This window comes from Frankia alni ACN14a, from assembly GCF_000058485.1.
In the GTDB taxonomy this organism is placed as follows: domain Bacteria; phylum Actinomycetota; class Actinomycetes; order Frankiales; family Frankiaceae; genus Frankia; species Frankia alni.
Map to the genome: position 1 here is coordinate 3,445,231 of NC_008278.1, position 57,671 is coordinate 3,502,901.

Below are 57,671 nucleotides of genomic sequence, written 5' to 3' on the forward strand. Positions count from 1 at the left end.
TCCCGGAGAACATCGGCGCCAGTAACGCGACCTGCGCCACCGGCGCCTACGACTCGTACTGGCGGACCTTCGGCACCTTCCTGAACACCTACGGCCGGCAGAACTCCTTCCTGCGGCTCGGCTGGGAGAGCAACGGGGACTGGTACCAGTGGGCGGGCACCAACCCGACCGACTACGTCAACTGCTTCCGGCATGTCGCGGACGCCATCAACTCGACGGCCGAGCCGGATCCCACCATCTGCTGGTGCCTCAACGCCCACTACTCGCAGAACCCGCCGAGCCACAATCCGATGGAGCTCTACCCCGGTGACGCCTGGGTCGACGGGGTCGGCCTCGACGCCTACGACCACTACCCGCCGTCCACGACGAAGGCCGCGTTCGACGCCCAGGCCAATGCACCCGGCGGGCTGAACTACTGGTACAACTTCGCCCAGGCCCACAACAAACTCTTCGGCGTCGGAGAGTGGGGTGTGGTCAGCGGCAGCGGTGACAACGGCGGCGGCGACAACGCCAACTACGTCCAGTGGATGTACGACTGGTTCGTGGCCCATGCCGGCAAGGGATTCGCGTACGAGTACTACTTCAACAACTGTGACCAGGGCAACGTCGGGTCCAACCTGTACCGACCGCTCGGCAACGGGTGCTTCTATCGGAATCCCAACGCGGGGGCGCGATACAAGCAGCTCTATTCTGCCAGACCATAGTTGGCGAGGATTCGGAACGCGTTGCCCGCGGGCCCCGGTCCGCGGGCAACGCGTTCGTCGGGTGGAGATCGGTAGGCCGCCGAGCGGTACGGGGGTCTGTGCTCGGGTACGAAAGCGCTGGCCGGGGGGAGGCGACAGCATGATCTTCAGTGTGGCGGCGGCGCGCGGTCCGGGACGCGACGCGGCGGGGCGGCCGCGCCGCGGTCAGGGGACCAGCCCGGCGAACAGATCGTCCTCCTTACCTGATGCAGCGGGGGGGCCCGGTGTGCCCCGGGCCAGCACGTAGTGCTCGGTGGCCCGGGCGGCCTGCCCGTCCCCGTTGACCAGGGCGAAGAAGAAGCCGTCGACGGTCATCTGGGTGCGATGCGCCCGCATCGCCTCGACCTTCGCGGCGAAGAAGTCGGGGGCCTCGATCCTCGTGGTGACCTTGGCGTCAGGAACCGACAGGAGCATGTCCGAGGGCATGCTGATCCCCTCGGGTGCGGTCTTCGCGAGATCGGACCGCCACAGCTGATCGACCGCGGCATCGACCGCGGCCCGCGACAACGCCGTCTCGTACAGCTTCGAGACCTGCCATGGTTCGCCGGCCTGAGGTGCGAAGTCCGGGTCGGCGGCATCGTCGAAGGCCCGGACGGTCACGTCGTGCGCGCGGATGTGGTCCGGATGCCCGTAGTCCCCGATCGCGTCGTAGGTGACCATCACCTGCGGGCGGACCTCCCGCACGATCCGTACCAGCGCCTCGGACGCCGCCGTCAGGTCAGCCCGCCAGAAGGATCGCGGATCCGCGTTCGAGGGGCTGGACATCATCCCGCTGTCCCGCCAGCGGCCGGCGCCGCCGAGGAAGCGGTGATCGGTGACCCCGAGCGCGGCGCAGGCCCGCTCCAGCTCACCGATCCGGTACCCACCGAGCTGGTCCGCGTGGTCGGCCCGCAGATTGATCAGCTCGGGGATCAGTACCTCGCCCATCTCTCCCAGCGTGCAGGTGACGAGGACGACCCGGGTATCACGATCGGCGGCGTAGTGGGCCATCGTCGCCCCGGTTGCGATCACTTCGTCATCCGGATGGGCGTGCACGAACAGAACACAGCGTTCGGGCGCGGTGACGGCACCAGGACCAGCAGACACGGAACCGACCCTACGAGCGGTCGTCGGGGTTCGCACCTCGATGTCCCGCCGGTGCCGGCCGACCATGCGAGGGCCCCGCCGACCACGCTGCCTAGCACGTTGTCAACCACGCTGTCAACCACGCGAAGGCGAGGTGGACACATGAACATCACGCCGCGCAGCGCCGACCGGGCGTGGGCCGACGAGGCCATCCGCAGGGTCGAGGCCGACGCCAACCGGTCCGCCGACACCCACCTGATCCCGCTGAACCTGTGGCCGGCGGACCGGGGTGTCGACGTCTACCTGAAGGACGAGTCCTCCCACCCGACCGGCTCGCTGAAGCACCGGCTCGGGCGGTCGCTGTTCCTCTACGGGCTGTGCAACGGCTGGATCCGGGAGGGTACGACGATCGTCGAGGCGTCGTCGGGCTCCACGGCGGTCTCGGAGGCGTACTTCGCCCGCATGCTCGGGCTGCCCTTCATCGCGGTGATGCCGGCCCTGACGAACGGCCAGAAGATCGCGCTGATCGAACGCGAGCAGGGGCGATGTCATCTCGTCGAGGACGCCGGGTCGGTCTACTCGGAGGCCAGGCGTCTCGCCGAGGCCGCGGACGGGCACTACATGGACCAGTTCACCTACGCGGAACGGGCGACGGACTGGCGCGGCAACAACAACATCGCCGAGTCGATCTTCAGTCAGATGGCGCTCGAACGCCACCCGGTTCCCCGCTGGATCGTCGTCGGAGCCGGCACCGGGGGCACCAGCGCCACGATCGGGCGGTACCTCCGATACCGCCGCCACGACACCAGGCTGTGCGTCGTCGACCCGGAGAACTCCGTGTTCCACCGGTTCTGGTCGAGCGGGGACGGCCGGCCCCTCGCGGGCACCTCGCGCATCGAGGGGATCGGCCGCCCGCGCGTGGAGCCGAGCTTCCTGCCCGCGGTCATCGACCGGATGATCGCTGTCCCCGACGCGGCGTCCATCGCCGCCATGCGGTTGCTGGAAACGCTGACCGGCCGCAGGGCAGGCGCGTCGACCGGGACGAACCTGTGGGGCACGGTGCTGCTGGCCTGCGAGCTGGCGTCCGCGGGCCGCCACGGCAGCGTGGTCACGCTGATCTGCGACGGCGGGGAACGGTACGCCGACACCTGCTACTCCGAGTCGTGGCTCGCGGCGGCCGGCCTCGACCCGCGGCCCTTCACCGAGATCCTCCAACGCGCCACGGCCGCCGGCAGGTGGCCGGACTGACGGCGGCTGTCCTGTCACACGCCTGTCGTGCGGCGGTGATTTGTTCGCGGAGAATGTCACCATGGCCGGCGTGACGGGCGAAATCCTCGATCAGGAGCAGGTAGACAAACCGCAGGCTGACATCGCCGGCACGGGGGTGCGCCCTGGTGTCGTCGAGCTCGAAGTCCGCGGCGATCACGCGGGAACGCTCGCTGGCACGCTCGAACTCGGCGATCACGTCGGCCAGCGCTTCGCCGTCGGCGACGACGAAACTGCCGTCGTCACCGGTGGCGTAGCCGTCGCAGGCGGACTCGTCCAGGCCGAGCAGGGTGCGTTGGAACCAGATGCGCTCGGCGGTGGCGGCGTGTTTGATCAGCCCGATCGGTGTGGTCAGGGAGACGACCAGGCGCCGCCGTGCGTCGGTCTCGGACAGCCCTCGCGCGGTGTCGATGAGTGCTTGCCGGTTGCGGTCAAGCAGGCTCTCCAACATGAGACGTTCGGGTCCAGTGGTCAGGCGGGGCCAGATGAACATCAATTGTCCAGCTTTCTGAGTCGAAAGGACATCAACAGACCGGCTCGTCGTCTTCGCCTGAACGGGACAGCGGCGATGCGCGACCCGGGTGCTTTCACCTGTCCGGCTCCGCCCGACCGAGCGCGGCGCGCAGCGTCGCCAGGTGCTCGACGGGCTCCGGTCGCGGTCGAGCTCCGTGGCGAGCCCGGCGAAGCCTGGAGCTGCACCACTTCCCGGACACGCGCAGCACGCGCAGCACGCGCGGAAGTTCCTATTGCCCGATCGGGAGGGTACCGGCCGGCCCTGCGGCTGCCGGGGGGCGGGCGACGATGGCCCCGCCGAGGTCGATGGCCTCGCCGAGGTATCCGACGCGCCCGCGGAGGCTGCGCATGAGTTCCCCCGTCCTCGATCTTCCCCGGGCCGGCCTACCCGCCGGGGATCCCGCCTCGTATCCCGCCGTGGATCCCGATGAGTACATCGCCGCCCTGATGCGCTGGCACTTCACCGCGTCGACGGGCAGCCCGTTCTGGCTGCGCCGGGCGCGCAGCCTCGACTTCGACCCGATCGCCGACGTGCGTACCTTCGCCGACCTGCGCCTGTTCCCGAACGTCGTGGACGAGTTCCGGGACGTGCCCGTCGAGGACCTGATCCCACGGGGCCTCACCGGCGAGGACCGGGTGATCGCCGGTGTCTACGAGAGCGGCGGCACCACCGGGTCGCCGAAGCGGTTCGTCATGTTCGACCGCTGGATGGAGTTCGCGCTCGGCTGGGACGAACACCACTACGCCGCTGTCGGGCCGGCGAACGTGCTGGCGGTCGCCCCCAGCGGCCCACACATGTTCGGCGAGTTCGCCGCGCGCCGCGCGCGTCGCCACGACGGTCTGCGGTTCACCGTAGACCTCGACCCACGGTGGATCAAGCGGCTCATCGAGCGGGACGGGCCCGCCGCGGCGGACGCCTACGCCGAGCACATCGTCGACCAGGCCGCGCACATTCTGACCACCCAGGCGGTGGGCATCCTCATCACCACGCCCCCGCTGCTCGAACGGATGGCGCGCCGCGACGACCTCGTCGGGCTGATCCGCAAGAACGTCCGGTTCATCTGCTGGAGCGGCGCCCACATGGACGCGGACTCCCGGGAGATCTTTCAGACGGAGGTCTTCCCCGGCATCCCGCTCAAGGGCCTGTACGGCAGCACCACCATCCTCGGGATGTCCCGGGAGCGGCCGGGGGAGGGCCTCGACGGCCTCGCGCTGTTCGACCCGCCGAGCCCGTACATCGTCTTCCGGGTCGTCGATCCCGCGACCGGGCAGGACGTGGCCCTCGGTGACCGCGGGCAGGTCGTGATGAACCACCTGACCAAGTACGCCCTCATCCCGAACAACCTCGAACGCGATCACGCCGTCGCCGCCGAGCCGCCGCCGGGCTGGCTCGGCTGTTCGGTCGCCGACGTCGGACCGGTCGCCACGTTCGACGATCATGCAGTCATCGAAGGGGTCTACTGATGGGCGAGGGAATCCACCTCGACGCGCTGGGGCCCGCCGGGCCCTACCGCAGCCGTAACCGCCGCCCGCTGACCTCGCTGTCCGGGGCGCAGATCGGCGAGATCAGCCAGGTGCCGTCGCTGTACGCGCGGCGCACCATCGCGGCGATGCGCGCCGCCGGGGTGCTGCCCGGCGCGCAACGCCTCGACGCCCTGGACGCGGCGGCCGAGCTGTTCGGCTCCGCCTCGCTCGGCGGGTTCGGCCCGGACGCGTACGTGGAGCTGGTCTCCACCGCCTCGGGGGTGCCGCGCGCGGTGGTCCGCCAGTCGGTCGAGTGGATCGTGGACGTCCTGCGCTCGCAGCGTCACACGGTGGAGCTGGCGATGCCGCGGGGCGCCGTCGGCGACTGGCGTGACGAGCGGACCAGCGCGGGCTCGGCGGTGTGGGCGCGCCGCGGCGAGGTGTTCGCGGTGCACGCGGCCGGGAACACCCCGGCGGTGCACGGGCTGTGGCCGGAGGCGCTCGCCCTGGGCTACAAGGTGGTGGTGCGCCCGTCCGCCCGCGAGCCGTACACCGCGTTCCGGCTGGTGGAGGCCCTGCGCCAGGCCGGCTTCCCACCGGCGACGGTGACACTGCTGCCGTGCGACTACGCCGTCGCCGATCTGATCATCGCCGAGGCCGACTACGCGATCGTCTACGGCGGCCAGGACGTCGTCGACAAGTACAGCGCCATCCCCACCGTGCTCACCCAGGGCCCCGGGCGTTCGAAGATCCTCGTCACGGCGGACGTCGACTGGCGGGAGAAGATCGACATCATCGCCGCCTCGGTCAGCCACCTCGGCGGTACGGCCTGCACGTGCGCGAGCGCGGTGCTCGTCGAGGGCGACCCGGAGCCGCTGGCCCGGGCGCTGGCCGAGCGGCTGGGTCGGATCCCGAGCCTGCCGGCCGACCATCCGGACGCCACCCTCACGGTGCAGCCGACCGCGTCGGTGGTCGAGGTCGACCAGTACCTGCACAAGGTCGCCGGGGACGCCCGGCCGCTGCTCGGGGGCGACACCATCGTCGACGAGCTGGCCTCCGGCGGCGCGGTGCTGCGCCCGGCCGTGCACCTGGTCGATTCCAGCAGCGCCACGCAGCTCGGCGTCGAGCTGCCCTTCCCCTGCGTCTGGGTCGGGCCGTGGCAGCCGGCGGACGGGATCGCCCCGCTGCGCGACTCGCTCGTCCTCACCGCGATGACCACCCGCGCCGAGCTGATCGACGCCCTGCTCGACGAACCGTCGATCACCAATCTCTATCTCGGCGACAATCCCACCACCTGGCTGCGCCCGGGAATTCCGCATGACGGATATCTCGGCGAGGTTCTCATGCGTACCAAGGGAATGATCCGCACATCGGTCGGACCGAGCGTGGCCTGACCCGTCGGCGCGGACGGCGTGGTTCGCGCCGCCGCTGCGGTGGCGTCGCCGGCTCCCCGCGACCGGCGACGCCACCCACCACCGGCTCTCAGCTCGCGGGGGTCAGCAGGCAGGTGCAGCTTCCGTGCGCGACGAGCTTGCCGGCGGAATTGGTGACCTGAGCCTCGGCGGTCGCCGTCCGGCGCCCCACGTGAACCGTCCGCCCGACGCATTCCAGCGCCGCCGCGTCGAGATTCACCGAACGCACAAAGTTCACCTTCAGTTCCAGCGTCGTGTAGAAGACCTCGGGTGGCAGGCTCGTGTACACGGCGCTGCCCATCGCCGTGTCCATCAGCGTCGCGATGACGCCGCCGTGCACCGTGAACATCGCGTTGGCCGCGGCCGGCGACGGCTGCAGCGTCCAGACCGTCCGCCCCACCTCCAGGGTTCGCATCCGCACGCCCAGCGAGTGGCCCACGCCGACCCCCTCCGTGAGGCCGTGTTCCAGCAGTACGCGAAGGTCGTCGATGCGCTTGGTGACCTCGGCCTGCGCGCTGACGCCGTTGTGCTCCACGGCCGCACCTCCCTGTTGTGGACGGGGCCGAATGTCGGGACACGATATCCGCAGCGGCGGACCGGTGTCGCCGGGTCGCCGCCGCGGCAAACAACGGCCGAACTCGCGTCGACTTGGCGGTGCCGCCTGCCGGAATATCCGGTGAACCGCGACGACCGGAGGCCCGGAATTCCTTTCGCGGTAACCTTCGGTTGATTCACCGGCGCTTATTGTCCCCGGCGATGGATCGATTGGAGAGGCGGTTGTTTCGTTGACCCGCCGGCGTCGGATTGTCAGGCTTGCGGAGGCGGCATCGAGCGGGTCGGAAGTCCGGCAGAAAGGCTCCGTGCCGTCCGGTCGGGTCGGGGGAGCGTTACCGGCCGCCTGTTTTTCCCGCCCTCGCGCGGCCACGTCCGGCCACCGCAACCGCACCGGACACCTGCCCAGAACGGGAGAGCATCTATGCGAGGTACGACGCTGCCCGGCGCCCTCGACGAGGCCGCGGCGACCGGGCCCGACGTCGCCGTGAGCTTCCCCTCCTCGGCCGAGCGGCTCACCCTGGCCGAACTCGCCGCCCGCACGACCGCGCTCGCCCGTGCCCTGGTCGCCGACGGTGTGGCGCCCGGGGAACGGATCGGGGTGTTCAGCCGCAACAACGCCGACTTCGTGACCGCGGTCATCGCCGTCGGCCGGGCCGGCGCCGCCGCCTGCCCGCTGCCGCTGCCGACCTCGGCGGGTGACCTCGCCGGCTACGCCGCCCGGATCGCCGCCGTGACGAGCGCGGCCGGCGTCTCCCGCGTGCTGGTCGGGGCGGGCGCCGACGGCCTGACCCGCCGGCTCGCGCCGGTGCTGGGCGCGCTGCGGTTCGACGGCATCGCCGGGCTCACCCGATCGGCCCGCGACGGCGTGGCGCTGCCGGCCGTGTCGCCGTCCGACCTGGCCATCGTGCAGTTCACTTCGGGCAGCACCGCCGTGCCCAAGGGCGTCGTGCTGACCCACCGCAACGTCGTGCACGGCACCGCGGCCATCGTCGACGGCATCGGGCTGGGCGACGGCGACCACGGCGCCACCTGGCTGCCGCTTTACCACGACATGGGCCTGTTCGGCGCGCTGAGCGCGATCCTCACCGCGGTGCCGATGACGATCTGGTCGCCGACGACGTTCATCAAGGACCCGGCGTCCTGGCTGCGCGCGTTCGCCGAGATCGGCGCCACCGTCGCCCCGTCGCCGAACTTCGGCTACGACGCCCTGCTGGCGGCGCTCGGCCCGGACGAGCTCGCGGGCCTGGACCTGCGCCGCTGGCGGGTGGCCCTCAACGGCGCGGAGCCGGTGAGTCCGGTCACGGTGGCGCGCTTCGGCGCGCACTTCGCCCCGGCCGGATTCGCCCCCGAGGCGATGTTCCCCGTCTACGGGATGGCCGAGGCGACCCTTGCCGTCACGTTCCCGCCCCTGGGCCGGCCGCCGGTGACGACCTGGGTCGACCGCGACCGGCTGGCCCGCGACGGCATCGCCGTGCCGGTGCCCGCGGGCGCCGCCGCGGCACGCGGGCTGGTCGGCGTCGGGCGGCCGGTGCGGGGGATGCGGCTGCGGATCGTCGACGACGAGCGCCGCACCGTCGCCGACGGCACCGTCGGGGAGATCGAGATCGCCGGCGACGCGGTCACCGCCGGCTACCTCACCGCCGGGGGCACGCCCACGGCGATCGAGGCGGACCCGTCCGGTGAACGGTGGCTGCCGACCGGCGATCTGGGCTTCCTGCTCGCCGGCGAGCTCCACGTGAGCGGCCGGCGCAAAGAAATGATCATCGTGCGAGGGGTGAACTACTACCCCGAGGACGCCGAGGCCCTCGTCCGCGACGCCCCGGGGGTGCACCGCCGCCGGTGCGTCGCCGTCGCCGCCGCCGACACCGACGAGTCCGGAGCCGGGGTCGAGTCGCTGACCGTGATCGCCGAGACCACCCTCGACGACGCCGCCGACCGGGTGCGGCTGGCCGCCGACCTGCGGGTCGCCGTCGGGTCCGCGCTCGGACTGGCCGAGGTGTCGGTGCGCCTGGTCGCCCCCGACGCCCTCCCGCGGACCTCGAGCGGGAAGTTCCGCCGCGCCGAGGCCCGCGACCTCGCCCGCCAGTGATCCCCGGACAGTGATCCCCGACGGAGGTAGGCCCGCCATGCACGGCTACGACGTCTTCCGCCACTACGAGCAGAAGCGCTGGACCCTCGCCGAGCTGCCGTTCGACGACATCGACCGCGACCGCGTGCGGCCCGAGTACGTCACGATGGTCAAGAGCTCGGTGATGGGGGAGGCGAACTCGATCGCCGCCCAGCACGGCTTCCTCAACGAGTTCGACGACTACGACTTCTCGACCTTCGTGGCCGTCTGGGGCTACGAGGAGCTGCAGCACCACTTCGCGTTCCGGACCTGGCTGGACGCGGTCGGCGTGACGATGCCCGCCGCCCCCGTCGAGGCGATGCGCGCCCCCTACGCGCCGGGCACCACGCCGAGCGCGACGCTCGCCACGAACATCATCTCCGAGTTGACGGTGAACCACGTCTACCGGTCCGTGGCGGCCTGGGTCGACGAGCCGGTCCTGCGCTCGCTGATGCTGCGCGCCAGCCGGGACGAGGCCGGACACGCCCGCGAGTTCCTGCACTACGCGCGCAGGCGGCTGGCGGCGCATCCCGGCGAGCTGCCCTCGGTGCTGGAGACGCTGTACGTCTACACCTCCGAGGCGCGGATCAAGCATCCGGTCGGGGTGTTCAAGAGCGGGCTGGCCGAGGTCGCCGACCACGAGACCATCGACACCGCGTTCGACCTGTTCCTCGCGGGCATCGCCACCGAGGGCGAACTCGACCGGCTCCAGGACAACATCCGCCGGGCCTTCGCCGCCCTGACCGGGCTGGACCTGAGCACCAACGGCCGCGTCCGCCGCCGCCTCGCCGAGGCGCTGGCATGACCGCCCCCGAGCTGCCCTGGGCGGTCCTGGCCGACTACCGCTGCTTCGGCTGCTCGCCGCACAACCCCCACGGCCTCGCGCTGGAGTTCGACGAGCATCCCGAGGGCCTGCAGGCCGTCTTCGAACTCGGCCGCAGCTACGAGTCGTACCCGGGGGTCGTCCACGGCGGGCTGCTCGGCGTCGTCTGCGACGAGACGATGGGCAACCTCATCGTCGTGCGCACCGGGCTGGTGGCCTTCACCGTCAGCATGCGGATGCGCTACCTCGCCCCGGTCGCCACCGGGCACGGCTACACCTGCGTGGCCCGCCTCACCGCCGGCGCGGACGCCGGTTCGCCCCTGATCGGCGCGACCGCGGAGATCGTCGACGCCGACGGCGTCCCGGTCGTCACCGCGTCCGCGACCTACCGCAACGTCCCCTTCGGCACCGCCCGGGACCGCATCGCCCTGACCAACTCCGAGGCCGACCGCCTCCACCAGGCGATGTCCCCTGCTCCGGCGATGTCCCCTGCTCCGGCGATGTCCCCTGCTCCGGCGATGTCCCCTGCTCCGGCGCTGTCCACCGTCCCGGGGCCGTCCGCCACCGCGGACGTCCCCGTCCCCGCTGAGGAGACCCCGTGACCACCGACGCCGACATCCTCCGGCAGATCACCGAGATCGTCGCCCGGGAGCTCGCCGTGCCCGCCGAGTCCCTTGCCGCCGACACCGACCTGCGGGCCATCGAGGGCGCCGACTCCGTCCGGCTGCTGCGGGTCGTCGCCAGGGTCGAGCAGACCTGGGACGTCGAGCTGGACGACGAGGATGTCTTCACCGTCTCTTCCGTCTCCGAGCTGGCCGCGGTCGTCGGCACGGCGCTGCAGGTGAAGGCGGCATGACCACCTCCGTCGAGCTCGCCGCCGCCACGCCCGCGCCCACGCCCGCGGGCGAGACCAACCAGCACTACGACCTCGACCCGGAGATCTTCGGGCTTTTCCTCGACCCGCTGCGCAAGTACTCCTCCGGGCTCTACCGGCGCCCCGGGCTCACCCTCGCCGAGGCGCAGATCGCCAAGCTGCACTTCGTCGCCGACCGGCTGCGGCTGGCCCCCGGGCAGCGGCTGCTCGACGTCGGCTGCGGCTGGGGGTCGCTGATCCTGTTCATGGCGCGGGAGTACCGCGCCGAGGTCACCGGGGTCAGCCCGGCCGGACGCCAGCACGAGTTCATCGCAGGCCGCGCCGCGGAGCTGGGCCTGACCGACCTCGTCTCCACCCGTGTCGGGAAGTTCGCCGACGTCGAGCTCCCGGCGCGCTCGTTCGACGCGGTCACCATGCTCGGCTCGATCGTCCACATGCCCGACGTCGACGGGGCGGTGCGTCGCGCCCGGTCCATGCTGCGCCGCGGCGGCCACTTCTACGTGTCGGAGAGCTGCTTTCGCAACGCCGCGGCGCGCGACGAGTTCGATCGCCGCGCCGGCACCGAGTTCGTCCGCAACTCCATCTTCGGCTGGGGCGACATGCGGCCGCTGTCGGAACTCGTCCGCGCCGTCGAGGACGCCGGCTTCTCGGTGACGAGCGTCGACGACCTCACCGACGACTACCGCCGCACGATCGACGACTGGCTGGCCCGCGTCGCCGCCGGCGCGGCGGCGATCGACGACCTGCGCCCGGGCACGGCGGCGGAGCTGACCCGCTACCTGGAGGTCGCGAACGCCGGATGGGGCTTCACGACCAAGCACTACGCGCTGGTCTGCCGCAACGCCCGCTGACCGGAGGAACGCTGACCGGAGGAACGATGACGACCACGACCGAGCCGTCCACCCCGAGCGCCACGACGATCCCGACAATCCCGGCCCGGTCGGTCGGGCTGCCCGCCGAGGACCTCGACCGGGCGGTCACCGCCTTCATGACCGCCTCCCCGGTGACCCGCCGGTGGGACGTCGAGACCGCCTTCGACTGGGCGGCGGCCGACGCCGACCGGCTCACCGAGGGGCAACGTTCCGCCGTCCGGTTCATCACGTTCATCGAGGACCACCTGCCGGGCTACTTCGCCCTCTACGGCAGCCGGTTCCCGCTCGACAGCGACGTCGACGTCGAGACGTTCCTGCTCAACCGCGAGATCTACCACTTCACGGTGCGCTGGGCGCAGGAGGAGGACAGCCACGCCCGCGCCCTGTTCCGCTACCAGGTGGAGTCGGGCATCGCGCAGCCGGCGGCGCTGCGCCGCGAGCTCGCCGAGGAGGGGCGCAAGCAGTTCGCGCTGCCCCACGAGCATCCGGCCGCGCTGTTCGCCTACACGCTCGTGCAGGAGAAGGCCACCCAGATCTACTACCAGAACCTGCGGGCCGTCGTCGGCGACCCGGTGCTCGCCGAGGTGCTGGGCCGACTCAGCCGCGACGAGGCCCGCCACTTCACGTTCATGGCCGACATGGTCGACCTCTACCTGCGCCGCTACGGCGACGCCGTCGTCGAACCGATCAGGGAGGCCATCGCGCAGTTCCGGATGCCGCTGGCGGACACGCTGCGCGGCTACTGGCGCTGGGCGCTGCGGATCGCCGACACCGCCCACTACGACCACACCGAGGCCTACGAGCACCTCGTCCGGGTCGTGCGCCGCGCGGTGGACGCGCCGTCCGACCGCGTCGACGAACTGGCCAGCTTCGTGCGGGCCTGCCGCGCGACGGACCCGACCCCCGCGCCGCGGTAGCGCGGTGCCCAACCGCCCGCCCCCACTCCAGGAGCCCGCCGTGGACCTCGGCACCGACACGTCCTCCGTCCTGGCCGCCGGTCCCGCGACGGCCCTGACCCCGCCGGCGGCTCTCACCGTCGACCAGGCGGCGCTGAACATCTTCGACCCCGCCTGGCATCACGACACGTTCCCGAACTACCAGGTTCTGCGCGAGGCCGGCCCGTTCGCGCCCGGCCCGCTGGGCCTGCGGCTGGTGACCCGCTACCGGGAGGTCGAGGCGATCCTGGCCGACTCGGCGTGGAGCCACGCCGAGGAAGGCGCGATCATGCATCCCGACAGCGACGGCTCGGACCTGCCGACGTCGTTTCTGTGGATGGAACCGCCGGACCACACCCGGATCCGCCGGCTCGTCGGCAAGGCGTTCAGCGCGCGGCGGATCGAGGCGCTGCGCGCGCGGGTCACCGAGGTCGCGGGCGGGCTCGTCGACGCCGCGATCGCCGCGGGCGAGGTCGACCTGGTCGAGGCGATCGCCTACCCGCTGCCGCTGACGATGATCGCCGAGCTGATGGGCGTGCCGGTGGCCGACCACGCGGCGGTGCGGTCGATGTCCTTCGGGCTCGCCCGCGGCCTGGACCCCGACGTCCTGCTGTCCCAGGCCGAGATCGACCTGCGGCGCGAGTCCGCGGCGGCGTTCCGGGAGTACTTCACCGATCTCGTCGCCCGCCGCCGTGCCGACCCGGCCGACGACCTTGTCAGCGCGCTGGCCCTGGCGGAGGCGGAGGGCGATCGGCTGACCGCCGACGAGATGCTCTCGACCCTGGTGGTACTGCTCGTCGCCGGCCACGAGACGACGGTGAGCCTGATCTCCAGCACGTTCCTGATGCTGATGCGTCACCCCGACCAGTACGCGGCGCTGCGGGCGCGGCCGGATCTGGCGGCGCCGGCCGTGGACGAGCTGATGCGCTACTGCACCCCCTCGCACCTCACGACCCGGGTCGCCACCCGCGACGTCGAGGTGCTCGGTGAGCAGTTCGCCGCCGGCGACGGGGTGATCATCCTGCTCGCGTCGGCGAACCGCGACGCCGGGCGCTACGCCGACCCCGAGCGGCTCGACCTCGCCCGGTACGCGGGCGGCGCCGCGGTGCCCCGCCACCTCGCCTTCGGCCGCGGGCACCACTACTGCATCGGCGCGCCGATGGTGCGCCTGGAGATGGAGCTGCTGCTGCGGACGTTGGCGCGGCGCGCTCCCCGGCTGACGCCGCTGGTCGACCCGCCGCCCTACCGTCCCAACCTCGTCGTGCGGGGCATCGCCGAACTGCCGGTGCGGATCGACGGCTGAGACCCGCAGCGCCGCCCAGCCGGGTGTGACGGGGCTCACGCCGCTTGTCAGGCGTCCGACACTCCGGTGACGTGCGGCGGGAAGGTGCGGTTCACCAGAGGTTATCTGGCACCGTTAGGCTTGCGCTCGACGCCCCTGTGGAGGTGGCAATGGAGTTGCGGCACCTGGTGTCATTCCTTGCTATCGCGGACGAGCTGCATTTCGGCCGCGCTGCCGCTCGACTACATCTTTCGCAGCCATCCCTGAGTCAACAACTACAACGACTGGAACGAAGTCTCGGTGTCGAGCTGGTGGCCCGGACGTCCCATGATGTCCGGCTCACCGCCGCCGGAAAGGCCTTCGAGGCCGAGGCGCGGGCCATCATCTCGCAGATGCGCAAGGCCACCCACACCGCCCGCGAGGTCGCGGCCGGCCGGACCGGGGTGGTGAGCGTCGGGTACAACTTCCCCGGCGGCCAGCACGTCGTCCCGGCCGCACTCACGAAGATGTCGGCCGACTACCCCGACGTCAGCGTCACGCTGGTCGAGCAGCGCACCGGTCCACAGCTTTCCGCGCTCGCCGCCGGCGATCTCGACATCGCCATCGTCTACGGCCGTCCGACCTCGCCCGAGTTCCGCTCCCGGCGGCTTTTCCGGGTGCCGCTCGTCGCGGTCGTCGGCCATGGGCACACGTGGGCGGGTCGCGGTGGCATTCCCTTCGGGGAACTTGCCCGCCAACAGTGCGTCCTGTTCGCCCGGGAGAAGAGCCCGGCGATGTACGACGCGATCCAGGCGGCCGCCGAGGCCAGCGGCATCACCCTGTCGGTCGCCCACGAGGTGGACGACCCGAGTGCGACAGCGATCGTCGTGTCGGTGAAACCGCTGGTCGGGTTCGCCTCGGCGTCGCGCGGGCTGCACATCGGCTCCGCGGTCGGGGGCCCGCGGCCGGCCGCCGTCCAGCTCTACGACCCGGTCCCCACCCTGGACCTCTACGTGGTCTGGCGGGCGGCGAACTCGGCGCCGCTGGTGGACATCTTTGTCGACTGTATCGAGGCCGCCCGGCCGTTCCAGGTTCCAGCATACGGACGTGCCGAATCAAGAGTGAGGCGATAGGAAAGGCCGACCGTTCATTCAGGGAAAGCGCCTTGCCGCGTTCTCGGAATAATCCGAGACTCGGGCGTGAAAAGCTGAAACGCACTTCAGGAGTGCGGATGGCTGCGTCCGCGCCACGCGGAAAGGTGATGACGAGTGCAGAAATCCACCTCGGCCGGCGGTCCCGTCCTGCCGGACGACCAGGGCCTCTGGTCCGTGGTCGACCGGGGCGCCCAGGCGCACCCCGAGCGGCCCCTGCTGGGCCGTACCGACCTTCCCGGCGAGGCGATCCACGAGATCAGCAGCGGCGAGTTCGCCGAGCAGGCCCGGGCGGTGGCGGCCGAGCTGCTGGCCCTCGGGGTCGCGCACGGCGACCGGGTCGCCGTCATGGGGCGCACCGGCTACCACTGGGTGCTGCTGAGCGTCGCCGCCCTCGGCGTCGGCGCGGTGATCGTCCCCGTGTACCCGACGGCCTCGCAGGTGCAGGTCCGCCACGTCCTGACCGATTCCGGCGCCGCGTGGGCGTTCGCCGAGACCGACGAGCAGGTGCGGCAGGTCAGCGAGGCCGGCGCCGCCGAGCTGCGCCGCCCGGCGTGGCGCCTGGGGCAGGTCGACGACTGGGTGGCCGCGGCGGCGGGCTCGACCGATGCTGCGGCCGACGCCGACGCCGACGCCGACGCCGGGGCGCGCCGCGCCGCGCTCGACGAGGAGTTCGTCCAGCGGTCCGGCAAGGTCCGCGCCGACGACCTGGCAATGATCATCTACACCAGTGGCACCACGGGCCTGCCGAAGGGCTGCATGCTCACCCACCGCAACATGTTCGCCTCCTCGGCGGGCACGGTGGAGCAGACCGGCGAGCTGTTCCGGACCGCCCCCCAGGATGGACCCCGGGGCGCCCAGGACGGCGCCCAGGACGGCACGCTGGCCCCGGCGCAGGCCACGACGGCGCTGTGCCTGCCGCTGTCGCACGTGTTCGGCCAGACGATCTTGTTCGCCTGCCTCTACGCGGGGACGCGCACCGTCCTGCTCCCCGGGATTCCCGAGCTGCTGCCAGCGATGACGCGGATCCGCCCGACGTTCCTGGCCCTCGTGCCGTACGCGCTGGAGAAGATCCGCAAGCGGGTCCGGGACCTGCCCTCCGACGACGTCTCCGCGGCGTTCGGCGGTCGGCTGACCCAGGTGATCTGCGGCGGCGCCTCGCTCGACGACACCACCGCGGCGTTCTTCGCCAGCGCGGGCGTCACCGTGCTGAACTGCTACGGCCTGACCGAGGCCGCCACGGCGGTCACGGTGAACGCCCCGGCCACCAACCGGCGCGGGACCGTCGGACGGCCGATCCCGGGAACGACGGTCGCGATCGCCGACGACGGGGAGGTGCTCGTCCAGGGCGCCAACGTCTCGCCCGGCTACTGGTCGGCCGGTGAGCGCGCCGTCGGCCGCGACGCCACCGGGCCGGGAGAGGACCGCTGGCTGCACACCGGCGACGTCGGCCACCTCGACCCCGACGGCTACCTGGTCATCACCGGGCGCCGCAAGGAGATCCTGGTGACCAACAGCGGCAAGAACGTCGCGCCGACGCCGCTGGAGGACCGGGTCCGGCTGCACCGGCTGGTCAGCAACTGCATGGTCGTCGGGGAGGCCCGCCCGTTCGTCTCGGCGCTGATCACCGTGGATCCGGCGCCGCTGGCCGTCTGGGCGGAGGCGAACGGCGTACCGCTCGACGGTGGGCAGGACTGGCGGGAGCACCCCCGGCTGCTCGCCGAGCTCCAGCTCGCCGTCGACGACGCCAACAGCCTCGTCTCCCGGGCCGAGTCGATCCGAAAGTTCCGCGTGCTCGACGGCGACTTCACCGTCGAACGCGGACATCTCACACCTTCCATGAAGCTTCGCCGCGCGATCATCGAACGGGAATTCACCGAGGCGATCGCCTTTCTTTACCAGTGATCTGCACCACTCGATTGAGTGGCCTTATCGGCCGATGAGATGTCGGCCGGTCCGTTGACCAGCGATCTGACCTGTCAGCACCATGACAAGGTAGCCGGCCCGCACGCTGCGCTGCCGGCCGCCGGGCGGCCGCCGGCGGCCTACAACCGGGAGGACAAATCCATGTACGACGTCATCGTGGTGGGCGCACGCTGCGCCGGATCGCCTCTGGCGATGCTGCTGGCCCGGCGCGGGCACAAGGTGCTCGTGGTGGACCGCGCCACTTTTCCGAGTGACACCGTCTCCACGCACTACATTCATCAGGCCGGTCTGTCCCGACTTCAGGACTGGGGCATTCTGGACCGTCTCGTCGCCACCGAGCCGCCGGCGATGCGGCACCTGACGTTCTCCTACACGGACATCTTTCTCGAGGGTTTCGCGGACCCGATCGACGGAATCACCGAGGTGTATTCCCCGCGCCGGACGATCCTCGACGAGATCCTCGTCGACGAGGCGCGCAAGGCCGGTGCCGAGGTCGTCGAGGGCTTCACCGTCACCGACGTGATCTTCGCCGACGGGCGCGCCGCCGGCGTGCGCGGACGGATCGGCGACGGCCCGGAACGCGAGTTCACCGCCCGGTTCGTCGTCGGTGCCGACGGCCGCAACTCCACCGTGGCGGGCCTGGTCGGGGCCGAGATCTACCGGTCCGTCCCCGCGGCGTGCTTCGTGTACTACTCGTACTACGACGGGCTGGACTGGACCTTCCAGCACCGCACCGGCTTCGGTCAGCAGCAGCTCGGCGCGTGGCCGACGCACCACGGTCAGCACCTCGTCGCCGTCATGCGCCGCAAGGAGCGGATGCGGGAGTTCCGGGCGGACGTCGAGGGCAGCTTCCACGAGATCATCGACCAGGTCGTGCCCGAACTCGGCGAGGACCTGCGCGCCAACGGAAAGCGGGCGGAGAACTTCCGCGCCATGGCCTACCCGGACAACTTCTACCGCCGTTCCGCCGGCCCCGGCTGGGCGCTCGTCGGCGACGCCGGATACCACAAGGACCCGTTCACCGGCTGGGGTATCACCGACGCGCTGAAGTACTCCGAGGTGCTCGCCGAGAAGCTGCACGAGGGCCTCTCCGGTTCGCGCCCGACCGACGAGGCGGTCGAGGAGTACACGAAGATCCGTGACGCCGAGAGCAACGGCACCTTCGAACTCACCTGCAGCCTCGCGGAACTCAGCCTCACCCCCTACTACGACTCCGTGTTCCGCGCCACCAGCATGAGCCCGGAATACACGACGAAGTTCTTCGGCCTCATCGCCGGCGGAATTCCCGGCGAGGAGTTCTTCGCCCCGGCGAACCTCGAGCGGCTCTACGAGGACGTCAACATGCCGGCCGACCGAAGGATTGTCACCCGATCCTGACAGCCGCCGTTCTGCCGCGCGCCACCTGCGCGCCGACCGCCACGAAAGGCACGAAAGGGAAGGGCCCGCAGATGCCCGCAGTCAGGTTCACGGCCCTCGGCGACAGCTTCGTCGAGGGTCGCGGTGACGTCGCCGCCGACGGTTCCTACATCGGCTGGGCCAGCCGGTTCGCCCGCCGGATGGGCGTGCCCGCCCGCGAGGTCCGCAACCTCGGCGCCTACCAGACGACCACGCAACAGGTCGTCGACCGGCAGTTGCGCCCGGCCCTGGCCCGCAAGTCGCCGCTGATCGGCGTGGTGGTCGGCGTCAACGACCTCGTCCAGGACTTCGACCCCGACCGGTTCGCCCGCAACCTCGACACGATCTTCCGGTCGCTGGCGGGCCTGGACACCACGGTGTTCACCGCCAGCTACCCCGACATCCCCGCGAACCTGCCGCTGCCGGAGGAGTTCCGCGGCCTGCTGCGCGAACGGTTCGTGTTTGCGAACACCGTCCTCGCCGAGGTGTGCGCGGCGACCGGGACGCTGCGCCTGGACATCGCCGTCCACGCCGACTGGGCCGGGCGGCGGCTGTGGAGCCCCGACGGCCTGCACCCGAACGCCGAGGGACATCGCCTGTTCGCCGAGCAGATGGCGGACCTCGTCGAGCGCACGTCCTGGCTGACGGCTGCCTGAGCCGCACCGCCCGCCGGCGTCGCCCGGCAGAGAAGGGAAGATCGTGACCCAGCCAGCGCTCCCCCTGAGCCCGTCCGAGCCCGACGGTTTCGACGACCGTCGGCTCGCCCGGACCCCGATCGCGATTGTCGGCATGTCGGGCCTGTTCCCGATGGCCCGCAACCACCGCGAGTACTGGCAGAACGTCGTCGACGGCGTGGACTGCACGACCGAGGTGCCCTCCTCGCGGTGGGATCTGAACGACTACTACGACAGCGACCCCGCCTCGCCGGACAAGACCTACTCGCGGCGCGGCGCCTTCATCCCGGACGTCGAGTTCAGCCCGCTGGAGTTCGGCCTGCCGCCGAACCAGCTCGAGGTCACCAGCACGATGCAGACCCTCAGCCTCGGCGTCGCCCGTGACCTGCTGCGCGACGCCGGCGCCCGCGACGCCGCGGGGGTGGACGCGGACTGGTACGACTCGGGCCGCACCGGCGTCGTGCTCGGCACGACCGGCCCGGTCCCGCTCATGCACCCGCTCGCGGCCCGGCTGTCCACGCCGGTGCTGCGCGCGGCGGTGCGCAGCTGCGGGCTGAGCGAGGCCGACGCCGACGCGATCAGCCGCAAGTACGTGGAGGCCTACGCACCCTGGGAGGAGAACTCCTTCCCGGGTCTGCTCGCGAACGTGGTGGCCGGCCGGGTCGCCAACCGGCTCGGCCTCGGTGGGATGAACACGACGGTCGACGCGGCCTGCGCGGCGTCGCTGTCCGCGGTCCGCCTCGCCGTGGCGGAGCTGGTCGACGGCCGCGCCGACACGATGATCACCGGCGGCGTCGACACCGAGAACACGATCTTCATCTACATGTGCTTCTCGAAGGTCCAGGCGCTGTCCAAGAGCGGCACGATCAGCCCCTTCTCCGACGACGCCGACGGCACCCTGCTCGGCGAGGGCATCGGCATGCTGGCGCTGCGCCGCCTCGCCGACGCCCGTCGCGACGGCAACCGCATCTACGCCGTGATCCGTGGGATCGGCTCGTCCAGCGACGGCCGGTCCAAGAGCATCTACGCTCCCCGCGCCGAGGGGCAGCGCGTGGCGCTGGACCGTGCCTACCACGACGCGGACTGCTCGCCGGCGTCGGTGGAACTGTTCGAGGCCCACGCCACCGGCACCGCGGTCGGCGACCGCACGGAGCTCACCGCGCTCGGCGGCCTGCTGCGCGACGCCGGTGACGAGCGCAACTACGCGGCGCTGGGCAGCGTCAAGTCCCAGATCGGGCACACCAAGGGCGCCGCCGGCACCGCCAGCCTGATCAAGCTCGCCCTCGGCCTCTACCACAAGGTGCTGCCGCCGACGATCAACGTCGAGCGGCCGAACAGCGCCGTCGACTTCACCGACGCCCCCTTCTACGTCAACGTCGCGAACCGGCCGTGGATCCGCGACCCGCACCGCCCGGCGCGCCGGGCCGCGGCGTCCGCGATGGGCTTCGGCGGGACGAACTTCCACGTGGTCCTCGAGGAATACTCGGGCGACCGCTCGGCCGTGCAGGTGCTGCACCGCACGGCCCGCGCCCACCTGTGGCACGCCCCGGACGTCGCCGCGCTGGTGGAACTGCTGCGCTCGGGCGCACCCGGCGGCGACGGGCCGATTCCGGCCGACGCCGCCCGCGTCGGCTTCGTCGCCGTCGACGACGAGGGCGTCGAGGAGCTGCGCGCGCTGGCGCTCGCCCAGCTCGAGCGGGCCCCGGACGCGACCGAGTGGTCGCATCCCCGCGGCGTGCACTTCCGCCGCACGGCCCGGCGAGGCGTCACCGTGGCCGGCCTGTTCGCCGGGCAGGGCAGCCAGTACCTCGACATGGGTCTCGACGCCGCGATCGGTGTCCCGCCGGTCGGCGCCGCCTTCGACGAGGCCAACGCCGCGTTCGACGGCGCCGAGCGGCGCCTCGCGCCGATCGTGTTCCCGCCGCCGGTGTTCGAGGCCGAGCTGCGCCAGGGGCAGGAGACCGCCCTGCGCGCCACCGAACACGCTCAGCCGGCGATCGGCGCGCTCTCGGTCGGCCAGCTGCGCTACCTGCGCGACCTCGGCCTGCGACCGGCCGGCTACCTGGGCCACAGCTTCGGTGAGCTCACCGCGCTGCACGCCGCCGGTGCCCTCGACGCCGCCGGCTACTTCCGTCTCGCCCGCGAGCGTGGCCTCGCCATGGCGCCCCCCGCGGGCGACGCCGGCGGCGACCGGGGCACCATGGCCGCCGTCCCCGCCGACCGCGACCGAGTCACGGCGATGCTGGCCGAGCACCCCGACCTCGTCATCTGCAACCACAACGCCCCGGAGCAGGTCGTCGTCGGCGGGCCGACCGAGGCGGTCGCCGCCTTCGTCCGCCGCTGCGCCGACGAGGGCCTCGACGCCCGCCCGCTGCCGGTGTCCGCCGCCTTCCACACCCGCTACGTCGCCCACGCCGTCGATCGCTTCGCCGCGGCGCTGAGCACGGTCGGGATCGGCGAGCCGGCCGCCGCCGTCTACTCCAACACCCGCGGCGCGACCTACGGCGCGGACGCCGCCGCCAACGCCGCCGTGCTCGCCCGCCAGCTCCTCGAGCCGGTGGAGTTCGTCGACGCGGTCCGCGCCGCGCACGCCGCCGGCTGCGACGTCTTCGTCGAGTTCGGCCCGAAGCAGGTGCTGACCCGGCTCGTCCGCCAGATCCTCCCCGACGCCGACGTGGTGGCGATCCCCACCGACGCCGGCCCTCTCGGCAACTCCGACGTCGCGCTGAAGCAGGCCGCCGTCCAGCTCGCCGTGCTCGGCGTCGAGCTCGCCGGCATCAACCGCCACCAGGCCGACCCGTTCGAGGCGATCCCCGCCAAGGGCCCGACGGTGACCCTGTCCGCGCCCGAGTACACCCCGCCCGCGCGCCGGGCGGCCTACGCCGCGGCCCTCGACGACGGCTACCGCATCACCGCCGCGGGCGCCCCCGCCGCGCCCGCCCTGCCCGCCCCCCGGGCCGAGTCCACGTCCGAGGTGACCACGGTGGAACACGTCCCCACCGGCGCGACCGGCGCCGAGCTGACAGGCGCTGGGGTGAACGGCGCAGGTGTGGACGGTGCCGGCATCAACGGTGCCGGCCTCAACGGTGCCGGCATCAACGGCGCCGGGACTCATGGTGCCGGCGTGAACGGTGCCGGCGCGCACCACAGCCTGACCGACGCCGGCCCGCTCGAGCACGCACCCGTGAACGGCGCTGGAGTCAACGGCGCGGGGATCAACGGCGCCGGTACCGGCGGCGCGGGCCGCAACGGCGCCGGCTACCTGCCCGAGCCGGTGGCGGCCCATCACCCGGGACCCCTCCCGGCCGACGGGGGAGCCGGCCTGTCCGCCAGTGCGGACATCCTCGCTCAGCAGGTCAGCCTGCACGCCGTCTACCTGGACAGCCAGCTCGACGTGGCCAACCGTCTCGTCGGCGCGCTGCAGGAGTACCAGCGCCGCGGCCAGACCGACGAGCGGTTCACCGACGCGGTCGCCACCGTGGCCGGCCAGAGCGTCGCCATCGGCCAGACCCACACCCGTGCCAACGAGGTGCTCGCTCAGCTCGCCGCGCTCGAACTGGCGACGGCCGACCCCGGCGCCCCTGCGCAGGGCGGCGGACCCCGACCCGCCCTGCCGGCCTCACTCAGCCCGGCCTCGTCCAGCGCAGCACCGGTCGCTCCCCGCGAGTTCCCGACGACCCGGGCGGCGCTGACCGTGGCCCCGATCGCTGCAGCCCCCATCCCCACGGCCCCGTTCCCCACGGCCCCCATCGCCGCGGCGCCCATCCCCACGGCGCCCCCGGTCCATGCTCCGTCGCCGCTCGCCACTGCGGCCCCTGCTCCTGCGCCCCTCCCGATACCGGCCCAGCCGGCCACGCCGGACGCTTCCGGCACCGGCGTCCTTGATCGTGAGGCGGTGCGGGGTGCGTTGGTCGAGGTGGTGGCGGAGAAGACGGGCTATGCGGCGGACATGATCGATACCGGGATGGATCTGGAGGCCGATCTCGGGGTTGATTCGATCAAGCGGGTGCAGGTGTTGGGGGCGTTGCGGGAGCGGTTCCCGCAGTCGCCGACGGTGGGTCCGGAGCAGCTTGCGGAGCTGCGGACGTTGGACCAGATCGCCGACTTCGTCGCGGCCGGTGCGCCGGGCGGTTCCGCGGAACCGGCCTCGATCGTCGCGGCCGCCAGACCTGACGCCGGTGGCGCCGTTGATCGTGAGGCGGTGCGGGGTGCGTTGGTCGAGGTGGTGGCGGAGAAGACGGGCTATGCGGCGGACATGATCGATACCGGGATGGATCTGGAGGCCGATCTCGGGGTTGATTCGATCAAGCGGGTGCAGGTGTTGGGGGCGTTGCGGGAGCGGTTCCCGCAGTCGCCGACGGTGGGTCCGGAGCAGCTTGCGGAGCTGCGGACGTTGGACCAGATCGCCGACTTCGTCGCCGCCGGGGCAGGTTCGCCGACCCCGGCTGCGGCTGCGGTAGCGGCGGCCTCAGTAGCGGCGGCGCCGGGCGGTTCCGCGGAACCGTCGGCCGTCCCGACGGCCGGGGCATCTGGCGCCGGTACCGGCACCGGCGTCCTTGATCGTGAGGCGGTGCGGGGTGCGTTGGTCGAGGTGGTGGCGGAGAAGACGGGCTATGCGGCGGACATGATCGATACCGGGATGGATCTGGAGGCCGATCTCGGGGTTGATTCGATCAAGCGGGTGCAGGTGTTGGGGGCGTTGCGGGAGCGGTTCCCGCAGTCGCCGACGGTGGGTCCGGAGCAGCTTGCGGAGCTGCGGACGTTGGACCAGATCGCCGACTTCGTCGCCGCCGCGCCGCCCGGATCATCCGGATCACCAGCCGCGTCCGGCGGCCCGGAGGCAGGTGGTGTCGACCCAAAAGCCGGTGAGCCGGCCGGGGCGCCGCGCCGGACCGTTCGGCTGGTGACCCTGCCCGGAGTCGACCGGCTCGACCGCCCGTACGCCGAGTCCCCGGTGGCCGTCGTCGTCCATCGCGGCGACCCGGGTGCGGGACCGATCCTCGACGGCCTGCGGACGCGGGGGTGGACCGTGCGAGAGGCCGACCTCGACGCCGCCACCCCCGGCGGCCCGGCCGTGCCGACCTCCGACGACGTCGAGCGGACCCTGGCCGCCGCGTTCGAGGGGCGGACAGATCTCGCCCTGACGGTCCTGACCCCGCGCGCCGACCGGGACGACGCCGACCGGGACGACGCCGACTGGGAGCATTCCGTGGCCGTGCTCGCGGAGACCGTCCTGGTCGCCCGGCACGCCCACCTGTCGCTGTCGGCGACCGCCGCGGGCGGCTCCCGCGCCGCGTTCGTCACTCTCACCCGCCTCGACGGCGGGCTGGGGCACCATGGCACGGCCGGCGCGGCCGCGTCCCTGCTCGGCGGGGTCGGCGGGGTCGTCAAGACGCTCGCCGCCGAGACTCCGGAGCTGTTCTGCCGGGCCGTCGACATCGCGCCGGGCCTCGCCGGGGAGACCGTCGCCGAGCTGCTCGACGCCGAGCTCCACGACGTCGCCCGAGACACCCCCGAGGTCGGCATCGACGCCGCCTCGGTGCGCCGGACCGTCATCCCCGGCCTGTTCGACCCCCTCGCGGCGGCAGACCCGGCCGACGCGAACCTCGGCGCCACCGCCTCCGGCACCGCCACCGACGGCGCCTCCGATGGTGCTGCGGAGATGGTCACCGTCGGCGCGGACGACGTCCTCATCGTCTCCGGTGGGGCCCGCGGCGTCACGGCGCTGTGCGTGCGCGCCCTCGCCGAGCGCGCCCCCGCCCGCTTCGTGCTGCTCGGCCGGTCGGCCCTGGCCGACGAGCCCGACTGGGCCGCCGGCGTCGCCGACGACGGGCTCAAGACCGCCGTGATCGCCAGGCTGCGGGCGGACGGTACCCGCCCCACCCCACGCGAGGTGGAACGCATCTACCAGGGGCTGCTGGCCCAGCGCGAGATCCGCGCGACGGTGGCGGCGATCGCGGCCACCGGCGGGCGCGCCGAGTACGTGGCGGTCGACGTGACCGACGCCGATGCCCTGCGCGCCGCCCTCGCCGAGGTGCGCGGGCAGGTCACCGGGGTGGTGCACGGTGCCGGGGTACTCGCCGACGCGCTGCTGCCCGCCAAGACCGCAGCGGACGTGGCCCGGGTGTTCGCGCCGAAGCTGACCGGGCTGCGGGCACTGCTCGACGCCCTCGACGGCGCCCCGCTGCGTCACCTCATCCTGTTCACCTCCGTCGCCGGGCTGTACGGCAATCCCGGCCAGGCCGACTACGCCGCCGCCAACGAGGCCCTGTGCCGGGTGGCCGCGGCGATGCGCCACGACCGTCCCGACTGGCACGTCACCGCCATCGACTGGGGCGCCTGGGACGGCGGCATGGTGACCCCCGCCCTGCGGGAGCTGTTCCAGGCGCGCGGCGTCGAGCTGCTGGCCCCCGACGCGGGTGCCCGCGCCTTCGCCGACGCGTTCCGCCCCGACCGCGCCGGGGAGGTGTGCGTGCTCGTCGGGCCGGGCCGCTCCCTGGCGGACCCGACTGCGGCCGGCGGGCCGGCCGTGCGTGCCCGCCGGCCGCTCACCCCGATCGTCGACCACCCCGTCATCGCCGCCCACCGCATCGGTGCGCATCGGGTGCTCCCGGCGACGTTCGGCCTCGGCTGGATGATCAATATCGTCGAACGGTCCCACCCGGGCCGCCGCGTCGTCGAGGTCCGCGACTTCGCGGTGCACAAGGGCATCGTGTTCGACGGCGCGTCACCCGACGGCGCGCGGGTCGAGGCGGAGCCCGCGGTCCCGGGTGACGCGGGCCGGCTGCTGGTCCGCGTCGCGGTCCGCGCCGACGGCTCCGGCCGGCTGCCCGTGTCGCACTACGCGGCGACGTTCGTGCTCGCCGCCGCCGAACCGAGTCCGGTCCGACCCGGCCCCGCGGTACCCGGCTGGCCCGGCTACCGGCTGGGGGAGGGCCCGCCCGACGCCCTGGCCATCTACACCGAGGGCACCCAGTTCCACGCCCCGCGCCTGCAGGGCATGCGCCGGGTGCTGGCCCGCGGCGCCGACCGGCTGGTCCTCGAATGCCAGCTCGACGACGACCAGGACCTGCGCGCCGCGTTCGGGGGCGCGCTGCACAGCCCGGTCCTCGCCGACGTGCTCCTGCAGGGACCGCCGGTGCTCGGCAGGGCCCTGCTCGGCCAGGCCTGCCTGCCGCTGGGTATCGGCCGCGCCGAGTACTTCCATCCCCTGCCCGACGCCGCGCCCTTCGTCCTCGTACTGGACGGGGCGCGGGTGGACGCCGGCGGTGGCACGGCGACCGTGACCGCCACCGCCTGCACCCCGGACGGCGCCGTCCTGGTGCGGTTCGCCGACGTCACGGTCGCCGCGACGCCCGGCATGGCCGCAAAGTTCGCCGAGGCCGTCCAGGCCTGGCAGCAGACCCCCGTCGCGGACCCCACCCCGACCGCGGACCCCACCCCGACCGACAACGAGGACGTCCCGTCATGACCGTGGTCGACCAGGCCCAGCGCCTCGACTTCGTCGGCGAAGCGTTCGACCCGCTGGCCTTCGCCGCACCCGCCCCGGTTCCCGCTTCCCCGCCTCCGTCCCCGACCGCCCCGTCCCCCGCCGACACCAGCTCCACCGAGATCAACCCCACCGAGACCAACCCCACCAGGACCAACCCCACCGAGCTGATCCGGCACCTGCGGGCGACGACCGCCGCGGCGCATGCGAGTGCCCTGCGGGCCCAGGCCGTCCTGCAGCTGCGCGTGCTGGCCGGGCTCGACGGCGGCCCGGCACGTCCGGTCGGGCGCGCCGCCCTCCCGGCGGCCCCTGCCCTCCCGGCGGCCCCTGCCCTTCCGGCGGCCGGCGCCCTTCCGCCGGTCCCAGCGGTGCCCGTCGGACTGCCCCCGGCCCCGGTGTGGCCCCGGGTGACGACCGAGGCGTCGTTCAAGCCGTTGGCCCGCAGCGCCGTGCGGACGTTGGGCGCCGCCGACCTCGACCGGTTGGCCCGGGGCGCCATCGCCGACGTCCTCGGCCCGCCCTACGACCAGGACGGCCACGACCGCTCGGTGCGCCTCGCCGCCGACGGCGGGCTGCTGCTGGCCGCCGTCGACGCGATCGAGCTGCGCGGCGGACGCCCCGGGCGGGGCCTGGTCCGTGCCCGGCTCGTCGGCCCCGCGCCGCACGGCGAGGGCCTGGTCGAGGCCGCGGCTCAGGCCGCCCGCCTGTTCGCGGTGTACGTCGGCCTGCACCTGGTTCTGCTCGACGCCCACTTCGTCGACGGCGCCGCACCCGGCCTGCAGGTCGACCCGGGCGGCATCGGCTCGGGCGAGCTCGAACTGGTCCTCGAGGTGACCGACGTCGATCTGGTGCCGCGGCCCGCGCTGCGCGCCGACGCCGAGATCCGCGCGGTCGGCGGCGACCAGGTGCTCGCCCGCGTCACCGACGTCACCGTCGGCCTGCGCGAGGGCGCCGGCCGACCGGTAGGACCCGGGCCGGGCGGGACGACGCCGGTCTGGCTCGGCCGCAAGAACCGCTTCGGCGACCGGGCGATGCTCAGCGAGTTCCACATGGCCCACTTCTGCCGCGGCGACCAGGAGATCGCTCTGGGCCCGGAGTTCGCCGGCTACACCGGCCGCAAGGCCACCCGGCTGCCGTCGGGCGGCCTGCTGCTCGTCGACCGGGTGCTGGAGGTCCACGGCACCCGCGGCGATCCGGCGTCGCTGGCCGGCGGCGCCTGGCACGTCACCGAGTACGACGCGCCCGCGGACTCCTGGTACTTCGCCGACACGGCGAACGCCTCGATGCCGAACTGCGTCTACATGGAGACGTCGCTGCAGGCGGCGCTCATGATCGGCTACTACCTGGGGGCGACGCTCGGTGACCCGGCGGCCTCGGTGAGCCTGCGCAACCTCGGCGGGACCGCGCGCGTGCTGCGCGAGGTGGACCTGCGCGACGCCACCATCCGCCAGCACTCGACGCTGCTGTCCACCACCGACATGCCCGGCTCGTCGCTGCAGAGCTTCGCCTACACCCTGTCCGTCGACGGCGAGCCGTTCTACGAGGGCGAGACGATGTTCGGCTACTTCAGCGACGCCGCACTCGCCAACCAGACCGGCCTGGACGCCGGCCGGTCGGTGCCGACCTGGCTGGAGGCGACCTCGCCGCGGCCGGCGACCCGCACCCTCGACGTCGCCGCCCGCCGCGCCGACCCGGGCGCGCCCCTGGTCGCCCGTGACCACCTCGCCCTGCTGGACACCCTCGACGTCGTCGACGGCGGCGGCCGCTACGGCCAGGGCTACCTGCACGCCGTGCGCCCGATCGACCCGAACGACTGGTTCTTCGCCCGCCATTTCCACCTCGACCCGGTCATCCCCGGCTCCCTCGGAGTGGAGACGGTGATCCAGGCGATGCAGGAGTGGCTGCTCGACTCGCCGCACGCCGAGGGCCTGGTCGACCCGGCCTTCGTGCTGCCGGTGGACGCACCGTTCACGTGGAAGTACCGGGGGCAGTTCCTGCCGACGGACGGGGAGACCCGCCTGGAGGTGCACCTCAAGGAGGTGCGACGCGCCCCCGGCCGGGTCCGCGTCACCGCCGACGCGAGCGTCTGGAAGCCGGGGTTGCGCATCTACGAACTCATCGACGTCGCCGTCGAACTGCGCACGGACGGAGCCGCCTCATGGTGACGCCCACGACCACCGAGGCGAGCCGGCACGCGGCACCGCCGCCGGCCGACGCGGGCGACGGTCTGGCGCAGGTGCAGCGCGACCTGCTCGCCCTCGACCTGGCCTGCTACGTCCTGCGCGACGGCCAGCAGGTCCGCACGAGCACCGACGCGACACAGGTGGGCCGGGTCGTGGCCGGCGGCGGCCAGGTGCTCGCCGCCGTCGGGCCGCGTCCGGCGCACGCGCTCGGCGACCCGGAGTTCCGCCGCGCCCACGGCGTTCGCTACGCCTACATGGCCGGGGCGATGGCCAACGGCATCGCCTCGGCGAGCATGGTCGCCGCGCTCGCCCGCGAGGGCTACCTCGCCTCGTTCGGCGCCGCCGGGGTGCTGCCGGCCCGCGTCGACGCCGCGCTCGCCGCGATCGGCCGGGACGCGCCCGCCAGCCCCTTCGCCTGCAACCTCATCCACAGCCCGAGCGAGGCGGCGCTGGAGGCGGCCATCGTCGACGCCTGCCTGCGGCACCGGGTGGGGTGCGTCGAGGCGTCGGCGTTCGTCGAGCCCACCGCGCAGCTCGTCCGCTACCGGCTCGCCGGCCTGCGCCGCGACCGGTCCGGCCGGGTCGAGGCCGCCCACCGGGTGATCGGCAAGGTGTCGCGCGCCGAGGTCGCCGAGCGGTTCCTGCGCCCGGCGCCGCCCGAGCTGGTCCGCCGGCTTGTCGAGACCGGCGACGTCACCGCCGAGCAGGCCGAGCTCGCCCGCGAGGTGCCGCTCGCCGACGACCTCACCGCCGAGGCGGACTCCGGCGGCCACACCGACCGCCGGCCGCTGCTGGTGCTGCTGCCGGAGCTGCTCGCGCTCGCCGAGCGGATCCGGCGCGAACAGGGCTACGCCGCGCCCGTGCGGGTCGGCGCGGCCGGGGGCATCGGCACGCCGGCCGCCGCGGCGGCGGCGTTCGCCCTCGGCGCCGCCTACGTCGTCACCGGCTCGATCAACCAGAGCTCCGTCGAGGCCGACCAGTCCGACACCACGAAGCGGCTGCTGGCCGCGACCGGCGTCGCGGACACGGTGATGGCACCGTCGGCGGACATGTTCGAGCTCGGCGTGGAGGTCCAGGTGCTGCGCCGCGGCACCCTGTTCCCCGGCCGGGCGCGTCAGCTCTACGAGCTCTACCGCACCTACGACGGCGTCGACGCGCTGCCCGGCGACGTCCGGGCCACCCTGGAGACCCGGGTGTTCCGCCGCTCGCTCGACGACGTCTGGCAGGACTGCGTGCGGTACTTCTCCGAACGCGACCCGGACCAGATCACCCGCGCCGCCGACGACCCCCGGCGACGGATGGCGCTGGTGTTCCGCTGGTACCTGGGGCGTTCCTCGGGATGGAGCATCGCCGGGGACGCCGAGCGCGCCCCCGACTACCAGGTGTGGTGCGGGCCGGCGATGGGCGCCTTCAACGGCTGGGTCGCCGGCACCTACCTGGCCCAGGTGGGCAACCGCCGGGTCGCCGACCTGGCCGGTCACCTGATGCGGGGGGCGGCCTACGCCGACCGTGTCGCGGCGCTGCGCGCGGCCGGGCTGCGCCTGCCCGCCGCCGCCGCGGCGTACCTGCCCGCCCCACCGCAGAACGACCCAGCCGTCACGAGAGGCAGCCAATCATGACGCTCGAGGCCACAGCGATCGAGGCCACCGCGATCGAGGCCACCGGGATCGAGGCCACCGGGATCACGGCCACAGCGATCGAGCCCACCCCCCGGCGGAGCCCGGGATCGTCCTGGCTGCTCTGCGGTGGCTGCGGCACGATGCTCTACGAGCGGCGGTTCGCCCGCGAGGGGCGGGTCTGCGCCGACTGCTCCTGGCACGCCCCGATGACCATCCAGCAGCGTCTCGACCTGCTCCTCGACGCCGACTCGGCGCGGCCGGTCGACGTGCCGGCGATCGACGGCGACCCGCTGGAGTTCACCGACACCCGCCCCTACCGCGACCGGCTGCGCGACGCCCGCGCGAGCACCGGTCTCGACGAGGCGGCGGCGTGCGTGCGCGGCACCATCGACGGCAACCCCGTCGTGGTCGTCGTGATGGACTTCCGCTTCCTCGGCGGCAGCCTCGGCGCCACCGTCGGCGAGGTGTTCACCCGGGGGGCCGAGCTCGCCCTGCGCGAACGCACCCCCCTGCTGACCGTCACCGCCTCCGGCGGGGCGCGGATGCAGGAGGGCGCGATCGCCCTGATGCAGATGGCCAAGACCAGCCAGGCCCTCGGCCAGCTCGACGAGGCCGGCATCCTGACCGTCTCGCTGATCACCGACCCGACCTTCGGCGGCGTGGCCGCCTCCTTCGCGACGCTGGCCGACGTGATCATCGCCGAGCCGGGGGCGCGGCTCGGGTTCGCCGGGCGTCGGGTCATCGAGCAGACCATCCGCCAGACCCTGCCCGAGGACTTCCAGACCGCCGAGTTCCTGCTGACCCACGGCGTCGTCGACCTCATCAGCCCCCGCCGCGAGCTGCGGGCGAACCTGGCCCGGCTGCTGTCGGTGTCCAGCCGGCGCGCCGACGGCATCCCCCGCCAGGCGGGGCGCCCGGACCGCGCGGTCGTCACCGACCCCGAGCAGCTCGCGCGGCGGGACGCCTGGGAGAGTGTGCGCGCCGCCCGGCGGCTGGGCCGACCGACGACCCTCGACTACGCCGCCATGATCCTTGAGGACTTCACCGAGCTGCGCGGCGACCGGATGTCGGCCGACTGCCCGGCGCTGGTCGCGGGCCTGGGCCGGCTCGACGGGGTGCCCGTCGCCGTCCTCGGTACCCAGAAGGGTCACACCGCCGACGAGCTGCGCTACCGCAACTTCGGGATGCCCACCCCGGCCGGCTACCGCAAGTCCGCCCGGGTGATGCGGCTGGCCGCCAAGCTCGGGCTGCCGGTGATCACCCTGATCGACACCGCCGGTGCCTACCCCGGCGTCGAGGCGGAGGAGCAGGCCCAGGCCGTCGCGATCGCCGAGAACCTGCGGCTGATGGCCGGTCTGCCCGTGCCGGTCGTCGCCGTCGTCACCGGCGAGGGCGGCAGCGGCGGCGCGCTCGCGCTGGCGTTCGCCGACCGTGTCCTGATGTGCGCGAACGCCGTCTACTCGGTGATCAGCGCAGAGGGCTGCGCGGCAATCCTCTGGAAGAACCCGGCGGCCGCGCCGACCGCCGCCGCCGCCCTGCGGGTCGACGCCCGCGAGCTGCTGCGCCTCGGCGTCGTCGACGGCGTCATCCCCGAACCCGACGGCGGCGCCGACGCCGACCCGGCCGGAACCGCCGCCCGCCTGCGGGAGGCGCTGCGCGGCGCGCTCGCCGACCTGCTGCCGCTGGACCAGATGAACCTGGTGACGCGCCGACGCGCCCGGTTCCGCCAGTTCGGCGTCGCGACTCCGGCACCGGCGACGGCACCGGCAGCGAGCGACGACGCGCACGAGTCCCAGACCGACCGGAGCGTGGAGGCCACCCGATGACGACCGACTCGACGGCGATCGACCCGACGGCGATCGACCAGGTAACGGGAACGACCGGCGACGTCGACCTGGACAACGGCGACGGCAGGGTGCCCGCACCGGCCGTGGACGCCGTGGTCGCGGTGCTCGGCGCCCACGTGCTGGAGCTGGCCGTGCGGGCACGGGTCGCGCCGAGCCACGTGCGCGTGTCGGCCGGCAACGTCAGCGTCGAGATGGGCTGGACGAGCACGGGCGCGGGGTTCGTGGAAGCACCGGTCCCGTCCGCGCGGACCCGCTGGGCCGCGCCCTCCGCCCCCGTGGCACCGGCAGCACCCGCGGCGGTGCCTGCCGCCCAGGCGGCGGTGCCCGCCGCCCCGGCCGTGGCTGCGCAGCCCAGTGAGCTGGCGGCGCCCGAGGAGGCCGGGACGTTCCCGCTGGGCTCCCCGTCGGTCGGCATGTTCTACCGCGCGCCGGAACCCGGCAAGCCGCCGTTCGTCGCCGAGGGCGACGCGGTGCGGGCCGGTCAGCAGGTCGCGATCGTCGAGGCGATGAAACTGATGATCCCGATCGAGGCGGAGCGGGCCGGGCGGGTCGTGCGGATCCTCGTGGAGGACGCCACCGCCATCGAGCACGGGCAGCCGCTGTTCCTGCTCGCGCCGCTGGACCAGGCCCCGAACGGGAGCCGTTGATGTTCACGAGCGTGCTGGTGGCCAACCGGGGCGAGATCGCGCTGCGGGTCGTGCGTACCTGCCGCGAGCTCGGCATCCGCACGATCGTCGCGCACTCGGCCGCCGACCGGGACTCCGCGGCCGTCCGGCTGGCCGACGAGTCGGTGCAGGTCGGCCCCGGTCCGGCGAAGCGCAGCTACCTCAACATCCCGGCGGTGGTGGAGGCCGCCCGGACCCGCGGCGCCGAGGCCATCCATCCGGGCTACGGCTTCCTGTCGGAGAACCCGGAGTTCGCCGAGGTCTGCGAGGACGAGGGGATCGTCTTCATCGGGCCGCCGGCCGACGTCATGGCCCGACTGGGGGACAAGGCCGTCGCCCGAGGGATCATGCGCGACGCCGGCCTGCCGCTGCTGCCGGGCAGCCGCGATGCCCTCGACGGCCCGGACGCCGCCCTCGCGCTCGCCGGCGACATCGGCTACCCGCTGATCCTCAAGGCCGTCGCCGGCGGCGGCGGTCGTGGCATGCGCGTCGTCCACGACCGCGCGGACCTGCCCGCCGCCTACGCCGAGACCCGGGCGGCGGCGCTGGCGGTGTTCGGCGACGGCCGGCTCTACCTGGAGCGCTACCTCGAATCCGCCCGCCACGTCGAGATCCAGGTGCTGTGCGACAGCTATGGCAACGGCGTCCACCTGGGTGCCCGCGACTGCTCGCTGCAGCGGCGCCACCAGAAGCTCGTCGAGGAGTCCCCGGCGCCCGGGGTGGACCCCGACGGCGTCGCCGAGCTGGGGGAGGCGGCGGTGCGCGCGGTGCTCGCCGCCGGCTACGTCGGCGCCGGCACCGTGGAGTTCCTCTACGACCCGGCGCGCGGGGCCTACTACTTCATGGAGGTCAACTGCCGGCTGCAGGTCGAGCATCCGGTCACCGAGATGGTCACCGGCCTCGACCTGGTCGCGGAGCAGCTCCGGGTCGCGGCGGGCGAGGAGCTCGGCTACACGCAGTCCGCCGTCACCGCCCGCGGCGTGGCGATCGAATGCCGGGTGAACGCCGAGGATCCCACCCGGGACTTCCGCCCCACCCCGGGGCTCGTCACCGAACTGGACCTGCCCGGCGGCCCGTTCGTCCGCGTCGACACCCACCTGAGGGCCGGCTACCGGATCCCGCCGCTGTACGACTCGCTGCTGGCCAAGGTCGTCGTCTGGGCGCCGGACCGCGACGGCGCCATCGCCCGGATGCGGCGCGCGCTCGCCGAGACCCGCGTCGTGGGCGCCGGCGTGGCGACGACAGCGGGTTTCCTCGCCGACGCGCTCGACCACCCGCGCTTCCGCGCGGCCGAGCACGACACCTCGCTCGCCGCGACCCTCCTCGCCCCGGCCGAGTCCCGAGTGGCCTAGCCGGAACCGGTGGTGCAGAGGCCCTTCGGTTCCACGGTTCCGCGGAACCGGCCCCGCGGTTCGCTCCTCAGGGGTTGAGGAGGGCGTGGATGGAGTCGAGGAGGCTGAGTCGGCCGCCGTCCTCGGTGTGGATGGCGGTGGCGGTGACGTGGCGGGTGGCGCGGGCGAGCATGGTGGCGGGTTCGGGGCCGGGGAGGATGGGTGGGCCGTCGGTGAGGGCGCGGCCGTCGGGGATCCGGGCGGTGACGGTGCCGTCCGGGGTGCGGTCGAGGTGGATGTGCTCGTCGTGGATGGCGTGGTGGTGGGCCGTGCAGAGCAGGAGTAGCCGGTCGATGTCGGTGTCGCCTCCCTCGACCCAGTCGGTCAGATGGTGTGTCTGGAGCCAGCGGGTGTGTCCGCAGCCGGGGTACTGGCAGCGGCCCTGGTCGCGGGCGTACACGGCGTCGCGGAGTCGGGGGCCGGGGTGGCGCTGGCGGCGGCCGAGATGCAGGGGGTTGCCGTCGGGGTCGGTGAGCAATGCGCGGATCATCCCGTCGCAGCCGAGCCGTTGCACGACCTGCGGGGACAGTCCGATCCCGCCGTCAACCCCGGCCCAGGCTCCGATCCCGATCAGTGGTGTCGCCGGCAGCCCGGCGGCGTCGCCCGCAGTACGGTCGTTCACGTCCGGGGCACTGGCATCGCCCTCCACGCCGGGCTGGGCGTTGCTGTCGGGGCGGGTGGTGAGGTGCACCGTGAGGGTGTGGCCGGGAGTCGTCAGGCCGGGCGCGGGCCGATCGAGGAAGCCCTCGGCCAGGGCGACCAGCGCATCGGCATCCCGCTGCCGGTCCCGCGACGTGGTCACCCTCTCTCCGTCCGCGGGCAGTGCCTCCACCCCGGCCCCGTCCGCCTCGCCATCGCCTGCCGCCCTGTCGCCTGCCGCCCTGTCGCCTGCCGCACCACCACCGCCGCCGGCCGCGTCGTCGTTCGTCCTGGTGCCCGCAGGGGGAGGGGTGGTGTCCTCGAGGCTTGCCCGGGCCGCGTCCAGTGCCGCGATCAGCCGGGCACCCTCCTCGGGAGAGATCTGGCCCGCGCTGCAGAAACGGGCGTGGGTCAACCAGGTCTGCTCGGTCGCCGGCTCCGCGACCCGGGTCACCGCCCGCACCTTGGAGTACGACAGCGTGCCGGCGGCGAACGCGGCACGAAGGGCGGGGAGACGCTCCAACGCGTGCGCGGTGGCCAGATGCTCCCGTGCGGTCCGCAGACCGAGCCCGCACCGCCAGGCCAGCCAGCGCGCGCACGACCCCATGCCGATCCCGGACCAGCCCTCCCGCCGGTCGAACGCCGCCAACGCCGTCAGCCAACCGCAGGTCGCCGCCGCGATCCGCCCCGCCCAGCGGCAGATCACCTCCTCCACCTCCCCCAACGGGGCCGTCTCGACGTCCACCTCCAGAACGGGCGGGAAGGTCGAGGACTTCGGAGCAGGAGCTGCCGCTGTTGCCATCATCATGATCACCGGGCCAGGGGTGTCGTCGATCATCGGACCGGGCCATCGTCCCACCCGCCACCGACAGAAAACCCATCATGATCCACAGAGTCGCGTGATCCGTTGCGCGGCATGGTTCACAGCGCGGCATGGTTCACAGCGCGGCATGGTTCACAGCGCCGCGTCGGCTCAGAGTGACGAGCGTGCTGCCCGCGCCTGAGCGAGGTTCACGGCGACAGCCCGGTGGGTCACCAGCGCGCGTCGCCGCCCGCGTGAGGACGACGTGGTCAGGTGGGCTGCCACAGCTCGATCCGGTTGCCCGCCGGGTCGGTGACCCAGCCGAAGCGACCGACGCCCGCCATGTCCTGCGTCTGCGCGGCCACGTCGGCACCCTTGGCGCGAAGCTGCGCGAGCATCGCGTCCAGGTCGCGGACCCGGAAGTTGAGCATGGTCTGCTGGTTGCGGGACCCGAAGTAGTCGGTGTCGGGCTCGAACGTCGCGAACACCGTCGGCCCGGCCGTCTGGTGCCACAGGCCGTTGTCGTCGGCGTCCAGGCCCAGGCAGTCGCGGTACCACGCACTCAGGGCCGCCGGGTCGACGGCCCGCAGGAAGTAGCCACCGATGCCTTGCACACGTTCCATGCCGCCATCCTCCCAGGACGGCGCTCGGTCCGGCTGGCACCACACCATCGCTCGCCTCGCCCCCGTCCTGATCGCGGGGAAGTCGTGAGGACCGGGCTCCGGAGGCAGAAGCCCCTGCAGCGATCGCGGTTCCGCGGAACCGCCCCCGGGAACGGCGGACGCGAAGGCGGACGTGGACGTGGACGTGCCGCGCGGGGTGGGAGTCGGGTTCCCGCCCCCGCGCGGCACGGGTCCTCAGCGCAGGCCGGAGCGGACGAAGCCGCTGACGACGTGGCGCTGCAGCAGTAGGTAGATCACGAAGATGGGCAGGCAGGCCAGGCCGGCGGTCGCGGTCAGCGGGCCCCAGTCGTCGCCCTCGGTGGCGCTCATGAAGCTGCGGATGCCGAGCTGTAGCACGTCGTTGTGCCGCTGCAGGACCAGCGCCGGCCAGAAGTACTCGTTCCAGGAGTTGACGAGCAGCAGGATGCCCAACGCCGCCAGGGCCGCGCGCAGGTTCGGCACGACCACCATCCACAGCGTCGACCAGGACGACCGGCCGTCCATCCGCGCGGCCTCCAGCAGCTCCTTGGGGAAGCTGTCGAGGTGCTGGCGTAGCAGCAGCACGCCGAGCCCGGAGACGATGTTCGGGACGATCACCCCGGACAGCGTGTTCAGCAGCCCGAGCTGGTGCAGCAGCACGTAGTTCGGCAGCATGGCGACCTGGAACGGCACCAGCCAGCTGCCGACGAACGCCAGGTAGAGCACCCGCTTGAGCGGGAAGTTCCAGGCGGCGAAGGCGTAGGCGGCGAGCAGGCTGGTCAGGAGCTGGCCGAGCGCCGTGAGCACCGCGACGACGGTGGTGTTGACCAGCAGCCGCAGGACGTCGACCTCGTCGATCGCCGTGCGGTAGCTGTCGACGGACAGTGGCCACGGCAGCGGGGTGACCTCGTAGACGTCGTTCGGTCGCCGCAGCGACGTCGCGTACAGCCAGTAGATCGGGAACACGCAGGCCAGGCCCAGCAGGGCCAGCGTGAGATGACCGACGACGACGCGCGTCCTCGACCGGCCCCCCGGCATCTGCGGAGCGTCGAAGTTGGTCACCGGCGCGCCGCCCGGCGCGGGAACGCCGGCTCCCGCGCCGGCGCCGCCGGCGCCCTCGGGCGGCGCCGGTTCGGACACCGACGGTTCGGTGGCGAGTGTCACGGGCGCCCTCTCAGTCGTCGTGGATGGTGACACGCTCGGAGATCCACAGCAGCACCGCCGCCACCAGCCCGAACCCGAGGAAGAACACCACTCCGGCCGCCGAGGCGAGGCCGGCGTCGAAGCTCTGGATGCCGTACTCCCAGAGCAGGTAGTAGACGTTGGTGGTGGCGTCGACCGGACCGCCCTGGGTGAGGGTGTCGATCAGCGGGAACGTCCACTGCGGCGCGAACAGCAGCACCGTGGACAGCAGCAGGAACATCAGCGTCGGGGACAGCAGCGGCAGCGTCAGCCAGCGGGTGATCTGCCAGCGCGACGCCCCGTCGACGGAGGCGGCCTCCGCGTAGTCGCCGTTGATCGAGGCGAGGCCGGCGGCGACCACGACCACGGCGAACCCGAGGACGTGCCAGCCGGTGATGCCGGTGATCGCGATCAGGGCGGGCCACCGTTCGTGGAACCAGTTCACCGACGAGCCCGTCGCCCGGTTCACCGCCCCGGTGCGCGGGCTGAGCAGCCACTGCCAGACCGCGGCGCTCGCCACCGGCGCGACCAGGAACGGCAGGAAGATCAGCGCCTGGTAGACGCTGCGCGCCCGGCCCCGCACCTCGCGGGAGAGCAGCCCCACCACGACCGGGATGACGATCGTGAACGGCAGCAGGCCGATGATCATCAACAGGGTGCGCCAGACTGATCCGCCCAGCTCGGGCAGGGTGAACAGGCGGTGGTAGTTGTGCCAGCCGACCGGGGTCGCGGGCTGCGTCGGCGACAGGTTCCAGGAGTAGAACGAGTAGTTCGCCGTCTCCACCAACGGGCGGTAGATCCAGACGATCAGCATGCCCAACGCCGGGACGAGGTACAGGTAGGGCACGACGCCGCGGCCGAGGCGGCGGGTCAGGCGCCGGGCGGTCCGGCGCCGGCCCCCGGCCGCTGCCGGCGCCACCATCGGCGCCGGCAGCGTGGGGGGAGCGACTTCGACGAACATCCCGCTCAGCCCGGGGTGGACTGCGGGGTGAGGCTGCGGATGAACTCCAGCCTCTCGGCCCGGTCGTTGTCGTAGACCTGACCGGCGGGAGACAGCGGGATCGCGGTGGCGACGAACTGGCCGTCGATCAGGTCGATCCGGCTGAAACCGCCGCCGAGCAGGCCCCGCAGCCGACCGTCGGGCGGCAGCGGGTCGGTGTCGTAGGCGAGGGCGGGGCTGACCCAGACGGGGATGCCGGCGAGCGCGCCGGCGCCGGCGTGGTGGGCGTGCCCGCTGAGGATCATCTGGACGTCGGTGCCGGCGACGACGTCGGCGAGCCGCTCGGCGGCGGCGAGCCGCAGCAGGTGGACGGTCGGCACCGGCGAGGGCAGCGGCGGGTGGTGGACGATCAGCAGGGTCCCGCGGGGCGCCGGGGTGGCCAGCACGTCGGCCAGCCAGGCGAGCTGGGCGTCGGTGAGCCAGCCGTCGTGGCGGCCCGGCGTGGTGGAGTCGAGGGCGACCAGGCGCAGGCCGTCGACCAGGTGAACGCTGTCGCAGGGATGGTCGGTCGACCACTCGCCGGCCTGTCCGTCGAGGCCGACGGGCACGCCGGCGCCGCCCAGCAGCTCGGCGCGGAAGGCCAGCCGCTCGTCGTGGTTGCCCATCGCGTAGACGACGGGCGCGTCGAACGTGGCCGCCAGCGGGTCGATGATCTGGCGCAGCCGCCGGTAGGAGGCGGGGGAGCCGTCGTCGGCGAGGTCGCCGGTGAGCAGGATCCCAGCGACCGGACCGGTCGAGGACGCCACCGTCGCGGCGACCGTCTCCAGCAGGGCGAAGGTGTCCACGCGGTCGTGCATCAGCTGGCCGGCTGGCAGCAGGTGGGTGTCGCTCACCTGGATCAGGGTCAGCTCGGCCGGTCCGGTCGTGGTCATCGGATTACGCCTTCGGTAGCAGTGCCGTGCCCTGCTTCTGGGCGGCGGTCAGGGTCGACTGCGCATCCGCGCCCTGGTAGACGATCTTCTCGACCGCCTCCATCATCCCGTCACGGACCTGGATGTAGTTGACGCCGGGAATCGAGATCCACGGCTCCATCCGGTCGAGCTGAGCGATGTTCGGCACGACCAGCGGGTTGGCCTTGGCCCAGTCGGCGAGGCCGTTCGGGTCATCGACGAGGCCGGTCCGCAGCGGCAGGTAGCCGATCTTGGTGGAGATCGTCTTGTAGGCGTCCTCGCTGGTCAGGAACTTGATCAGCTCCCAGCCGGCGCGCTGCTTGGCCGGGTCGTTGGAGAGCACGAACAGCGACGCGCCGGAGTTCGTCGGGACGGTCGGCTTCGCCCCGAAGCTCGGCATCTCCGCGGCGCGCAGGTCCCACTTGCCCTTCGCGCCCTTGACGAACGTGCCCTGGACGGAGCTGGTCTCCAGGATCATGCCGACGTTGCCGGCGGCGAAGCTCGTGTAGGCCTCCTTCTGGCCGAGTACGGGGGTCAGACCGTCCTTGACCAGGCCCTGGGCCATCTGGACCGCCTGGACGGCGGGGGGCTGCGCGTAGGTCAGGGTGGTGCGGTTCTCCGAGATCACCCGTCCGCCGTTGGAGCGCACCAGGCTCTGGAAGCACCAGTCCTTGGCGATCTTCGTGAGGCAGTCGAGGTACACACCGTCGTGGTCGGTCTTGTCGACGATCGCCTTGGCGTCCGCGCGCGCCTCGTCCCACGTCTTCGGCGGCTTCGCCGGGTCGAGCCCGGCCTGCTGGAAGATGGAGGCGTTGTAGTACAGCACCGGGGTGGAGAAGACGAACGGCACGCCGTAGGTCTTGCCGTCCCAGTCACCGAGGGTCCGCGCGGTCTTGGCGTACGGGTACTTGGCGCCGTCGAAGTTCGCCTGGACGGCGTCCTTGCCGACGAGGTCGTCCAGCGACTTCACCTTCAGGGAGTGGATGGCGAAGTCGAGGTCGCTGAAGCCGAGCTGGACGACGTCCGGCGGCGAGCCGGCGGCGATCTGGCTCTGCAGGCTCGACACCGTGTCGGTGGCCGGGTTCGGGCTGGAACCCTGCGGCTTCTGCGCGGTGACGTGGATGTTCGGGTGCGCCTTCTCGAACTTGCCGATCAGCTCGTTGAAGGTGTCGGTCCAGGCGCCGGCCTGACCGAAGTTGTAGCTCTCGAAGACGATGGAGACCTTCTGGTCCTTGCCGAGCTCGGGGATCTTGCTGGTGGCCTTCGGTGCCACGTCGTCGCCACCGCCGCCGGGCGAGCCGCAGGCGGCCAGGACGGACAGAGCGGTGGCGGCCGACAGGGCCACCAGGGAGAACGATCTCCGGGCGAACGGTCTTTTCACGTGCTGCTCCTCGGCGAGGTGACGGTGCGAGCGGGTGAGCTGTGGTGGGCGCCCGGCGATGCGCGGGGCCGGTGGCGTGCGAGACGGGTGACGTCAGGTGGCGACGGGGACACGGGCAGCCGGGATCTGGGCGTCCCGGTCCGGCTGCCAGACGAGCCGGCGTCCCGACTCCCGGTCGAACAGGTGGGTGTGCTCGGGGCGGACGGTGAGGACGACGGCCTGGCCGACGGTGAAGCCGGCCGGCCGGCGGGCCCGCACGGCCACCTCGGCCGCGCCGACGCGGCAGTGGGCGATCTCCTCGCTGCCGAGGTTCTCGATCGTGCGTACGGTGCCGCGCAGCGCCGCCGCGGGGGCGGCGCTGTCGGGGACGGCGCCGTTCGGGGCGCCGGCCTCGGGCGGCGTGCCGTCGCTCGACGCCGGCCGCAGGCTCAGGTGCTCCGGGCGGACGCCGAGGATGGCGGGTCGCTGCACCTGGTCGCCCGGCTCACCCTGACCCAGGGGAACGTCCACGCCCGCGGCGACCGCGTGCAGCCGGCCGTCGCGGCTGACGATCTCGGCGTCGAGCAGGTTCATCGGCGGGGAGCCCAGGAACCCGGCGACGAACGCCGACGCCGGGGCGTCGTACACCTCGGTCGGCGTCCCGAGCTGCTCCAGGCGGCCGCGGTTGAGCACGGCGACCGACGTCGCCATCGTCATCGCCTCGACCTGGTCGTGGGTGACGTAGACGAACGTCCGCCCGAGCCGGCGGTGCAGTTCGGTGATCTCCGTGCGGGTCGCGGTGCGCAGCTGGGCGTCCAGGTTCGACAGCGGCTCGTCCATCAGGAAGGCGCCGGGGTCACGGACCAGGGCGCGGCCGAGGGCCACCCGCTGGCGCTGGCCGCCGGAAAGCTCCCGCGGCCGGCGGTCGAGCAGCGCGGCGAGGTCGAGGATGTCGGCGACCTCGGCGACGCGGCGACGGATGTCGGCCTTGCGCTGCTTACGGGCGCGCAGCGGGAACCCGATGTTGCGCTCGACGGTCAGGTGCGGGTAAAGCGCGTAGCTCTGGAACACCATCGCGAGGTCGCGGTCGCGGGCCGGGGTCTCGGTGACGTCGTTGCCGTCCACGAGCACCCGGCCGTCGCTGGGCGGAACCAGACCTGCGATCATGCGCAGCAGCGTCGACTTCCCGCAGCCGCTGGGGCCGAGCAGGACCAGGAAGTCGCCGTGGGCGACGTCGAGGCTCACCCCGTCGACCGCCCGCACGTCACCATAGCGGCGCGTGACGTTTTCGACGGTAATGCGGCTCACTGGTTCCCCCCTCGGATCCGGCGGCATCTGCCAAACAAGCTGTTCTATGTCCCTGCGCGCGCCGGGGCCGGACCAGTGCCGGACCGGGTTGTCTCTGGCCGGGTGAATTCCCGGCACCCGGTCCGTATACGTGTCGATTAATTCCGTGTCGACGGGCAGATGCAGTTCAGCAGGTCTCGGTGAATCGTTGGTGAACGGATCGCGACGAATATGTCGGTGACCGCCCCCGATTGGCGGTTCCAATCGCGCGAGAGGTTTTCGGCTGATCGGGCCGGCTACTCGGGTCGGCGGCGGTCGCGGATCCAGGCCGCGACCGCCGGGCCGATGACGGCGGGATCCTTCGTCCAGGCGAAGTGATCGCGGTGGGCGACACCGGCGGCGGCGGTGATGTGCCAGCGGTCGAGCCGGGCTCTGGGCATGCGGCGGCAGAGGAAGTCCACGTTCGACTTCGGTCCCAACCGGTCGTCGTCGAGGGAGATGGCCAGCACCGGCAGGTCAAGCTCGGCGAGCAGCCGGTCGTAGTCACGGGTCGTCCCGTGCGGCCGGTAGCGGCTGGTGCGGGAGTGGCGGGCCCAGTCCGTCATCACCCGCCCGGGCATGGCGCCCCCGATGAGCATGCCGCCCGGCCAGTAGCCACGCACCCGCGCGACCAGGCCGATCGTCTGGATCGAGTACAGCGCCTCCGCCCACCGGCGGAAGCCGAACGCCTTCCAGTACACGGTCCCGGTGCCGATGACGCAGACACCGGCGATCCCGCCGTCGGCGGTCCCGTGGCGCTGCTCGGCCGCTGCGGCGGCGGCGTGCAGCAGGGCGATCTGGCCGCCGAGGCTGTGCCCGAACAGGTACGGCCGCGACCCGGGGAACCGCGTCCGCACGGCGGCCAGCACCCGCGGCAGGTCGACCTCGATGAGCTCGCGGTAGCCGAAGGTCGGCTGGTCGTGCAGGCCGGGCGTCGACTCGCCCTGGGCGCGCAGGTCCGTCGTCACCACCGACAGCCCCGCCGCGTGCAGCGCCCGCGCGATCGGCAGGTAGAACTTCGCCTTGAGCGCCATCGCGGGCAGGATCAGCACGACCGGCGCGTCCGGGTCGGCGTGGGGGAGCACCCGCAGCACGAACGACACGCCCCCGACGCTGTCGACCCGCAGCGCCTCCAACGCCGAGAACTCCGAGCGGCGCGGCGGCGCGGAGCCGGTTGTCGTCCCGGTTGTCGGGCCGGTTGCCGGGCCGCTTGTCGGGCCGCTTGTCGGGCCGGGCGCCGTCCCGGGCGTCGGGCCGGTCACGGGGCGGCCGGGGCGCCGGCCGGGGCGGCGAGTTCGGCGACGTAGGCGAAGCGGAAGGTGGCGACCAGCGCGCCGGCGGCGTCGTGCAGCACCGCCTTGCCGTCGAGGTCGACGCGCTCGCCGGGGCCGGCGGCGAGCACCTGGCGCACCGCGCGCTCGTCGACGGTGCCCACGGCGCGCACCAGGCCCCGGGCGGGCCGGCGGAACGACGACCAGCTGTCGCGTACGACGAGCCATTCCACGTCGGCGATCCGGGCCGCCGTCGCCCCCACGAACGCGCACGCCCCGGCGATGTCCGCGGCGAGGAACTGCGCGCCGGCGTGCACGGTGCCGAACTGGTTGGTCAGCTCGGGACGGTCGGGGATCTCCACGACCGCGTGGTCAGCGTCGACCTCCGTCACCTCGACGCCGACGAACGCGCCGAACGGCACCACCGTGTTCGCCATGCGCCGGATGTGCGCGAAGTCCACGGCGTTCCCCGGCTGGGCGAAGACCGCGAATCCGGGTGCTGCCGGGCTCAGAACTGACGGGTTGCTCACTGGGTCTCCTACCGCTGATGGACATGCCGCTGATGGGCACGGATCGCCTGACGCGGTTCCGCGGAACACCATGATCACGAGAGTCGGCTCGCAGCCAGGACGATCGCAGCCAGGACAGTCGTAGCCCGGACCGGGACGCGACGCGCGGTTCCGCGGAACACCAAGATCGACCGGACTAGCCGAGGCGGCGGAACACCCGCCGTGCCACCGAGGCCCGCAGCACCTCGGAGGGGCCCTCGTAGATGCGGAAGGCGCGCGCCTCGACGAGGAAGCGGGCGACGAGGTGGTCCTCGCAGACGCCGAGCCCGCCGAAGAGCTGCACCGCCCGGTCCAGCACCCGCCACACCGCCTCGGACACGAAGGTCTTCGCGATGGCGGCGTCGTGGCGGGCCGCCGAGCTGGTCGCGCCCTGGAGGTCCAGGGTCGCGGCGGTGGCGTGGACGAGGGCGCGGGCGGCGGCGAGGTCGATCTCGTTGTCGGCGACGAGGGCCTGCGCCATGCCGTGCTCGGCGATCGGGGCGCCGAAGGAGTGGCGGCCCAGCACGTGTTCGGCGGCCAGCACGTGCGCGCGGACCGCGAGGCCCAGCCAGTTCATGCAGAACGTCAGCCGGGACGGGGCCAGCCGGGCCTGGGCGTACTCCAGGCCCAGGCCGACCTCGCCGAGCACGGCGTCGTCGTCGACGCGGCAGTCGTCGAAGGCGACCTCGCAGTGGCCGCCGGGGGCGCTGGTGAAGTCCAGCGTCGGCATCCGGCGCACCACCCGCATCCCCGGGTTGTCCGCGTCGACGAGGAACATCGTGGGGCCGGCGTCGGTGCGCGCGACGCAGATCGTGAACGCGGCGCCGTCCGCGCCGGTGATGAGGTGCTTGGCGCCCGTGATCGACCAGCCGCCGGGCACCCGGGTGGCCAGCGTGCGCAGCATGCTCGGGTCGGATCCGGTGCCGGGCGCCGGTTCGGTCATCGCGATCGACGAACGCACCTCGCCGGCGGCCAGCGGCGCCAGGTAGCGCTCGCGCTGGGCCGGGGTGGTGGCGTCGGCGAGCAGGTGGATGTTGCCGTCGTCCGGGGCCCAGCAGTGCAGGGCCAGCGGCCCGACGAGGCTCGCCCCCGCGGCGATGAGCACGTGCGCCTGCCCGCGGAAGTCCAGGCCGAAGCCGCCGTACTCGACGGGCGACAGCGGGCCGAACACCCCGGCGTCCTTGGCGGCCGCCACCAGCTCCAGCCGCAGCGCGTCGTCCATCCGGCGGCCGTCGACGACGATCTCGCGTTCGACGGGGACGACGACGTCGCGGACGAACCGCGCGGTGCGTTCCGCCAACAGCACGGGATCCGGCGGACTCGATGCTTCGGAGGGCCTGACGATTGTCTCGCTCACGGTTGCTCCCACCGGTATAAAAGTGCTGCGTGCGGGGTCATTGTTGCCGTGTCCCGCGCGTTCGGTCGTCGGCCATCGACGTTTTCGATGGGGTGATTGCCGTTGTATTGATCGCTGTTCACCCGATGCCTGGCATGCGACGGTTTGACGGTGAGTTCGGTATCTCGCTGGACGGTCCTGCGGGTGGACACCGCGACCCTGGCAGCAGAGAACGTGCTGGTAGTCGTGCTGGTGGACCCGCAAGGAGAGGCTCTCGACACCTGGGCTCCGGGCGCCCACGTGGATATTCGGGTACCGGGAGGGGAGATCCGCCAGTACTCGTTGTGCGGTGATCCGTCCGATACCCGGTCATGGCGAATCGCGGTGCTCCTGGAGGAGAAAAGCCGGGGCGGGTCGCGCTACTTCCATGAACAGGTCGTGACGGGCACGGAAATCGAGGTGGGCGCCCCGCGAAACAATTTCCCGCTGGTGGCCGGCGGGTCCTACCGGCTGGTCGCCGGCGGCATCGGGATCACGCCGCTGCTGCCGATGCTGCACGAGCTGGAGCGCCGCGGCGCCGACTGGCGGCTGTACTACGGCGGTCGGGCGCGGCGGCGGATGGCGTTCCTGCCCGAACTCGCCCGCCACTCCGAGCGGGTGCGTGTGCTGCCCGAGGACACCGAGGGCCTGCTGCCCGTCGAGGACATCGTCGCCGAGCTCGCCGACGACTCGCGGCTGTACTGCTGCGGGCCGGAGCCGTTGCTGGCGGCCACCGAGCGGGCGTTCGCCGCCCGCGGCGTCGGCAGCCTGCACATCGAGCGGTTCCGCCCCCGCCCGACGGACGGCGCGGACGACGCCGAGCAGCGGGCCTTCGACGTACTGCTGGCCGGCTCCGGACGGCTGGTGCGGGTACGGGCCGACCAGTCGGTGCTCGACGCGCTCGACCGCGCCGGGCTCGACGTCCCCTCCTCGTGCCGCGAGGGCACCTGCGCGAGCTGCGAGACGACCGTGCTCGACGGCGAGGTCGACCACCGGGACTCGGTGCTGTCGGCGCAGGAGCAGGCCACCGGCACCACGATGATGATCTGCGTCTCGCGGGCGCGTTCGGAGCGGCTGACCCTTGACCTCTGACCGATCGACCTCGACACCGCACTCCGGGCATGCCGTCGTCCTCGGGGCGGGGATCGCCGGCCTGCTCGCCGCGCGGGTCCTGAGCGAGTCCTTCGACCGGGTCAGCGTCCTCGACCGTGACGACCTGCCCGGCACCGGCGACACGGGCGATCTCGGTTCCGGTCTGGGCGCCGGTCTCGGTGCCCGCCGCGGGGTGCCACAGGCCGGGCACCTGCACGCGCTCATGGACCGTGGGCGGGAGATCCTCGAGGAGCTGCACCCCGGCCTGGTCACGCGGCTCGTCGCCGCCGGGGCGCCGACGAGCGAGGCGCTGGTCGGCGGGCGCTGGTACCTGCAGGGGCGCCGCGTCGGGCCGGTCTCCACCGGGCTGACGTCGGTGCTCGCGAGCCGGCCGCTGCTCGAACGCGAGCTGCGCCGGCGCACGGCGGCCCTGCCCGGCGTCCGCCTGCTGCCGCGGACCGCGGTGATCGGGCTGGTCGGCGTCGGGGCGGATGAGTCCGTCACCGGCGTGCGGATCCGTGCCGGCGCCGGCGACGGCGCGTCGACGGTGCTCGCCGCGGACCTGGTGGTCGACGCCAGCGGCCGCAACTCCCGTTCGCTGGACTGGCTTGCCGCCGCCGGGCACCCGGCGCCGCCGACGTCGCGCGTCACCGTGGATCTCGGCTACGCCTCGCGGATCTACCAGCGTCGCCCCGAGCACCTCGGCGGCGACCTCAGCGTCATCATCTCCACCACCCCGGGCCTGCGCGGCGGGGGCGCGGCCGCCGTCGAGGGCGACCGCTGGATCGTCACCCTCGCGGGCCTGCTCGGCGAGCATCCCCCCACCGACGACGACGGGTTCCGCGCGTTCGCCCGGCGGCTGCCGGCCCCCGACATCGCCGACCTCATCGGCACGGCGACGCCCCTGACCGACGCCGTGCCCTACCGGTTCCGGGAATCGGTGCGGCGGCACTTCGAGGCCGTGCGCCGCCCACCCGACGGGATCGTGGTCATCGGCGACGCACTGTGCAGCTTCAACCCGCTCTACGCGCAGGGCATGACGGTCGCCGCCCAGCAGGCGCTGGTCCTGCGCGACTGCCTGAGCGGGGGTCTGCGCGGGCTGCCCGGCCGCTTCTACCGCGCGGTCGGCCCCGTCCTCGACGTCGCGTGGGACATGGCGACCTCGTCGGACCTGCGCTACCCGGCGGTGGCGGGCCGGCGCACCCTGCGGGGCCGGGTTACCGGGAGCTACGCGGCCCGCGCGCAGCGCCGCGCACATCGCGATCCCGCCGTCGCCCGGACCCTCATGCGCGTGGTCCACCTCGCCGAGCCGCCCACCGCGCTGCTGCGCCCGGCGCTGGCCGCCCGGGTGCTCGCTCCCGGCGCCCCGCGGGCGATCACCCCCGCCGCGCCCACTGTCCGTGACCGCCTGGCCGTCCCCCACCACGAGCAGTCGTAGAAGGAGCTCAGCATGGTCACCGTCCAACCCGCGTCGTCCGAGGCCTACGTCCCACCGAACGAGTCGTCCCCCGAGCAGACGGGGGCCCGGCTGCTCGCGAAGCTGTTCGACCCCGCGAACCGGCACGACCCCTACTCCATCTACACCGAACTGCGCGCCGCCGGACCGCTGCACACCGGGCCGTTCGACCTCAAGCTCGCCAACCGCTACGCGGACTGCGCGGCGGTGTTGGGCAGCCAGGAGTGGGGCCACGACCGCGAGCCCCACCAGCTCCACCCGACCATCCCCGCCGAGGCGTTCCCCGCGTCGTTCCTGTGGATGGAGCCACCGGACCACACCCGGCTGCGCGGCCTGGTGACGAAGGCGTTCACCGCGCGGACCGTGGCGGCGCTGCGGCCCCGCATCGCCGCGCTCGTCGACGAGCTGCTCGACAACGCGCTGCGGCAGGGCGAGTTCGACCTCATCGCCACCATCGCCTACCCGCTGCCGCTGACGGTGGTCTGCGAGATCCTCGGCGTGCCGGCCGAGGACCATCCGCTGGTGCAGGTCTGGTCGCAGGCGCTCGCCCGGGCCTTCGACCCCGACGTGCTGATGACGCCGGAGGCGCTCGCCGAGCGCAACCGCGCCATCCCCGAGTTCCTGTCGTACTTCCGCGCCCTGGTCTCCCGCCGGCGCCGGGAGGCGACGGGCGACGATCTGATCACCCAGCTCGCCGCCGTCGAGGAGCAGGGCGACCGGCTCACCGAGGAGGAGCTGCTGGGCACCTGCGTGACGCTGCTCATCGCCGGCCACGAGACGACGGTCAACCTCGTCGGCAACGGGATGATGGCCCTGATCCGCCACCCCGACCAGGTCGCGCTGCTGCGGGAGCGCCCCGAGCTGATCGGGCCGGCGGTCGACGAGCTGCTGCGCTACGACTCGCCCATCCACATGAACACCCGGGCCGCCAAGCGCGAGCTGGTCGTGGGCGGCGAGGTCTTCGCCCCCGGTGAGGGGATCGTCGCGCTCATCGCGTGCGCGAACCGCGACCCGCTGGTGTACGACGACCCGGAGCGGCTCGACGTCACCCGCTTCCACACCTCCAAGCCGATCGCCCGGCACCTGTCGTTCAGCCTCGGCCACCACTACTGCCTCGGCGCGCCGCTGGCACTACTCGAGATGGAGCTGCTGCTCGCCGGCGTGCTGGACCGGGTCGCCGACATGGAGCTGCTCACCGACACGCCGCCGTACAAGCCGAACATGCTCATCCGCGGCCTGGCCGAACTCCCCACGCGCTTCCACGCCGCCTGAGTTCCACATTCCGCGGGCAGGCGGGATACGCGATACGCGGAAGGCCGGCGCCATCCCCGGGACCCATGACCGGGGGCGGCGCCGGCCTTCGCCGGTTCAGGCCGCGGCGGGGGAGAGGTCGACGGGCAGCGAGCTCAGCCCACGGTGGATGAGGCTCGGCTGGTAGGACAGCTCGTCGGTGGCCAGCGACAGCGCCGGCGCGCGCTCGACCAGCGTGCGGATCGCGGTCGTCGCCTCCAGCCGGGCCAGCGGCGCGCCCAGGCAGTAGTGCAGGCCGAGGCTGAAACCGAGGTGGCGCGGCGAGCGGCCGGGCTCGGCGTAGCGGGTGACGTCGAGGCGTTCGCCGCCGTCGAACACATCGGTGTCCCGGCCCGCCGACCCCATCAGCACGATCGCCCCGTCCCCGCGGCGGAAGCGGCGTTCGCCGACGGTGGTGTCGGTGAGCGCGACCCGCATCGTGAACTGGGTCGGCGTGTCGTAGCGCAGGATCTCCTCCACCGCCGACGGGGCCAGCTCGGGCCGGGCGCGCAGCAGCGCCAGCTGGTCGGGGTGGGCGAGCAGGGCGAGGATGCCGTTGCCGACCAGGTTGATCGACGTCTCCATCCCGGCGACGAGCAGCAGCACGCAGATGCCGAGCACCTCGGCGGCGGTGAGCACCTCGCCGGACTCCTCCACCGCGACGAGCCGGCTGAGAAGGTCGTCTTCGGGGTGCGCCTTGCGGCGCGCCACGAGGTCCTGAAGGTAGGCGACCACGTTCGCGCCGGCGGAGTCGCGACGGGCGGCGTCCTCGGCGGACAGCAGGGCGTCGGGGTCGGTGCCGCGGGCGATGGCCAGCTCCCAGGAACGCAGCATCTCGGCATCGGCCGCGGGCACCCCGAGCAGCCGCTGACCCACCATCGCCTGGGCGAGCGGCGCGGACAGGCCGCTGATCACGTCGAGTCCGCCGGCGGCGAGCGCGCGGTCCACCAGCGTGTCGACCAGGCTGGTGATCATCGGCGTGAGGTCGGCGACCATCCGGGCGCTGAACGCCTTGTTGACCAGCGTGCGCAGCCGCCGGTGGTCCGGCGGGTCCATCCGGATGAACGACCCGGGCAGGCTCGCCTGCTGGTCCCAGAAGGGGCTGAGCCGGTCGACGTTGCCGTGGCCCCACGCCTGGCTCTGCAACACCGCGGCGCAGTCCGAGAACCGGGACATCAGCGTCACCTCGGCGTCGCCCAGCCGGACGGGGGTCGGGCTGCCAGCCTGGCGCAGCCGGCGGTACCGAGGGTAGGGATCGATCCGGTGGGCGGTGTCGAACACGTCGTGGGCGTCGACAACACGGTGGGCGTCGACCCGGTCGCCGTCGATCTCCGCTGTGGTCATGAATCCCGCTCCTTCGTATGCGCCTTCCGTCCCTCGGACCTGCGGTACCGGGAACACGGGTATGCGCGCGGAGAAATGCAGGTGGCGGCGTCATCGTGGGTCCGGCGTCGGTGCCGGTCAAGGGCTCTTTGTTGCGGGCCGGGCAATTCTCATCGGTCGATAAGGAGCGGGTATCAGGCGCGCAGGCTTTCCAGCTCGGCCGGAAGATGGACGAAGCGGAAGCCGGCGCCGAGCAGGCGGGGCAGGGCCGCCGCCGCGCCGGGTCCGGTGCCGCGGCCGGGATGGTTCATGTGCCCGATCACGATCGAGCCGGGCGGGGCGGCCAGCAGGCTGGCGCGGACCTGGGCCGTGCTGTAGGTGGCGCCACCGTCACCGTTCACCGTGAACGACACGATCGTCTCGCCGAGGTCACCGACGATGCGGGCGGCGATGTCGTCGCTGTACGCAGTACCCGGACGGAACAGTCGGGGCGGTCGGCCGAGCAGGCCGGTGAGCGTGGCATGGTTGCCGGCGACCTCGTCGTAGACCTGGCCGGCATCGCGGGTGCCGGGGATGCCGTAGGCCGACCGTCCCGACACCGACAGCGGCCGGTGCAGGGTGCCGTGGTTGCCGATCTCGAACAGCGGGTCGCCGGCGAGGTCGGCGAAGGCGGGCCGGTTCGCGGCGATCCAGCGGGAGTTGAGGAAGAGGGTGGCCGGAACGCCGTACCGGCGCAACGTGGTGATCAGTCCCTGGTCGTAGCCGCTGCCACCGGGCCCACCGCAGGCGTCGAGGGTGAGCGCCAGCGTCCTGCCGGCGCCGGGCAGCCGGGTGATCGTCCCGGGCAGGTCCAGTGCCCAGGCACGCGGCCGCAGGCCGCCGTAGCGGGCGACGATCTCGGCGCGGCCCACCCCGGCCGGCGTCGCGGCGAGGCCGGCCTCCAGGGGAATCGGCCGATCCAGGGGAATCGGCCGATCGTTCAGCCCGGGCCCGTCGGCGCCGGCCGCGGGACGGCTCGGCCCTGGCGCGCCTGGCCCGCCGGTCCCGGCCGCGGAACGGCCGGTTCCACAGCCGGCGAGGACGCCAAGCGTCATACCGGCGACCCCGGTGACCAGCGCACGGCGAGATGCCGGCATGGCACAGTCCCCCGATCCGGCCCCGACGATCCGGCGCCGACCACCCGGATCCCACGATCCGGCCCCCGACAATGGTGTCATGGCCGGCGCCGACCGCACGGAGGCCACCCGTTGTGGCCGCGCATGGTTCAGCTGCGGCGGGAATTCCGCATCGGTCGATAAGAAGCGGATATCGAGTGCGGCAGTCGTGTCTACGCGGCCTAGCGTCGATGGTGTGGCCGAGGTCAGTGACGTGGCGGAGACCGGTGGTTTCGCGGAGGTCGGTGGCGTGGCGCAGACGGGTGGCGCGCGCGAGATCTTCGATCCGCGGTGGCGCAGCGATCCCTATCCGCTCTACCGGACGTTGCGGGAGTCGGCCCGCTGCCACTGGCTGTCCCCGGCCCGGATCGGCGTGCTGACCCGGCACGCCGACTGCGTCGCCGTCCTGCAGGATTCCGCCTGGGGCCACGTCCCGATGGAGACCAGCGCGTTTCGTCCGGTAACGGATCAGGACGAGGGCCTGCGCTCGATGCTGCGGGCGAACCCGCCGACGCACACCCGGCTGCGTCGCCTGGTCAGCCGGGCGTTCACCCCGGCGCGGATCGCCCGGTTCCGCCCGATGGCCGAGGCGCTGGCGGGCGAGCTGCTCGCCGCGGCCGTCGACCGCGGCGAGGTCGATCTCGTCGAGGCCTTCACCCGGCCGCTGCCGCTGCGGGTCATCTGCTCGCTGCTCGGGGTTCCGGCACACGACGAGAAGGTCTTCAGCGGTTGGGCGTCGGCGCTGACCCGCGGACTCGACCCCGACCAGGTCCTCGACCCGGTCGAGCGGGCCCAGCGCACCGAGGCCACCCGGGCGTTCGCCGACTACTTCACCGCGCTCATCGCCCGCCGCCGCGCCGAACCCGCGGACGACCTGCTCAGTGACCTGATCGCCGTGCAGGACCAGGGCGACCGGCTCGGTGCGGACGAGCTGCTCGAGATCTGCGTCCTGCTGCTCGTCGCCGGCTACGACACGACCGTGAACCTGGTCGCGAACGCCGTGCTGGCCCTCGCCCGGGACCCGGGCCAGTACGCGGCGCTGCAGGCAAATCGGACGCTCGTGCCGGCGGCGATCGAGGAGACGCTGCGCCACGACCCGCCCGTCCAGTGGACGGGACGCACCGCGCTCACCGACACCGACCTCGCCGGGCAGGCGTTCCGCGCCGGGGACGGCATCATCCTCGTCGCCGGGGCCGCCCACCGCGACCCCGCGGCCTTCCCCGACCCCGACCGGTTCGACCTCACCCGCTACGCCTCGGCGTCCGCCCCCGCGGCCCGCCACCTCGGCTTCGGCCACGGCCTGCACTACTGCCTCGGCGCCCCGCTGGCCCGCCTGGAGGCCGAGACCATGCTGACCGCCCTGCTCGACCGCGTCGCCCGCCTGGAGATCGTCGCCGAGCCGACCTACCGCCCCCACCTCGCCGTCCGCGGCGTCGACGCCCTCCAGATCCGCCTCCACCCCGCCGGTTGATCCTGCAGCGCAGCTCGGTGGGCGGCCACGCTGTCGGCTGGCGAGGTGCCGTGGGGCGGTTCCGCGGAACCGCGGTCGCCCCGTGGCTCACGGGCAGCCCGCTGCCAGCCATGCCGGGTACCGGGCAGGAGACATCAACTCCCACACCGGTTGTGCCTGATGCTCGCCACCCATGCCGGTGAGCAGCCGAACGGCAGTCCTCGATCTGGGCGGCTCCGACCGCACGACGAAGTCCCGCGTGACTGGTTCGTGACCGACGCACCGTCGCAGTGGCCCCCGACCGGCGCGGTGATCCGCCGCCGATGCTGCCCGCGCCGGCCGCGAGCAGAGGGTGGTGTGGACTGGGCCATCAGCTGATGGCGTCATCGGGGCTTGCCATTGGCGTCTAGATGACGTCATACTGGCGTCATGGACCTTGGGTCGTATGTGGAGGAGCTGCGCCGGGAGCTCGCCGTCGCCGCGGAGGTGGGGGGCGCGGACGCGCGTGCGCTGGCCGAGCGGCTCGTCGGGCCGTTGGAGTCGGCCACCAGGCTTGCCCTGCTGGAGGCGTTGTCGGCGGCGGCGGACGAGATCAGCCGTGAGTTGGCGCCGGGGTCGGTCGAGGTGCGGCTGCGTGGCCGCGATGCCGACTTCGTGGTGACGCCGCCGCCGGCGGTCCTGCGCGCCGAGGATGACGTCACGTTTGGCGTCACGCCGTCCGCCGGGGTGGTGGCCACCGGGGCTGGGCTGGTGGGGACCGGTTCGGGCGGGACCGGGCCGGCGGCGGGGGAGGGTGACGAGGGGCGGACGTCGCGGATCACCTTGCGCGTCCCGGAGCACCTCAGGCCGCGCATCGACGAGGCGGCCGAGCGTGAGGGGTTGTCCGTCAACGCCTGGCTCGTGCGCGCCGTCGGCGCCGCGCTCGACCCCGGCGCCGGAGCCGCACGCCCCGGGCTGCCGGGTGCCGACCAGCACGGGCGCCGGTACCGCGGATGGGTCCGCTAGCCAGTCACGGGGCCCGGCCGATCGCATGGGGTCGGGTCGACGACACAGGGCCGATCAACGAAGGCCGATCACTCCCGGCCGATCACTGGAGAAGGAGCTGCACCATGCCGAGTTTCGACACCCCCGAACCGATCCTCGCCGTCGTCGAGTTGGGCGTCGGGAGCCTGCGAGTCCGGGCGGGCGATCGCGCCGACACCGTGGTGGAGGTGCGCCCGGCCGAGGCGGCCCACGACGCCGACGTGCAGGCCGCCCGGGAGACCACCGTCGAGTACTCCGACGGCCGGCTGACGATCCGGGCGCCCAGGAGGCGCCTGCGTTCGCTGTTCGGGACCGGCGAGGCGGTCGAGGTGACGGTCGACCTGCCCGCCGGCTCGCGCCTTGACGCGAGCGCGGGGACGGGCGTCCAGGCCACGGGCCGTCTGGGTGACTGCACGGTCCAGACCGCCCGCGGCGGCATCGACCTCGACGAGGCCGCCGACCTGCGGCTGCGCACCGCCGACGGGGACGTCAGCGTGGGCCGCTGCCGGGGGCATGCCGAGGTCAGGACCGCGAACGGCGCGGTCCGGATCCAGCGGCTCGACGGCCCGGTGCTGGTCCAGGCGGCGAGCGGCGTGATCGCCCTCGGCGAGGCGGCGGACGACGTGCGGCTCGCCACCGCCGCCGGGGCCATCAGCGTCGACCGGGCGCTGGCGAGCGTCGACGCCCGGACCGGCTCGGCCGACATCCGTCTCGGTGAGGTCGTGCGTGGCGCGGTGGCGCTGGTGACCGGATCCGGCTGGCTCGACATCGGCGTGCGGGAGGGCACGGCCGCCCTGCTCGACCTCCGCTCGGGTGACGGCACCGTGCGCAGCGAGATCGCCGCCGTCGACCGCCCGGAACCGTCCGACGAGACCGTCGAGATCCACGCCCTCTCCGGCCGCGGCAACATCCTGGTTCACCGCTCCCGGCCCGTCCGGTCGTCCGCGTTGGCCAAGTAGCCGACACCTGGTTTCCGGAAATAGTTCGTCCGTAGTGATGGTATTTTTTTGGAGATCTTTGTCCGAATCGATCGGCCTACCTCGGCCCAGGCAACTCCGAGCCAGGTTATGAACGGGTGACGCGGGGATGTCGCAGCGTGCCCGCCTGTTTAACTCTTCTTCCTCTGCGCAGTACTGACCACGGTCCGTGGACCCCCTAACCTGACCTGGATCTTCAGCGAGGGCCCGCGCTGATTCCTTCGTAACTGCCGGAGGTCTCACCTTGTCCGTTCTCACCCGTGTCCGGCGTTCGCGCCTGGCGCTGGGCTCCCTCGGCGCGGCCAGCCTGGCGGCCGCCGTGTTCGGAGTGTGGGCTGCCGCCCCCGCCCAGGCCGCGGGTCTGCCCGCGCCCGACCACGTCGTCGTCGTGATGCTCGAGAACCACAGCTACTCGCAGGTCATCGGATCGTCGAGTGCGCCCTACATCAACTCGCTGAAGAGCGGCGGCGCGAACCTCACCGCGTCCTACGCCCTGACCCATCCCAGCCAGCCCAACTACGTCGCGCTGTTCTCCGGCGGCACCCAGGGCATCACCGACGACGCCTGCTACACCCCGGGATTCAGCAGCGCCGCCAACCTCGGCTCCGAACTCATCGCCGCCGGCAAGACGTTCGGCAGCTACAACGAGGGCCTGCCGTCGGCCGGGTCGACGGTCTGCACGAACAGCGCCACCAAGTACGCCCGCAAGCACAACCCGTGGTTCGCCTTCAGTAACGTGCCGACGAGCACCGCGCACACCTTCGCCCAGTTCCCGACGAACTACTCGACGCTGCCGAAGGTCTCGTTCGTCATCCCGAACCTGTGCAACGACATGCACGACTGCTCGGTCGCCACGGGCGACACCTGGCTGCAGAACAACCTCGGCGCCTACGCCACCTGGGCGAAGACCCACAACAGCGTGCTCGTGGTGACCTTCGACGAGGACAACTCGCAGAGCGGCAACCGCATCCCCACGGTGTTCTACGGCCAGCACGTCACCGCGGGCAGCAGCACGTCGACGACCTACAACCACTACAACCTGCTGCGCACCCTGGAGGACCTCGGCGGGCTGACGACGCACGCCGGCAACGCGTCGAGCGCGTCGGACATCACCGGCATCTGGAGCTAACGGCCGGTGTACGTCGCGGACACCCGCACCAGACCGGCAGGCCCGGGGGCGCCCCCGGGCCTGCCGGCCCCGCCGCCGGCGACCCGGGCGCCGGCATCCCCGGAACTGGCATCCCCGGAACTTGCATCCCCCGAGCCGGCGGGCCGCCCACCATCGCACCTCGCGCGGCGGGCCGTGCCCGCCACCGTGCTGGTCCTCGGCGCGGTCAGCCTCATCACCGACGTCTCCGCCGAGATGGTCACCGCCGTGCTGCCGCTGTACCTGGTGACCGGGCTGGGCCTGTCCCCGCTCGGCTTCGGCCTGCTCGACGGCATCTACAACGGCGCCAGCGCGTTGGTCCGCCTCGTCGGCGGCCACCTCGCCGACCGCGGCCGGCGCCACAAGGCGATGGCGGCCCTCGGCTACGGGCTGTCCGCGCTGTGCAAGCCGGCGCTGCTGATCGCGCACAGCCTGGCGGGGATCGGCGCCGTCCTCGCGGTGGACCGCACCGGCAAGGGGCTGCGCACGGCCCCGCGGGACGCGATGATCTCGCTGGCCGCCCCGCCCGAGGCCCAGGGCCGTTCCTTCGGCGTGCATCGGGCGATGGACACCGCCGGTGCCCTGCTGGGCCCGGTCGTCGCGGTCGTCGTGATGCACGCGGCCGCGGACGGGTTCGACGCGGTGTTCACCGTCAGCTTCTGCGTCGCGGCGACCGGGGTCGTCGTCCTGCTGCTGTTCGTACCCGGTCGCGTGTCCCAGCCCGAGCCGGCCGGGAGTGAGCGCGCCGGGAGTGGGCCGACGGGGAGTGGGCCGACGGAGAGCGGGGCGACGGAGGGCGGGCGGGGCGAACAGGCGGTTGTGTCCCTGCGCGCCGCCGTGAGGCTGCTCGGTGACCGCGCGCTGCGCCGGCTCGCCCTGTGCGCGTTGCTGCTGGGCCTCGCCACCGTCAGCGACTCGTTCCTGTATCTGATCCTGCAACGCGACCTGAACCTGTCGGGCGCGTGGTTTCCGCTGCTGCCGCTGGGCACGTCCGCGTCGTTCCTGCTGCTGGCGGTCCCGCTGGGACGCGCAGCCGACCGGTTCGGCCGCTGGCGCGTCTTTCTCGCCGGGCACGGTGGCCTGCTCGCGGCGTACGGCCTCCTGCTCGCGTCGGTGGGAGGCACGGTGGCGGGAGGCAGGGTGGCGGGGGGCACGGCGGTGGGCGTCGTCGTGCTCGTCCTGCACGGCGCCTTCTATGCGGCGACCGACGGGGTGCTCATGGCCGCCGCGGCCGGGTCGGTTCCGGCAGGGCTGCGCTCCAGCGGACTGGCCCTGGTCCAGACGGGGCAGGTGGGCGCGCGTTTCGCCTGCTCGCTGCTGTTCGGCGCCGCCTGGACGGCCTGGGGTGACCGTAGCGCCCTGGCCGCCGCCACCGTGGCACTCGCGGCCTGCACCGCCGCCGCCGTCGCGCTGCGTCCCGGGCGGGCGGCGCCGCCTCCTGCACCGGCGGCGCCGCGGTCAGGGCAGGAGGCCTGGTGAGCATCCGGGCTCGTCT

General features: G+C 73.0%; 45 protein-coding genes (2 of these 45 only partly in view). 30 read left to right on the forward strand and 15 right to left on the reverse strand.

Features of this window, described 5'->3' with window-relative positions; all coding sequences use genetic code 11:
- Positions 1-704, forward strand: partial view of a glycoside hydrolase family 26 protein gene (locus tag FRAAL_RS13860; RefSeq protein WP_011604323.1) — the 3' portion only. Its footprint begins 1,138 nt before the window's first position; 704 of the gene's 1,842 nt are visible here — the last part of the coding sequence; its start codon lies beyond the left edge, outside the window; it ends in the stop codon at positions 702-704.
- A 204-nt stretch (positions 705-908) separates the two neighbouring features.
- On the opposite strand, the gene mshB is transcribed toward FRAAL_RS13860, so the two are convergent.
- On the reverse strand, positions 909-1,784 hold the full coding sequence (gene mshB / locus FRAAL_RS13865; RefSeq protein ID WP_306281568.1) for an N-acetyl-1-D-myo-inositol-2-amino-2-deoxy-alpha-D-glucopyranoside deacetylase: 876 nt from the start codon (positions 1,782-1,784) through the stop codon (positions 909-911).
- A gap of 186 nt (positions 1,785-1,970) precedes the next feature.
- Here mshB and FRAAL_RS13870 point away from each other — a divergent pair, with 186 nt between their 5' ends.
- Positions 1,971-3,056, forward strand: a complete 1,086-nt coding sequence (locus FRAAL_RS13870; protein ID WP_011604325.1) for a PLP-dependent cysteine synthase family protein — start codon at positions 1,971-1,973, stop codon at positions 3,054-3,056.
- Here FRAAL_RS13870 and FRAAL_RS13875 read toward each other — a convergent pair.
- Positions 3,007-3,567 carry a DinB family protein gene (locus tag FRAAL_RS13875; RefSeq protein ID WP_041939297.1) on the reverse strand — a complete coding sequence of 187 codons (561 nt, stop codon included), beginning with the start codon at positions 3,565-3,567 and terminating at the stop codon, positions 3,007-3,009. The genes FRAAL_RS13870 and FRAAL_RS13875 overlap by 50 nt on opposite strands.
- Before the next feature lie 368 nt (positions 3,568-3,935).
- On the opposite strand from FRAAL_RS13875, the gene FRAAL_RS13880 reads away from it, so the two are divergent.
- Complete coding sequence (locus FRAAL_RS13880; RefSeq protein WP_041939298.1) at positions 3,936-5,051, forward strand: acyl-CoA synthetase family protein; 1,116 nt, start codon at positions 3,936-3,938, stop codon at positions 5,049-5,051.
- Positions 5,051-6,445 (forward strand): aldehyde dehydrogenase family protein, encoded by a 1,395-nt coding sequence (locus FRAAL_RS13885; protein ID WP_011604329.1) that lies wholly within the window; start codon positions 5,051-5,053, stop codon positions 6,443-6,445. Before FRAAL_RS13880 ends, FRAAL_RS13885 begins: the two co-directional genes overlap by 1 nt.
- A gap of 88 nt (positions 6,446-6,533) precedes the next feature.
- On the opposite strand, the gene FRAAL_RS13890 is transcribed toward FRAAL_RS13885, so the two are convergent.
- Positions 6,534-6,998: a PaaI family thioesterase gene (locus FRAAL_RS13890; protein ID WP_011604330.1), complete on the reverse strand. Its 465-nt coding sequence runs from the start codon at positions 6,996-6,998 to the stop codon at positions 6,534-6,536.
- A 441-nt stretch (positions 6,999-7,439) separates the two neighbouring features.
- On the opposite strand from FRAAL_RS13890, the gene FRAAL_RS13895 reads away from it, so the two are divergent.
- From FRAAL_RS13895 to FRAAL_RS13975, 17 genes are all read left to right on the forward strand, one after another.
- Positions 7,440-9,107: an AMP-binding protein gene (locus tag FRAAL_RS13895; RefSeq protein WP_011604331.1), complete on the forward strand. Its 1,668-nt coding sequence runs from the start codon at positions 7,440-7,442 to the stop codon at positions 9,105-9,107.
- 37 nt (positions 9,108-9,144) lie between these two features.
- Positions 9,145-9,930, forward strand: a complete 786-nt coding sequence (locus tag FRAAL_RS13900) for a ferritin-like domain-containing protein (protein WP_041939299.1) — start codon at positions 9,145-9,147, stop codon at positions 9,928-9,930.
- Complete coding sequence (locus FRAAL_RS13905) at positions 9,927-10,550, forward strand: PaaI family thioesterase (RefSeq protein ID WP_011604333.1); 624 nt, start codon at positions 9,927-9,929, stop codon at positions 10,548-10,550. The genes FRAAL_RS13900 and FRAAL_RS13905 overlap by 4 nt, the downstream gene beginning before the upstream one ends.
- Complete coding sequence (locus FRAAL_RS13910) at positions 10,547-10,804, forward strand: acyl carrier protein (protein ID WP_011604334.1); 258 nt, start codon at positions 10,547-10,549, stop codon at positions 10,802-10,804. The genes FRAAL_RS13905 and FRAAL_RS13910 overlap by 4 nt, the downstream gene beginning before the upstream one ends.
- Positions 10,801-11,673, forward strand: coding sequence for an SAM-dependent methyltransferase (locus FRAAL_RS13915; RefSeq protein WP_011604335.1), 873 nt, complete (start codon positions 10,801-10,803; stop codon positions 11,671-11,673). The genes FRAAL_RS13910 and FRAAL_RS13915 overlap by 4 nt, the downstream gene beginning before the upstream one ends.
- A 26-nt stretch (positions 11,674-11,699) precedes the next feature.
- A complete protein-coding gene (locus FRAAL_RS13920) occupies positions 11,700-12,611 on the forward strand; it encodes an acyl-ACP desaturase (protein ID WP_011604336.1) in 912 nt (303 codons plus the stop codon).
- Positions 12,612-12,651: 40 nt separating this feature from the next.
- Positions 12,652-13,932 (forward strand): cytochrome P450, encoded by a 1,281-nt coding sequence (locus tag FRAAL_RS13925; protein WP_231861644.1) that lies wholly within the window; start codon positions 12,652-12,654, stop codon positions 13,930-13,932.
- 149 nt (positions 13,933-14,081) lie between these two features.
- Positions 14,082-15,023 (forward strand): LysR family transcriptional regulator, encoded by a 942-nt coding sequence (locus FRAAL_RS13930; protein ID WP_041939300.1) that lies wholly within the window; start codon positions 14,082-14,084, stop codon positions 15,021-15,023.
- 135 nt (positions 15,024-15,158) lie between these two features.
- Positions 15,159-16,946: an AMP-dependent synthetase/ligase gene (locus tag FRAAL_RS13935; protein ID WP_011604339.1), complete on the forward strand. Its 1,788-nt coding sequence runs from the start codon at positions 15,159-15,161 to the stop codon at positions 16,944-16,946.
- A 162-nt stretch (positions 16,947-17,108) separates the two neighbouring features.
- Complete coding sequence (locus FRAAL_RS13940) at positions 17,109-18,344, forward strand: NAD(P)/FAD-dependent oxidoreductase (protein WP_011604340.1); 1,236 nt, start codon at positions 17,109-17,111, stop codon at positions 18,342-18,344.
- 71 nt (positions 18,345-18,415) lie between these two features.
- Entirely contained in the window at positions 18,416-19,018 is a 603-nt protein-coding gene (locus FRAAL_RS13945) for an SGNH/GDSL hydrolase family protein (protein ID WP_011604341.1), read from the forward strand.
- 43 nt (positions 19,019-19,061) lie between these two features.
- Positions 19,062-26,507 carry a type I polyketide synthase gene (locus FRAAL_RS34925; protein ID WP_011604342.1) on the forward strand — a complete coding sequence of 2,482 codons (7,446 nt, stop codon included), beginning with the start codon at positions 19,062-19,064 and terminating at the stop codon, positions 26,505-26,507.
- Positions 26,504-28,690: a hotdog family protein gene (locus FRAAL_RS13955; RefSeq protein WP_041939301.1), complete on the forward strand. Its 2,187-nt coding sequence runs from the start codon at positions 26,504-26,506 to the stop codon at positions 28,688-28,690. Before FRAAL_RS34925 ends, FRAAL_RS13955 begins: the two co-directional genes overlap by 4 nt.
- The gene (locus FRAAL_RS13960; RefSeq protein ID WP_041939302.1) at positions 28,684-30,327 is read left to right on the forward strand and encodes a PfaD family polyunsaturated fatty acid/polyketide biosynthesis protein; all 1,644 of its coding nucleotides are present in this window, start codon (positions 28,684-28,686) and stop codon (positions 30,325-30,327) included. The genes FRAAL_RS13955 and FRAAL_RS13960 overlap by 7 nt, the downstream gene beginning before the upstream one ends.
- The gene (accD, locus tag FRAAL_RS13965; RefSeq protein ID WP_011604345.1) at positions 30,324-32,153 is read left to right on the forward strand and encodes an acetyl-CoA carboxylase, carboxyltransferase subunit beta; all 1,830 of its coding nucleotides are present in this window, start codon (positions 30,324-30,326) and stop codon (positions 32,151-32,153) included. The genes FRAAL_RS13960 and accD overlap by 4 nt, the downstream gene beginning before the upstream one ends.
- Complete coding sequence (locus FRAAL_RS13970) at positions 32,150-32,821, forward strand: acetyl-CoA carboxylase biotin carboxyl carrier protein (RefSeq protein ID WP_011604346.1); 672 nt, start codon at positions 32,150-32,152, stop codon at positions 32,819-32,821. The genes accD and FRAAL_RS13970 overlap by 4 nt, the downstream gene beginning before the upstream one ends.
- Positions 32,821-34,191, forward strand: a complete 1,371-nt coding sequence (locus FRAAL_RS13975; RefSeq protein ID WP_041939303.1) for an acetyl-CoA carboxylase biotin carboxylase subunit — start codon at positions 32,821-32,823, stop codon at positions 34,189-34,191. Before FRAAL_RS13970 ends, FRAAL_RS13975 begins: the two co-directional genes overlap by 1 nt.
- A gap of 67 nt (positions 34,192-34,258) precedes the next feature.
- Here the strand turns inward: FRAAL_RS13975 and FRAAL_RS13980 are convergent, their stop codons facing one another.
- The 10 genes from FRAAL_RS13980 to FRAAL_RS14025 form a co-directional block, all read right to left on the reverse strand.
- Positions 34,259-35,707: an HNH endonuclease gene (locus FRAAL_RS13980; protein ID WP_050997120.1), complete on the reverse strand. Its 1,449-nt coding sequence runs from the start codon at positions 35,705-35,707 to the stop codon at positions 34,259-34,261.
- Positions 35,708-35,940: 233 nt separating this feature from the next.
- Positions 35,941-36,294 carry a VOC family protein gene (locus FRAAL_RS13985; protein ID WP_041939304.1) on the reverse strand — a complete coding sequence of 118 codons (354 nt, stop codon included), beginning with the start codon at positions 36,292-36,294 and terminating at the stop codon, positions 35,941-35,943.
- Positions 36,295-36,528: 234 nt separating this feature from the next.
- Positions 36,529-37,476, reverse strand: coding sequence for a carbohydrate ABC transporter permease (locus FRAAL_RS13990; RefSeq protein WP_231861645.1), 948 nt, complete (start codon positions 37,474-37,476; stop codon positions 36,529-36,531).
- A gap of 10 nt (positions 37,477-37,486) precedes the next feature.
- Positions 37,487-38,455, reverse strand: coding sequence for a carbohydrate ABC transporter permease (locus FRAAL_RS13995; protein WP_041939305.1), 969 nt, complete (start codon positions 38,453-38,455; stop codon positions 37,487-37,489).
- Positions 38,456-38,460: 5 nt separating this feature from the next.
- Positions 38,461-39,366, reverse strand: coding sequence for a metallophosphoesterase (locus FRAAL_RS14000; RefSeq protein WP_011604352.1), 906 nt, complete (start codon positions 39,364-39,366; stop codon positions 38,461-38,463).
- A gap of 4 nt (positions 39,367-39,370) precedes the next feature.
- Entirely contained in the window at positions 39,371-40,765 is a 1,395-nt protein-coding gene (locus FRAAL_RS14005) for an ABC transporter substrate-binding protein (protein WP_011604353.1), read from the reverse strand.
- Between the two features lie 93 nt (positions 40,766-40,858).
- Positions 40,859-42,052, reverse strand: a complete 1,194-nt coding sequence (locus tag FRAAL_RS14010) for an ABC transporter ATP-binding protein (protein ID WP_041939306.1) — start codon at positions 42,050-42,052, stop codon at positions 40,859-40,861.
- Positions 42,053-42,327: 275 nt separating this feature from the next.
- Positions 42,328-43,206 (reverse strand): alpha/beta hydrolase family protein, encoded by an 879-nt coding sequence (locus FRAAL_RS14015; RefSeq protein WP_011604355.1) that lies wholly within the window; start codon positions 43,204-43,206, stop codon positions 42,328-42,330.
- Between the two features lie 122 nt (positions 43,207-43,328).
- On the reverse strand, positions 43,329-43,871 hold the full coding sequence (locus tag FRAAL_RS14020; RefSeq protein WP_063822635.1) for a PaaI family thioesterase: 543 nt from the start codon (positions 43,869-43,871) through the stop codon (positions 43,329-43,331).
- A 175-nt stretch (positions 43,872-44,046) separates the two neighbouring features.
- Positions 44,047-45,246 carry an acyl-CoA dehydrogenase family protein gene (locus tag FRAAL_RS14025; protein ID WP_050997121.1) on the reverse strand — a complete coding sequence of 400 codons (1,200 nt, stop codon included), beginning with the start codon at positions 45,244-45,246 and terminating at the stop codon, positions 44,047-44,049.
- 150 nt (positions 45,247-45,396) lie between these two features.
- On the opposite strand from FRAAL_RS14025, the gene FRAAL_RS14030 reads away from it, so the two are divergent.
- Genes FRAAL_RS14030 through FRAAL_RS14040 form a run of 3 tightly spaced genes read left to right on the forward strand, consistent with a single transcriptional unit; the run spans position 45,397 to position 49,084 of the window.
- The gene (locus FRAAL_RS14030; RefSeq protein ID WP_231861646.1) at positions 45,397-46,356 is read left to right on the forward strand and encodes a PDR/VanB family oxidoreductase; all 960 of its coding nucleotides are present in this window, start codon (positions 45,397-45,399) and stop codon (positions 46,354-46,356) included.
- The gene (locus tag FRAAL_RS14035; protein ID WP_011604360.1) at positions 46,346-47,794 is read left to right on the forward strand and encodes an FAD-dependent oxidoreductase; all 1,449 of its coding nucleotides are present in this window, start codon (positions 46,346-46,348) and stop codon (positions 47,792-47,794) included. The genes FRAAL_RS14030 and FRAAL_RS14035 overlap by 11 nt, the downstream gene beginning before the upstream one ends.
- A 12-nt stretch (positions 47,795-47,806) precedes the next feature.
- A complete protein-coding gene (locus FRAAL_RS14040) occupies positions 47,807-49,084 on the forward strand; it encodes a cytochrome P450 (protein WP_011604361.1) in 1,278 nt (425 codons plus the stop codon).
- 96 nt (positions 49,085-49,180) lie between these two features.
- On the opposite strand, the gene FRAAL_RS14045 is transcribed toward FRAAL_RS14040, so the two are convergent.
- Together FRAAL_RS14045 and FRAAL_RS14050 are read right to left on the reverse strand one after the other, a co-directional pair.
- A complete protein-coding gene (locus FRAAL_RS14045) occupies positions 49,181-50,446 on the reverse strand; it encodes a cytochrome P450 (protein WP_041939308.1) in 1,266 nt (421 codons plus the stop codon).
- A 173-nt stretch (positions 50,447-50,619) separates the two neighbouring features.
- Positions 50,620-51,519 carry a polysaccharide deacetylase family protein gene (locus FRAAL_RS14050; protein WP_011604363.1) on the reverse strand — a complete coding sequence of 300 codons (900 nt, stop codon included), beginning with the start codon at positions 51,517-51,519 and terminating at the stop codon, positions 50,620-50,622.
- A 256-nt stretch (positions 51,520-51,775) separates the two neighbouring features.
- On the opposite strand from FRAAL_RS14050, the gene FRAAL_RS14055 reads away from it, so the two are divergent.
- From FRAAL_RS14055 to FRAAL_RS14080, 6 genes are all read left to right on the forward strand, one after another.
- On the forward strand, positions 51,776-53,050 hold the full coding sequence (locus FRAAL_RS14055; protein ID WP_157892094.1) for a cytochrome P450: 1,275 nt from the start codon (positions 51,776-51,778) through the stop codon (positions 53,048-53,050).
- Between the two features lie 408 nt (positions 53,051-53,458).
- Positions 53,459-54,034, forward strand: coding sequence for a YlcI/YnfO family protein (locus FRAAL_RS14060; protein WP_011604365.1), 576 nt, complete (start codon positions 53,459-53,461; stop codon positions 54,032-54,034).
- A gap of 104 nt (positions 54,035-54,138) precedes the next feature.
- On the forward strand, positions 54,139-55,011 hold the full coding sequence (locus FRAAL_RS14065) for a DUF4097 family beta strand repeat-containing protein (RefSeq protein WP_041939310.1): 873 nt from the start codon (positions 54,139-54,141) through the stop codon (positions 55,009-55,011).
- 262 nt (positions 55,012-55,273) lie between these two features.
- Complete coding sequence (locus FRAAL_RS14070) at positions 55,274-56,158, forward strand: alkaline phosphatase family protein (protein ID WP_011604367.1); 885 nt, start codon at positions 55,274-55,276, stop codon at positions 56,156-56,158.
- Between the two features lie 6 nt (positions 56,159-56,164).
- Entirely contained in the window at positions 56,165-57,655 is a 1,491-nt protein-coding gene (locus tag FRAAL_RS14075; RefSeq protein ID WP_197537270.1) for an MFS transporter, read from the forward strand.
- On the forward strand, positions 57,652-57,671 hold the start of the coding sequence (locus FRAAL_RS14080; RefSeq protein ID WP_011604369.1) for a TolB family protein. 1,051 nt of this gene lie beyond the right edge of the window; only the first 20 of its 1,071 coding nucleotides appear in the window; its start codon is at positions 57,652-57,654; its stop codon lies beyond the right edge, outside the window. The genes FRAAL_RS14075 and FRAAL_RS14080 overlap by 4 nt, the downstream gene beginning before the upstream one ends.

What these genes read in the sequence shown, in the direction of transcription:
- FRAAL_RS13875 (WP_041939297.1), bottom strand. Translation starts at nt 3,567, where the DNA reads ATGTTCATCTGGCCCCGCCTGACCACTGGACCCGAACGTCTCATGTTG.
- FRAAL_RS13905 (WP_011604333.1), top strand. Translation starts at nt 9,927, where the DNA reads ATGACCGCCCCCGAGCTGCCCTGGGCGGTCCTGGCCGACTACCGCTGC.
- FRAAL_RS14050 (WP_011604363.1), bottom strand. Translation starts at nt 51,519, where the DNA reads ATGACGCTTGGCGTCCTCGCCGGCTGTGGAACCGGCCGTTCCGCGGCC.
- FRAAL_RS13980 (WP_050997120.1), bottom strand. Translation starts at nt 35,707, where the DNA reads ATGATCGACGACACCCCTGGCCCGGTGATCATGATGATGGCAACAGCG.
- FRAAL_RS13945 (WP_011604341.1), top strand. Translation starts at nt 18,416, where the DNA reads ATGCCCGCAGTCAGGTTCACGGCCCTCGGCGACAGCTTCGTCGAGGGT.
- FRAAL_RS13900 (WP_041939299.1), top strand. Translation starts at nt 9,145, where the DNA reads ATGCACGGCTACGACGTCTTCCGCCACTACGAGCAGAAGCGCTGGACC.
- FRAAL_RS14000 (WP_011604352.1), bottom strand. Translation starts at nt 39,366, where the DNA reads ATGACCACGACCGGACCGGCCGAGCTGACCCTGATCCAGGTGAGCGAC.
- FRAAL_RS13880 (WP_041939298.1), top strand. Translation starts at nt 3,936, where the DNA reads ATGAGTTCCCCCGTCCTCGATCTTCCCCGGGCCGGCCTACCCGCCGGG.
- FRAAL_RS13940 (WP_011604340.1), top strand. Translation starts at nt 17,109, where the DNA reads ATGTACGACGTCATCGTGGTGGGCGCACGCTGCGCCGGATCGCCTCTG.
- FRAAL_RS13995 (WP_041939305.1), bottom strand. Translation starts at nt 38,455, where the DNA reads ATGTTCGTCGAAGTCGCTCCCCCCACGCTGCCGGCGCCGATGGTGGCG.
- FRAAL_RS13915 (WP_011604335.1), top strand. Translation starts at nt 10,801, where the DNA reads ATGACCACCTCCGTCGAGCTCGCCGCCGCCACGCCCGCGCCCACGCCC.
- FRAAL_RS14040 (WP_011604361.1), top strand. Translation starts at nt 47,807, where the DNA reads ATGGTCACCGTCCAACCCGCGTCGTCCGAGGCCTACGTCCCACCGAAC.
- FRAAL_RS13930 (WP_041939300.1), top strand. Translation starts at nt 14,082, where the DNA reads ATGGAGTTGCGGCACCTGGTGTCATTCCTTGCTATCGCGGACGAGCTG.
- FRAAL_RS14045 (WP_041939308.1), bottom strand. Translation starts at nt 50,446, where the DNA reads ATGACCACAGCGGAGATCGACGGCGACCGGGTCGACGCCCACCGTGTT.
- FRAAL_RS14065 (WP_041939310.1), top strand. Translation starts at nt 54,139, where the DNA reads ATGCCGAGTTTCGACACCCCCGAACCGATCCTCGCCGTCGTCGAGTTG.
- FRAAL_RS13975 (WP_041939303.1), top strand. Translation starts at nt 32,821, where the DNA reads ATGTTCACGAGCGTGCTGGTGGCCAACCGGGGCGAGATCGCGCTGCGG.
- FRAAL_RS13895 (WP_011604331.1), top strand. Translation starts at nt 7,440, where the DNA reads ATGCGAGGTACGACGCTGCCCGGCGCCCTCGACGAGGCCGCGGCGACC.
- FRAAL_RS14060 (WP_011604365.1), top strand. Translation starts at nt 53,459, where the DNA reads ATGGACCTTGGGTCGTATGTGGAGGAGCTGCGCCGGGAGCTCGCCGTC.
- FRAAL_RS13955 (WP_041939301.1), top strand. Translation starts at nt 26,504, where the DNA reads ATGACCGTGGTCGACCAGGCCCAGCGCCTCGACTTCGTCGGCGAAGCG.
- FRAAL_RS13960 (WP_041939302.1), top strand. Translation starts at nt 28,684, where the DNA reads ATGGTGACGCCCACGACCACCGAGGCGAGCCGGCACGCGGCACCGCCG.
- FRAAL_RS13885 (WP_011604329.1), top strand. Translation starts at nt 5,051, where the DNA reads ATGGGCGAGGGAATCCACCTCGACGCGCTGGGGCCCGCCGGGCCCTAC.
- FRAAL_RS13870 (WP_011604325.1), top strand. Translation starts at nt 1,971, where the DNA reads ATGAACATCACGCCGCGCAGCGCCGACCGGGCGTGGGCCGACGAGGCC.
- accD (WP_011604345.1), top strand. Translation starts at nt 30,324, where the DNA reads ATGACGCTCGAGGCCACAGCGATCGAGGCCACCGCGATCGAGGCCACC.
- FRAAL_RS13920 (WP_011604336.1), top strand. Translation starts at nt 11,700, where the DNA reads ATGACGACCACGACCGAGCCGTCCACCCCGAGCGCCACGACGATCCCG.
- FRAAL_RS13970 (WP_011604346.1), top strand. Translation starts at nt 32,150, where the DNA reads ATGACGACCGACTCGACGGCGATCGACCCGACGGCGATCGACCAGGTA.
- FRAAL_RS13985 (WP_041939304.1), bottom strand. Translation starts at nt 36,294, where the DNA reads ATGGAACGTGTGCAAGGCATCGGTGGCTACTTCCTGCGGGCCGTCGAC.